The sequence below is a fragment of the Altererythrobacter sp. B11 genome, assembly GCF_003569745.1.
In the GTDB taxonomy this organism is placed as follows: Bacteria; Pseudomonadota; Alphaproteobacteria; order Sphingomonadales; family Sphingomonadaceae; genus Croceibacterium_C.
Map to the genome: position 1 here is coordinate 230,686 of NZ_AP018498.1, position 54,098 is coordinate 284,783.

A 54,098-nucleotide genomic window follows, 5' to 3' on the forward strand; every position below is an offset into this window, starting at 1 on the left:
TCTGGTGGATGTGCTTGAACATCTTGAGGTTCCACACCTTGGCCATCGGGCTTTCGAAGCCGATGCCCTTGCTCTGCAGGAAGGAGTGGTAGCCCATCACGCCCATGCCCACGCTGCGTTCGCGCATGGCGGAATATTTCGCCCGCGCCATCTCCGTGGGCGCGCGGTCGATGTAATCCTGCAGGACATTGTCGAGGAAGCGCATCACATCCTCGACGAAGCGCTTGTCGCCGTTCCACTCGTCCCACTTCTCGAGGTTGAGCGAGGAGAGGCAGCACACCGCCGTGCGATCATTGCCCAGATGGTCGATGCCCGTGGGCAGGGTGATCTCGCTGCACAGGTTCGAGGTGGAGACCTTCAGCCCCAGCTCGCGGTGATGGCGCGGCATCATCCGGTTCACCGTGTCGGAGAAGACGATATAGGGCTCGCCCGTCGCCAGGCGGGTTTCCACCAGCTTCTGGAACAGCGCGCGCGCATCCACCGTCTTGCGCACCGAACCATCGCGCGGGCTGAGGAGATTGAACTCGCTGCCGTTGCGCACCGCTTCCATGAATTCGTCGGTCAGCAGCACGCCGTGATGCAGGTTCAGCGCCTTGCGGTTGAAATCGCCGCTGGGCTTGCGGATCTCCAGGAACTCCTCGATCTCCGGATGCGAGACGTCGAGATAGCATGCGGCGGAGCCGCGCCGCAGCGAACCCTGGCTGATCGCCAGCGTCAGGCTGTCCATCACCCGCACGAAGGGGATGATGCCGCTGGTCTTGCCGTTGAGGCCCACCGGCTCGCCAATGCCGCGCACATTGCCCCAATAGGTGCCGATGCCGCCGCCGCGGCTCGCCAGCCACACATTCTCGTTCCAGGTGCCGACGATGCCTTCCAGGCTGTCTTCCACCGAGTTCAGATAGCAGCTGATCGGCAGGCCGCGATTGGTGCCGCCGTTGGACAGCACCGGGGTGGCCGGCATGAACCACAAATTGGAGATATAGTCATACAGCCGCTGCGCATGCTCCGCATCGTCGGCATAGCAATCGGCCACGCGGGCGAAGAGATCCTGATAGCTTTCGCCGGGCAGCAGATAGCGATCGGTCAGCGTTTCCTTGCCGAATTCGGTCAGGTTCGCATCACGCGCCGGGTCGGTCTGCACATCGAAGCGCCGCGGGCGGACGGACTTGGAATCGTCCTGCGAGAGGGCGGCCTGCTGTGCCGCTTCGGCCAGGGCCGCACCTGCGGCCGCAGCCACCAGCTGTTCGCTACCGGAATCGTTGTTGTCCATCACCTTGGATGTGGGTTTGCCTCCGGCCGTTTTCGAGGAGTTTATCGCCGTTCTTTGGCTCGCGTGTCCCGCGTCAACTTCGATTTGCTCCACGGAATCCAAGAGTCCATCCTCGCGAAATGCCATAATTGGTCCCCCACTGATCTCGCCGGGCAGGGTGCGAATCGTGATACTCCGAAAAGCTAAGCCTTTCAGAGACCAAGACTCAAATCACTTTCTGACTTTTCGAAGACCCTTCATCTTGTGGGTCTCCGCCCGCCTTCCGGCTAGTGGTGGTGGTTTTGAATCGATCTACACTGGATGTCAACAAGCTCGTCCAGAGATTTATTTGGTGGCCGTTGACCCTCAAAATGGGGGCTCTTGACCGTCCGACTCGCCGTCCCACGGGAGCATGTCTGCATCGTCGAAATTGTCGTTCACGAAAAGGCACCAGCGAAAGCCCTCAGTCCCCCGAAAGCTGTCCACAACATAGGTGCAGCGGTTCACGAAACCCGCGACCTCGAACGGAACCCTTCGCCTGCTCATATGAAACTCCTTCCCTCTGGACATCTGAAGAACAAATCAACATCTAGTGCCTTCGGGCAAAGGATGTGCGCTAGATAGTGATTGTTGTCGGGGGCAATATGCAAGGGGAATCTTGCGAGACGCCCCGGTCAAGGCAAACCCGACCGATCGAATACGCTTGTGGAAAGGAGCGGCAGGCGCGAAAAAGCTGGGGTCGCGCGCACCGCAAGAGGCTTTTTGAATCGGTGCAAAAATTTCTGCCCAGGGAATATCGCTGCGGCGACTTGAATCTTTGGAATCCGGCGGGGGAATCTTGCTGCGGAAAGCGGGCCGGATGGGATCGAAATGTGGGCGAGTTGCAAGGTTGGCGCGCATCCTTCGACAGGCTCAGGATGAGCGGGTGCTGGTTATGGGAGCGCATCCTTCGACAAGCTCAGGATGAGCGGCGTGGGGTTTGGCGGAGCGCGGGAAGCGGGTACTGGCGAATTCCCCCCAAATCCGCTCATCCTGAGCCTGTCGAAGGATGCGCACTGACGGTAAAGCAGCGCGATGGTCTTCTACGCCTACCTCCTGCGCTGCAATGACGGCTCCTATTACGCCGGCCACACGGACGACCTCGATCAACGCATGGCGCAGCACCAGACGGGTGCGCTGGGTGGCTACACCGCCGCGCGCAGGCCGGTCACGCTGGTGTGGTCAGGCGATTTTCCCACGCGGGAGGAGGCGTTTGCTGCAGAACGACGGGTTAAGGGCTGGACCCGTGCCAAGAAGGAAGCGCTGATTGCCGGTAACTGGGAGCGGGTCCGCGCTCTTGCTCGCAATCGGCAGGGCAAGCGGGAGGATGAAGAGTAGCGGCCTCGGCGCGCGTCCTTCGACAGGCTCAGGACGAGCGGAAGAGGGAGGAGAGTTGGGAGCGCATCCTTCGACAGGCTCAGGATGAGCGGGGGTGGTGATCCGGAAAACAGGAGTGGGCAGCCTCCTACCCCCATCCGCTCATCCTGAGCTTGTCGAAGGATGCGCTCCAGCCAGGCCCGCCAGCCAGACATCCGCCCCTCAGGGCACCAGCACGGTATCGCGCGCCACCGCATCCGTCTCGGGATAGTCCAGCGTGTAGTGCAGCCCGCGGCTTTCGTGGCGGCGGAGGGCGCTTTTGACGATCAGGTCCGCGCATTGCAGCAGGTTGCGCAATTCGATGAGGTCGGTGGTCACGCGGAAGTGGCCGTAATAATCCTCCACCTCGTCATACAGCATCTTGATGCGGTGGGCGGCGCGTTCCAGCCGCTTGGTGGTGCGCACGATGCCGACATAGTTCCACATGAAGCGGCGGATTTCGGTCCAGTTCTGCTTGATGATGACCTCCTCGTCGGAATCGGTCACCCGGCTTTCATCCCATTCGCGAATCGGCGGCGGCGCGTCGAAGCTGCCCCAGTTGGCGAGGATGTCGCGCGCGGCCGCATCGCCGAAGACGAAGCATTCGAGCAGCGAGTTGGAGGCGAGGCGGTTGGCGCCGTGGAGGCCGCTTTCGGTACACTCGCCGGCGGCATAGAGGCCCGGTAGATCGGTGCGGCCGGCGAGGTCGATCAGGATGCCGCCGCAGGTGTAATGCTGCGCGGGCACCACCGGGATCGGCTGCCGCGTCATGTCGATGCCGAGGCCGAGCAGCTTTTCATAGATGTTGGGAAAGTGCCCCGAGACGAATTCGGGCGGCATGTGGCTGATATCGAGATGGACGTAATCGAGACCGAAGCGCTTGATCTCCGCATCGATCGCGCGGGCGACCACGTCGCGCGGGGCGAGCTCCATCCGCTCCGGATCGTATTCCTCCATGAAGCGGCGGCCGTCGCGCGGGTTTATCAGCCGCCCGCCCTCGCCCCGCACCGCTTCGGTGATGAGGAAGTTCTTGACCTCGAGATTGTAGAGGCAGGTGGGGTGGAACTGCATCATCTCCATATTGGAGACGCGCGCCCCCGCGCGCCAGGCCATGGCGATGCCATCGCCGGTGGCGCCGCGCGGCGCGGTGGAGAATTGATAGACGCGCCCCGCCCCGCCCGCAGCGAGGATGGTGGCCCGGGCGGTATAGGCTTCCACCCGCCCCGTTGCCGTATCCAGCGCATAGGCGCCCCACACGCGGCCGGAGCCGGAATAGCGCTGTTCGTGCCGGCCGGTGATCAGCTCCACGCAGGTGCGATCGGGCAGCAGGGTGATGTTGGGGCTTTCCTCCGCCGCCTTCAGCAGCGCGGCCTCCACCGCCCAGCCGGTGGCATCGTTCACATGCACGATGCGGCGGTGCGAATGGCCGCCTTCGCGGGTGAGGTGGAGTTCCGCCCCCTCGGTGTTGAAAGGCACGCCCAGTTCCACCAGCCGCTCGATCGCGCGCGGGGCGTTCTCGATCACGAATTCCACAGTCTCGCGCCGGTTGAGGCCGGCGCCGGCGACCATGGTGTCGCGGATGTGATCTTCGAAAGTGTCGCCCGTATCGAGCACGGCGGCGATCCCGCCCTGTGCCCATGCGGTGGAGCCGCTGTTCAGCTGCCCCTTCGCCAGCACCAGCACGCGGCAGGATGTCGCGAGGGTGAGCGCGGCGCTGAGCCCGGCGGCGCCGGATCCGATGATGAGGACGTCATATTCGTGCTGCGTGCTTGCCATGGCGCGTTCATGGCGGCGCGAAACGCCGGCGGCAAGCGGGATAGATACGGAGCGCCGCGCGGGCGCGGCGCGCGGTTCAGGCGGGCCCGCCCTTGGCGGCGGTGGTCAGCTGCACGAACACGTCTTCCAGATCAGGCTCGCGCGTGGTCACATCCTGGATGGCGAAGCCGAGCTGCTGCACGCGTTCCAGCACCTGCCCGGCGCTGTAGCGATCGCGGTCATAGGTGACTTCCAGCGTGCGCGGATCGGTGAGTTGGCACTTGAGGAATTCCTCGGGCGCGGGCGGCGCCGGCAGATCGCGGTCCACGGTGATGCGCACGATCTTCTCGCGCGCCATGCCCACCAGCTCGCGCGTGGGCTTGTTGGTCACCAGCTCGCCATGGTTGATGATGGCGATGCGGTCGCACAGCTGCTCCGCCTCTTCCAGATAGTGCGTGGTGAGCACCACGGTCACGCCTTCGGCATTGAGCTCGCCCACCAGTTCCCACAGCTGGCGGCGCAATTCCACGTCCACGCCCGCGGTCGGTTCGTCCAGCACCAGGATGGGCGGGGAATGGACCATGGCCTTGGCGATCAGCAGGCGCCGCTTCATCCCGCCCGAGAGGGTGCGGGCATAGGCATTGCGCTTGTCTTCCAGCCGCACGGCGCGCAGCAATTCCTCGCTGCGGCGCAAATGCTTCGCCACGCCATACATGCCGCCCTGGTTTTCCAGCACCTCGAACGGGGTGAAGAAGGGATCGAACACGATTTCCTGCGGCACGATGCCGATCGACAGCTTGGCGTTGCGATGATCGCGGTCGATATCGTGGCCCCAGATCTCCACCGTGCCGGAGGTCTTCATCACCAGCCCGGCCATGATGTTGATGATGGTGGACTTGCCCGCGCCATTGGGGCCGAGCAGGCCGAAGATGCCGCCCTGCGGCACATCGAAGCTGACGCCTTTCAGCGCCTGCTTGCCGCCTTCATAGGTCTTCGCCAGATCCCGGATGCTGATTGCCGCGTCGCTCATGCCTGCGGCATCTAGGACGCCGGGCGCCGTTCGCCAACCTGTTGCTGAAATCGGCGCGCGGCGGCGGTGGATATTGCGGGAATCGCCGCGGCGCGATAGGGCGCCTGCCCATGGACAACGCGCCCGAAACAACCCTGGTCGACAGCCCGCGCGTCTGGTGCGACGGCGCCGGCGACATTCGCAACGGCCCGAACTTCCGCCCGGCGGCACTGGGCCACCCGCGGGTCTATATGCAGATCGACGAGAAGGGCTATGTCGATTGCGGCTATTGCGATCGCCGCTTCGTGCTGAAGGGCGGCCCCGCCGAACGCAGCCTGCACGAGCTGGACGTGGGCGATCTTCCGCCGGAAGAACACCGCGCCTGAGCGCCAGCGGTTTGCGGCAAGCCGGGGGCTTGACCGGACAGGCTGCATTCACCAGCTTTGCGCTACGGGGGGTGGATCGTCCCAATAGGGGAGATTTGCCATGAAGACGATTTTCAAGACACTGGCGGGCGCCGTGCTCGCCTGCTCCATCGCCGCCGTGCCGGCGCAGGCCGAAACGCGCGCGGAAAAGGGCCAGAAGGAACTGGCCAAGATGCTGGAAGGCCGCGTGGCCGGGCAGCCGGTATCCTGCATCAACCAGAACCGCACCGACCGGCTGAAGGTGATCGACCACACCGCCATCGTCTATGACGCGGGCAAGACGATCTATGTCGCGCGGCCCAGCGATCCCCGGTCGCTGGACGATAACGACATCCTCGTCATCAACCGCTTCGGCAGCCAGCTGTGCACCAGCGACATGATCCGCACGGTGGATCGCAGCGCCGGCTTCATGACCGGGGTCGTGTTCCTCGACAACTTCGTGCCCTACACCAAGGCGGACTGATCGCTTGGCCGCCCCGCAACGCCGCTGGGCGGCCGAACTGCTCCACTTCTGGTTCCACCGCCTCGGCCCCGCCGACTGGTTCGGCGGTGGGCCGGAAGTGGATGCCGCCCTGCGCGATCGCTTCGCGCGCGATCTGGCGATGCTGTCCTGCCGCCCGGCGCGGGAGTTCCTGGCCGATCCGCAGATCGCGCTCGCCGCAGTCCTGCTGTTCGACCAGGTGCCGCGCAACATCTATCGCGACAGCGCGCTGGCCTTCGCCTTCGATCCGCTGGCGCAGGCGATCACGCGCGGCGCATTGCGGCGCGGCTGGGGCGCGCGACTGGGCAAGCAGCAGCACCAGTTCCTGGCCATGCCGCTGATGCACAGCGAGGATATGGCAGACCAGCGGCGCTGCCTGCGCATCTTCCGCACTCTGGGGCCGCGCTATGGCCTGCCCTTCGCGCGCAGCCATTACGCGATGATCGCGCGCTTCGGCCGCTTCCCCCACCGCAATCCGGTTCTGGGGCGCGAAAGCTCCCGCGCGGAACGGCGCGCGGTGGCGGCGGGCAACAGCTGGTAGGCGCTGCCCCTCCCCCGCGTGCCGCGCGGCTGACATAAAGCCTTCACACAGCCGGCCTAGGCGGACGCCCGACTGGCCGTTCCCGGCCGCAGAAGGACATTCCCCGATGAAGAAGCTCGCGCTCGTCTGGCTTGCCGGCGCCGCTCTTGCCATGCCCTGCGCGGCGCAGGATGTGTCGCAGGACCAGCTGCTGCAGCGGGGCAAGGCGGGCGATGCGGCCGCTGCCGGGGGCGCGCGGCGCCTGCAGGGCGATGGCAGCGCGGCCTATGCGGCCATGGCCGCCGCCGATGCGCGGGCCGAAGTGCGCAATGTGATCCTGCTGATCGGCGATGGCATGGGCGATTCCGAAATCACCCTGGCGCGCAACTATGCCGAAGGGGCCGGCGGCTATTTCAAGGGAATCGATGCCCTGCCGGTGAGCGGGCAATACACCCATTATTCGCTCGACCGGGAGACCGGAAAGCCTGTCTATGTCACCGATTCCGCCGCTTCGGCCACGGCCTTTTCCACCGGCGTGAAGAGCTATAACGGCGCCATCGGCGTGGACATCCACGGGGCGCCGCACGCCAGCCTGCTGCAGCTGGCCAAGGCGGCCGGCCTTGCCACGGGCGATGTCTCCACCGCCGAGCTCCAGGACGCCACGCCCGCCGCGCAGATCGCCCATGTGGCGGACCGCGACTGCAAGGGGCCGGAGGAAACGAGCACGACCTGCCCGACCGATGCGCTGGAGAACGGCGGGCGCGGCTCCATCGCCGAACAATTGCTGGAAGTCCGCCCCGATGTGGTGCTGGGCGGCGGCGCGCAATATTTCCGCCAAACCGCCCCGGCCGGCCAGTGGCAGGGGCGCTCGCTGCTGGACCAGGCCGCGGCGCGCGGCTTCACGCTGGTGACGGACGCCGGCCAGCTGGCGGCCGTGCAAGCCGCCGGGCCGGACAAGCCGCTGCTGGGCCTGTTCGCCGATGGCAATCTGGCCGTGCGCTGGAAGGGCCCCCGCGCCACCTATCACGGCAATATCGACCTGCCGCCGGTGACCTGCGTGGCCAATCCGGATCGACCGGCAGACCAGCCCACGCTGGCCGCGATGACGCGCAAGGCGATAGACCTGCTCTCCGCCCGCAAGACCGGTTTCTTCCTGCAGGTGGAAGGCGCCTCCATCGACAAGCAGTCCCACGCCGCCAACCCCTGCGGCCAGATCGGCGAGACGGTGGATCTGGACGAGGCGGTGCAGGCGGCGCTGGAATTCGCGCGCAAGGACGGCCACACGCTGGTGATCGTGACGGCCGACCATGCCCATGCCGGGCAGATTATCTATGCCGATGAAAAGGCGCCCGGCCTCACCCAGGCGCTGCTGACGAAGGACGGCGCGGTGATGACGGTGAGCTACGGCAATGCGGAGGAAGGCTCCATGGGCCACACCGGCACGCAATTGCGCGTCGCCGCCTACGGCCCGCGCAGCCTCAACCTCACCGGCCTGCTTGACCAGACGGACGTGTTCTACATCATGCGCGATGCGCTGGGGCTCGCAGGCGGCCCCGGGGCCGCCCGCAAGTAAACGCGCCGCCGCGTCGGACGATCAGCCCTGCGGCACGCGGGTGAAGGTGATGCTGAAGCTCACCGGCACGGAAGGCGTAATGGCGGGCAGCTTGGCCAGTTCCTGCAGCTTGGCGAGGCCTTCGCCGAGGCCGAAGCTGTCGCCATCGACGATGATCGGCTTTACCGTTTCGACCACCACCTTGTCCGGCCCGGCGCGCAGCACGCGCAGGTCGGCGTCCACCTCCTGCTCCACGCCATGCAGGCTGAGTGCCGCATGCACCGGCATCGTCATGCTGTCGCCCACCGCCAGATCGCCGAAGGCCGCGGGATCGAGCTGTGCGGTGACCTGCGCCTTGGGATAATTCGCCACGTCGAACAGGATCGCGCGCATCCGCTCGTCCCGCACGTCCACGCCGGTTTCGAGCGAAGAGAGGTCGATCGCCAGCTCGGCACCGCCATCGGGCGCCACCGATCCGCTCACCGCGTTGAAGCTGTGCGCCTCCACCACGGAACCGGCCTTCACCGTGACGAAGGCGAAATCCGTATCCTGGGAATCCACCGTCCAGGAATTGTCGGTCAGCGGCTCGGGATCGGCATCGGCGCAGGCGGCCAGTGCCAGCAGGCAGGCGAGCGCAGGCGCTTGCATGCGGATGAAGCGGTAAGGGGGGATCACCGGTGGTCTCCAGTCGAATAATCGGGCGCGACCCGGTGACGATGTAACACACCCGGCTGCGCGCTCAAGCCGGCGCCGGCTCCGCCCCCTGCGCGGCGGTCGGCTCTTCCGCCTGCTCGCGGGCGAACAGCGCGTGGATCTGCGCCACCACCGCCGCGCCATCGCCCACCGCGGCGGCGACGCGCTTGGTGGAACCGGCGCGGACATCGCCGATGGCGAAGGCGCCGGCGAGCGAGGTTTCCAGCCCCAGCTCGCCCTCCCCCGTCACCACGAAGCCTCCGGCATCGGTGGCGATCTCCGGCGGCAGCCAGGCGGAATTGGGATCGGCGCCGATGAACAGGAAGAGGTGCTGCCAGGGATAGGTCTGCTGCGATCCGTCGGACTTGCGGCGCAGGGTGACGGCAGACAGGAGCCCTGCCTCGTCCCCATCGAGCCCCACCACTTCCGCACCGACATGCATCGTCACATTGGGCAGGGCGGCGATGCGGTCCACCAGATAGCGCGACATGGTTTCTTCGATCGGGCGGCGCACCACCAGGTTCAGCTGCTTCACCCGCGGGGCGAGGAAGACGATCGCCTGCCCGGCGGAATTGCCGCCGCCCACCAGCGCCACCTCCTGCCCTTCGCACAGCCGCGCCTCCACCGGCGAAACCCAGTAGAAGATCCCCGCGCCTTCGAAGCGTTCGAGATTTTCGACGTCCAGCCGCCGGTATCGCGCGCCGGATGCGATCACCAGCGCCCGCGCCTGCAGGCTGCGCCCGTCACTGGCGGACAGGTGGAAGCGGTCCCCCTGCTTCGCCAGCCTTTCCACGCCGAGCGGGATGGCCATTTCCGCGCCGAATTTCAGCGCCTGGTTGAAGGCGCGGCCGGCCAGCGCCTGACCCGAAATGCCGGTGGGGAAGCCGAGATAGTTCTCGATCCGGGCAGAGGCACCCGCCTGCCCGCCCATGCTCTGTTCGTCCAGCACGATGACCGAGAGGCCTTCGGACGCCGCATAGACCGCGGCCGCGAGGCCCGCCGGCCCCGCGCCCACGATCGCCAGATCGTGCAGCGCCGTGGGATCGATGGCCGTGCCGATACCGAGGCAGCAGGCCACCTGGCGCTCGCTCGGGCGGCGTAGGATCGCACCCGCAGGGCAGACGACCAGCGGCAGTTCGGCGGGGGCAACGCCCAGCCGCTCCACCATCATCTTGCCTTCGCCTTCCACCGCCACGTCCAGCACCAGGACGGGGTAGCCGCTGCGATGAAGGAACTCCTGCAGCTTCACCACATCCGGGCTGTCCGGCTCGCCAATGATGATCGTGCCCGCGCCGCCTTCCTCGATCAGCGCCACCCGGCGCAGGATCAGCGCGCGCATGACCGTTTCGCCCAGTTCGGCCGAACCGATCATTAGCGCCCGAAGGTGCGGCGCGTCGATCGGGAAGGCGGTGCACCCCTCCGGCCCGGCGCGGCCACGCGCGATCGAGGCATTGCCCGCCAGCTGGTTGATTTCCCCGGTGAACTGGCCGGGTCCATGGACGGTAACGAGTGCCTCGCGATCCAGCCCGTCGCGCCGGAAGATCTCCAGCCGCCCCTCAACCACCACCCAGGCCGGCGAATTGCGCTCCCCGATGGCATAGACATCCTCGCCGGGGGCGAAGGACCGTTCCGGGCCACTGGCGAAGCGCCGCGCGACGGCGATTTCCGTGCCGTTGAGGACAGGAAACAGCTGATGCTCGCGGCTCGAAAGCGTGTCTGCCATTGGCGTCTCCACACAAAGGGCTGCCGGCACGCCCGCGCGAATCCCCTCGCGCGTGGCCGCCGGACCGCAGCCATCATACGCCGCAGCGGCGGGCGATGTCTCGAACAGACCTTCGTGTGATTGCGCGCGCCGCAGGGGACGCGACGGCTCAGCCTTCGTGCTTCGCCAGCTCGTCGCCCGTCAGCGTCACCACATGGAGGAGGTTCGTCGCGCCCGAAACGCCGAAGGGCACGCCGGCCATCACCACGATCCGGCTGTCCTTGCCGCCGAAGCCGTGGCGCAGCGCCATCCGCTTGCCCTTGCCGATCATCTCTTCGAAGCTGCCGATGTCCTTGGTCGCCACCGCATGCGCGCCCCACAGCAGCGAGACGCGCCGCGCCACCTTGACCGAGGGGGTGAGCACCATCACCGGCACGGCCGGGCGTTCGCGTGTCACGCGCCGCGCGCTGCCGCCGGACCAGGTGAACACCACGATGGCGCTGAGGTCCACCGTATCGGCAATGGTCATGCAGGAATGGCTCAGCGCGTCGGCCACGGTGGGCTCGGGCGGCGTGTCCAGCAGGCGGACGCGCAGCTTGTAGTCCTCATCCCGCTCGATCTGGCTGGCGATGGCGTTCATCATCATCACCGCTTCTTCCGGCCATTCGCCGGCGGCGGTTTCCGCGCTCAGCATCACCACGTCCACCCCGTCATAGACGGCGTTGGCAACGTCGGACACTTCGGCCCGGGTCGGCGCGGGGCTTTCGATCATGGATTCGAGCATCTGCGTCGCCACGATCACCGGCTTGCCCTTCAGCCGCGTGGCGTTGACGATCTTCTTCTGCAGCGGCGGCACTTCTTCGGGGTTCAGCTCCACGCCCAGATCGCCGCGCGCCACCATGATGCCGTCGGAATGGTCGATGATCTCGGAAATCCGCTTCACCGCCTGCGGCTTTTCGATCTTGGCGCACAGGGCGATGCGATCGCCCATCAGCTGGCGCGCCTCGATCAGATCCTCCGGCCGCTGGACGAAGGACAGGCCGATCCAGTCCGCCCCCTGCTCCACGGCGAAGGCCAGATCGCGCTTGTCCTTCTCGGTCAGCGCGGGGATCGGGATTTCCGCATCGGGCACGTTCACGCCCTTGCGGTCGGAAATCACCCCGCCCACTTCGGCCTTGCAGACGATGCGGCTATCGCCCGCCTCCAGCACGCGCAGCCGGATCTTGCCGTCGTTGATCAGCAGGCGCTGGCCCGGCTGCATCAGGCCGAACAGTTCCGGATGCGGCAGGCACACGCGATGCGCATCGCCCGGGGTATCGTCCCGGTCGAGCACGAACTGGGCGCCATGCGGGATGATCGCGCGCCCGTCGGCAAAGGTGCCCACGCGCAGCTTCGGCCCCTGCAGGTCGCACAGAATGGCGATGGGGCGGTTGAACTGCTTCTCCAGAGCGCGCACGGCCTTGAAGTTGGCTTCGTGGAACGCATGGTCCCCGTGGCTCATATTGAAGCGGAAGGCGTCGGCCCCGGCGCGGAACAGGCGCCGCAGCATGTCGGGGTCGCGGCTGGCGGGGCCAATGGTCGCGAGGATCTTGACCTTGCGGCTGCGCGGATCGAATTTTGCCATAGGCGCTGCCTATTGCAGGCTGGCACGACAAGACAAGGACAGAAAATGAGCGATACCACCGATCCCCTCGATCAATTGCCCGATGCGGTGGCTGCGGCGGCCTTCCGCCGGCTCGTGCGGCACCTGCGCCACCGCCACGATGCGCAGAATATCGACCTGATGGGCCTGTCCGGATTCTGCCGCAACTGCCTGGCCGACTGGATTCGCGATGCCGGCTATGACGGGGACAAGGCGCAGGCGCGGGCGCTGATCCACGGCATGCCGATGGAGGAATGGAAGGCCCGCTACCAGACAGAGGCCACGCCCGAGCAGCTGGCGAAGATGGAAACCAGCCTGGCGCTCAACCGCGGCTGACCAGCACCCCGGGGGAAAATTTGCGTGCCGGGTTCTCGGACCCGCGGCGCCCGGCTATCGAGCCGCCCAACCGATTCTACCCATCTGACCGGAGAAGCCCCCGATGGCCGAAGCCACTGACGATCGCCTGCGCCTGCTGATCGAGCGCATCGAGCGCCTGGAAGAAGAAAAGAAGGGCATCGCCGACGATGTCCGCGACGTTTATGCCGAGGCCAAGGCCGTGGGCTACGACGTCAAGATCATGCGCCAGATCGTGCGCCTGCGGAAGATGAAGCCCGACGACCGGCGCGAGATGGAAATGGTGCTCGATACCTACAAGGCGGCGCTCGGCCTCGGCTGATCGCGCCCGCTTTCGCTTCCCCGCGGGCGGCCGAAGGCCTATGCTCGCGGGGCAAGAACGAGAGAGGAGAAGGCAGCATGGCAAGCCCCTGGGGCAATGCGCAAAGCGACATGATCGTGACCACCACGCCGACGATCGAAGGCCGCCCGGCGAAGGATTACCTCGGCGTCGTGACGGGCGAAGTGATCGTGGGCGCCAATCTGTTTCGCGACATCTTCGCCTCCATCACCGATCTCGTCGGCGGCCGTTCGGGCAAGTATGAGGAAGTGCTCGCCCGCGCCCGCCGCGAAGCGATCGAGGAGATGACCGAGGAAGCCCGCCGGCTGGGCGGCAATGCGGTGATCGGCGTCGATATCGACTATGAAGTCCTGGGCCAGAACGGTTCCATGCTGATGGTCAGCGTTTCCGGCACCGCCGTCACCCTGTGACCGGCCGATCCGCGCCTCCGCCCGAGGGGTGACGGGGCCGTTCGCCTCCGCTAGAGGGCTGGCCGATTTTCCAACCCCGTTGTTCCACCCGATCCAGACAGACGGACAGACATGGCAGGCCATTCCAAATTCAAGAACATCATGCATCGCAAGGGTGCGCAGGATAAGAAGCGCTCCGCGATGTTCTCCAAGCTCAGCCGCGAGATCACCGTGGCGGCAAAATCGGGCATGCCCGATCCCGACATGAACCCGCGCCTGCGGCTGGCGGTCAACGCCGCCAAGGCGCAGTCCATGCCCAAAGACAATATCCAGCGCGCGATCGACAAGGCATCGGCCAGCGAGGGCGAGGATTACGAGGAAATCCGCTATGAGGGCTACGGCCCCGGCGGCGTCGCGCTGATCGTCGAAGCGCTGACCGACAACCGCAACCGCACCGCCACCAATGTGCGCACCGCCTTCTCCAAGAACGGCGGCAATCTGGCGGCGAGCGGCGCGGTGAGCCACGGCTTCGAACGCAAGGGCCTGATCGAATATCCGGCCGGCGCGGGCAGCGAGGAGAAGGTGCTGGAAGCCGCGATCGAAGCGGGCGCCGACGACGTGGAAAGCAGCGCCGACGGCCACACCATCTGGACCGAGATGGAAGCCCTGCACGAAGTGGCAAGCGCGCTGGAAAAGGCGCTGGGCGAGGCCGAAAGCGTGAAGCTGGCGTGGAAGCCCAACCTCACCGTGGACGTACCGGAGGACGACGCGCAGACGCTGTTCAAGCTGATCGACGCGCTCGACGATGATGACGACGTGCAGACCGTCTGGGGCAATTACGAAGTCTCCGACGAAGTGATGGAAAAGCTGGGGTGACGTGGCAGGGCCGGACCAGCCGCTGCCCTGCCTTGTTCCAGCTTCGTCATGCTGAGCTTGTTTCAGCATCCACCCGGCCCGCCGCTCCGTCCGTGCGGGCGGCGGATTGGACCCTGAAACAAGTTCAGGGTGACGAAACAGGGGCGGGTGGCACGCGGGCCCTCTCATGCTGATCCTCGGCCTCGATCCCTCGCTCACCTGCACCGGCTGGGGCGTCCTGCGCAGCGAAGGCGTGCGGCTTTCGCATGTCGCAAATGGTCAGGTGAAGACGGACACGCAGGCGCCCATGGTGGACCGGCTGCACCATCTGCATGATGCGATCTATGCGGTGATCGGCCAGTACGCCCCCGATCGCGTGGCGGTGGAGGAGGTGTTCCTGAACAAGAACCCGCAATCCACGCTCAAGCTTGCGCAGGCGCGCGGCGCCGTGCTGGCGGCCTGCGGGCGCGCATCCGTGCCGGTGGCGGAACACGCCACGCGGCTGGTGAAGAAGGCGCTGGTGGGCACGGGCGCCGCGGAGAAGGCGCAGGTGCAGGCGATGCTGAAGGTGCTGCTGCCCGGCGCGAAAGTGGCCGGCCCCGATGCGGCGGACGCGCTGGCGGTGGCGATCGCCGATGCGCATCTGGGCGGGGGCCGCTGATGTTCCTGGTGGTGTTCCGCAACCGCAAGCGCGCGGATATGGATCAGGCGGCCTATGCGGCCGATGCCGCGCGGATGGCGGAACTGGCGCGGGAGCAGCCGGGCTATCTCTCCTTCAAGAGCTATGTCGCCGATGACGGCGAAGTGATCGCCCTGTCCGAATGGCGCGACGAAGCCTCCGCCCGCGCCTGGGGCCGGCTGGCCGACCATCGCGTGGTGCAGGCCCGCGGGCGAGCGGATTATTACGCCAGCTACACGCTGTTCGCCTGCGACGCCCCGCGCATCCACCACTTCGAAGCGCCGCCGCAAGGCTGAGCAGAGCCTGTCCTACACGGCGCCGGCCGCGCTACCCGCCGCGCCATGCTCCCGGCCCCCGCCCTTCCCTCGCATACCCCTGTTATCGCGGCATTTTGCCCGCTGTTCGGGGCACTTTTGCGGGCGGGGATTTTTCTCCTACGAACCCTGTTCCAAGGTGTTCCAGCGTGTTTCAGCGCAACGACAGAAAGGCCCCCGGCATGACCATCCACGTCTTCGGCATTCCCAATTGCGACACGGTGAAGAAGGCCCGCACATGGCTCGACGGGCAGGGGCTCGAATACCGCTTCCATGATTACAAGAAGGAAGGCGCCGATCCCGCGCGGCTGCGGTCATGGATGGAGGCGAAGGGGTGGGAAGTGCTGCTGAACCGGCGCGGCACGACCTTCCGCCAATTGCCGGAAGGCCAGAAGGCCGGTCTCGATGCGGAGAAGGCCGTGGCGATCATGCTGGAGCACAATTCCACCATCAAGCGGCCGGTGGTCGAATATCCGGGCGGGCTGCTGGTCGGCTTCGACGCCCGGGAATGGGGCGCGGCGCTCAGCTGAGATAGAAGGCGCGCGGGCGCAGCGGTTCGGGCGGTTGTTCGCCCAGATGCGGCGCCAGGCTGATCTCCACCGTGCGGCAGATCGCATCCAGCGGCAGGGCGTTGGGCGTGTTGCCGAAGGGGTGACTCAGATCCTCGCTCACTTCGGCGAGGCCGAGGAAGACATAGGCGACGATGCCCACGAACAGCGGCGTCAGCCAGCCCACCGCATCGGCCAGCGCCAGCGGCAGCAGCAGGCAATAGAGGAAGGTCGTGCGATAGACGAGCAGCGAATAAACATAGGGCAAGGGGGTGCCCAATATGCGCTCGCACCCCGCCTGCCGCTCGGTGATCGCGGCGATCCGCTCCGTCAGCGTGCGGGCGCCGAAGCCGTCGAGCAGGCCATTCGCGTGGGCGCGCGAAAGATCGGCGGACAGCGCATCCAGCGCGGCGCAGGGCGGATGCACGGCGTCGGTGAACTCGCGGGCCAGCGCCGCCACCTGCGGATCGTCGCGCAACCCGCGCAGATTGGCGCGATGCAGATGGAGGAAGGCCAGCGAAAGGCGGATCGCCCGTTGCTGCACCGCCGGATCGGCAATGAAGAACTGAACCTCGCGCGCGAAATTGCGCAGATCGGCCACCAGCCCGCCCCACAGCTTGCGCGCTTCCCACCAGCGTTCATAGGCGGCGTTGTTGCGGAAGCCGAGGAACAGCGACAGCGCCACGCCGAACACGGTGAAGGGCGTGCTGTCGATGTCGGGAATGCCGCCGGTATGGCCATGGGCCCACACGATGCCCGCGGCGAACAGCATCAGCAGGATCACCTGCGGCGCGATCACCGGCACGATGGAGCCGCGCAGCGCGAAGGCCAGCTCCAGCCAGCTCGGCTTGTCGCGCAGGATCATGCCGCCTCAGGCGTGCCGCGCGGTGACGATGTAGTTGAGCGAAAGATCGCGCGACAGATGCAGGCCTTTCAGCGGAGAGAAACCGATCCCGGTCGGCTCCCCCATGGCGAGCCCCGCGCCGGCGAGCAGCTCGCCCAGCTCCTCCGGCGTGATGAAATCGCTCCAGCGGTGGGTGCCGCGCGGGATCATGCCCACGGCCTCCGCCCCGTCCACCAGCAACAGGCGCGAGGCGAGCGTGCGATTGGGCGTGGACAGCACCATCAGCCCGCCGGGCGCGAGCCGCGCGGCAAGATCGGCGGCGAAGGCGGGCTTGTCCGCCACATGCTCGATCACTTCCATCGAAGTGACGAGATCGAACTGGCCGATGTCCAGCAAACCCACCTCGCCCGCCATATAGCGGATATCGAGCCCGGCGCCTTCGGCATGGAGCGCGGCGGCTTCCACATTGGCGGGGGCGGCGTCCACCCCCGTGACCTCCGCGCCGAGCCGGGCGAGCGGTTCGCACAGCAGGCCCGCGCCGCAGCCGATATCCAGCGCGGAGCGGCCCGCCAGCGGGCGCAGCGATTCGCCATCCTGCGGCCAGTGCCGGTCGATCGCATCGCGAATATAGGCCAGCCGCACCGGATTCAGCCGGTGCAACATGGCCGAAGAGCCCTGCGGATCCCACCAGTCCTTCGCCAGCGCGCCGAAATGCGCCGCCTCCTCCGGCCGGATGGTTGCATTTGCGACAGTTGCATCACCCATTTGAGCCTCCTAACAGCGCGCGGGGTTCTAGACCAGAACCCGGACGGCAGGAGCACAGCATTGGCGCGGATCGTGATGAAATTCGGCGGCACTTCAATGGCCGGGACCGAGCGGATTCGCCGTGTCGCCAATATCGTGCGCCGGCAGCAGGCCGCCGGGCACGAAGTGGCGGTGGTGGTTTCCGCCATGGCGGGGGAGACGGACCGGCTGGTGAATTTCTGCCGCGAAGCCAACCCGCTGTATGATCCGGCGGAATATGACGTGGTGGTCGCCAGCGGGGAACAGGTGACCAGCGGGCTGCTGGCGCTGACCCTGCAGGCCATGGGCTGCAAGGCGCGCAGCTGGCTGGGGTGGCAATTGCCGATCCTGACCGAGGAAGCCCATGCCAAGGCACGCATTCACGAAATCGATTCTGCAGCGCTGCTGGCGGAAATGGGCCGCGGCGTGATCGCGGTGATTCCCGGCTTCCAGGGCGTGGGCGCGGATGGCCGCATCACCACGCTGGGCCGCGGCGGTTCGGACACCTCCGCCGTGGCGGTGGCGGCGGCGATCGGCGCCGACCGCTGCGACATCTACACCGATGTGGACGGCGTCTATACCACCGATCCGCGGATCGTGGCGCGGGCGCGCAAGCAGAAATATGTAACCTACGAAGAAATGCTGGAGCTGGCCTCGGTCGGCGCCAAGGTGCTGCAGACGCGCTCGGTCGGCCTGGCCATGAAGAGCCGCGTGCGGGTGCAGGTGCTGTCGAGCTTTATCGATGATGATGCGCCGCCGGCGGACGATCTTCCCGGCACGATGATCGTCTCCGACGAGGAAATGGAAGGACTTGAGATGGAACGCCAGCTTGTCACCGGCATCGCGCATGACAAGAACGAGGCCAAGGTGATCCTCACCCGCGTGCCCGACCGGCCCGGCGCGGTGAGCCATATCTTCGGCCCGCTCGCCGATGCCTCGATCAATGTCGACATGATCATCCAGAACGTCGGCCGCGACAAGGGCGAGACGGACGTGACCTTCACCGTCCCCAAGGCCGATCTGGCCCGCGCGCAGGCGCTGCTGGAGGACAAGCGCGGGGTGATCGGCTACAACCGCATCATCACCGATGGCCATGTGGCGAAGGTCTCCGTGGTCGGCGTGGGGATGAAGAGCCATGCCGGCGTCGCCGCCACCATGTTCAAGGCTCTGGCCGATCGCGGCATCAACGTGCAGGCGATCTCCACCTCCGAGATCAAGGTGTCCGTGCTGATCGACGAGGATGAGACGGAACTGGCAGTGCGCGTGCTGCACACCGCCTATGGCCTGGATGCGGAGGAAGAGGCGGCCTGAATCGGCGAAGGCGTCGTTGCCCAATGGTGGGGGCGTCGCCGCGCCCGACATATCCTCGCGCACGCGGATCCGCTTCCGCTTCGCTCGCCCACTTGCCGCGCGGCACGCCGCACACTAAGCGCGCGGCATGACAGATTACCCACTGACCGCGGCACTGATGGCACGCGGCACGGAATTCCTCGGCAGCCGCTACGCCATCCTTTGCGGGGCGATGAGCTGGGTTTCCGAACGCAACTTGGTTTCGGCGATCAGCAATGCCGGCGGCTTCGGCGTGATCGCCTGCGGGGCGATGTCTCCCGAACTGCTGGATGCGGAGATCGCAGGCACCAAGGGGCTGACCGACCAGCCCTTCGGCGTGAACCTCATCACCATGCATCCGCAGCTGTTCGAGCTGATCGAAGTCTGCGCGCGGCACGGCGTGGGCCACGTGGTGCTGGCCGGGGGTATCCCGCCCAAGGGTAGCGTGGAAGCGATCAAGGCCTTCGGCGGCAAGGTGATCGTGTTCGCCCCCACGCTGGCGCTGGCGAAGAAGCTGCTGCGCTCGGGCGCCGATGCGCTGGTGATCGAAGGCATGGAGGCGGGCGGCCATATCGGCCCCGTGTCCACCAGCGTGCTGGCGCAGGAATTCCTGCCCGAATTGGCCGATCAGTTCCTCGTCTTCGTGGCGGGTGGCATCGGCCGGGGCGAGGCCATTGCGGGCTATCTGGAAATGGGCGCGGCCGGCGTGCAGCTCGGCACCCGTTTCGCCTGCGCGAGCGAAAGCATCGCCCATCCCGATTTCAAGAAGGCCTTCTTCCGCGCCAGCGCGCGCGATGCGGTGGCCAGCGTGCAGGTGGATGCGCGGCTGCCGGTGATCCCGGTGCGCGCGCTGCGCAACAAGGGCTCCGACCTGTTCACCGCCAAACAGCGCGAAGTGGCCGGGCTGCTCGATGCCGGCGGAGTGGAAATGGCCGAGGCGCAGCTGCAGATCGAACATTACTGGGCCGGCGCGCTGCGCCGCGCGGTGATCGAGGGCGACGTGGAGAACGGATCGCTGATGGCGGGCCAGTCCGTCGGCATGGTGAAGCAGGAAGAACCCGCCGCGACGATCATCGCGGCACTGATGCAGGAAAGCGAGGCGGCGCTCGCACGCCACTAAGCGGCTTTTGAGAGAGGACGACGAGAATGGAATTCCAGCGCATGAACCCCGTCACCGGCGAGGTCGCCTCAAGCGCGCAGGCCATGCAGCCGGGCGATATCCCGGCCATCGCCGCCCGCGCCCAGGCCGGGTTCGCCGAATGGTCGCGGCAGGGCCCCAACGCCCGCCGTGCAGTGCTGATGAAGGCAGCCGCGGCGCTGGAATCCAAGAAGGATGCCTTTGTCGAGGCCATGATGGGCGAGATCGGCGCCACCGCCGGCTGGGCCATGTTCAACCTCGCTCTCGCGGCTAGCATGGTGCGCGAAGCCGCGGCGCTGACCACCCAGATCAATGGCGAGGTGATTCCCTCCGACAAGCCGGGTTGCCTGGCCATGGCGCTGCGCGAGCCGGTCGGCGTGCTGCTGGGCATCGCCCCGTGGAACGCGCCGATCATCCTGGGCGTGCGCGCCATCGCCGTGCCGCTGGCCTGCGGCAACGCCGTGATCCTGAAGGCAAGCGAGCAGTGCCCGCGCACGCACGCGCTGATCGTGGAAGCCTTCCAGGAAGCCGGCTTCCCCGAGGGCACCGTGCAATCCGTCACCAATGCCCCGGCCGATGCCGGCGAGGTGGTCGGCGCGCTGATCGACGCGCCGGAGGTGAAGCGCATCAATTTCACCGGCTCCACCGCCGTGGGCAAGATCATCGCCCGCCGTGCGGCCGATCATCTCAAGCCCGTGCTGCTGGAACTGGGCGGCAAGGCGCCGCTGGTCGTGCTGGAGGATGCCGATCTGGACGAGGCGGTGAAGGCCGCGGCCTTCGGCGCCTTCATGAACCAGGGGCAGATCTGCATGTCCACCGAACGGATCATCGTGGTCGAGGCGGTGGCCGATGAGTTCGCCGCCCGCTTCAAGGCCAAGGTCGGCGCCATGCCGGTGGGCGATCCGCGCGCGGGCAACACGCCGTTGGGCGCGGTGGTGGATGCCAAGACGGTGGCGCATTGCATGAGCCTGGTCGAAGACGCGCTGGCCCAGGGGGCGGAGCAGCTGACCGGCGGCGAGACGACGCAGAACGTGCTGATGCCCGCCCATGTGATCGACCGCGTGACGCCGGCGATGAAGCTGTTCCGCGACGAGAGCTTCGGCCCGGTGGTGGGCATCGCCCGCGCGCGGGACGAGATGCATGCGATCGAACTCGCCAACGACACCGATTACGGGCTCTCCGCTTCGGTCTTCACGCGCGACATTGCGCGCGGGCTCAAGATCGCGCGGCTGATCCAGTCCGGCATCTGCCACGTCAACGGCCCGACCGTGCATGACGAGGCGCAGATGCCCTTCGGCGGCATGAAGGCCTCTGGCTATGGCCGCTTCGGTGGCAAGGCCGGGATCGACGCCTTCACCGAAATGCGCTGGATCACGGTGGAGACGGAGCCGGGCCACTACCCGATCTGATCGCCCATGCTCGAGTTGTGGCATCACGGCTCCTCGGTCTGCGCCGCCAAGGTCCGGCTGGCGCTGGCCGAGAAGGGCGTGGAGTGGACCGGGCATTATGTGGACATCCTGGCTGGGGAGCAGTTCGACCCTGCCTTCCTCGCCATCAATCCACGCGGTGCGGTGCCTGCAATCCGCCACGAGGGCGCGATCATCACCGAAAGCACGGTGATCTGCGAATATGTCGATGAAAGCTTCCCCGGCCCTGCGCTGAGGGCGTCCACGCCGCTGGGCCGGGCGCGCATGCGGATGTGGACGAAGCTGGTGGATGAAGAGGTGCACCCCGCCGTCCGGCCAGTGACCTATGTCACCACCCACCGCCATGCCATCCTCGCTCGCGGGGAAGAGGCTGTGGAGGAGCATATCGCCAGCGATCCCCACCCCCTGTGGCGCGAACGGAAGCGGCGCTGGATCCGCGAAGGCTTCGCCGCGCCCGACGTGGCCGATGCGGTGGGCGTGTTCCAGCGGCTGGTCCGCAGCATGGATGCGGCGCTGGAGGGACAGGAATGGCTCGCCGGCGAAAGCTACACCCTCGCCGACGGCGCGCTGACACCCTACGCCAACCGGCTCGAGATGCTGGGGCTGGAGGCGCTGTGGCACGACCGGCCGCATTTCGCGCGCTGGTTCGCGGCGGTGAAGGCCCGCCCCAGCTTCGGCCCGGCGCTGTTCGCCTATCTGCCTGACGAGTTGCGAGAGCGGATGCGCGCCGACGGGCGGCGCGCACAGCCCGAGTTCAGGCGCCTGCTCGCGAGCCTAGCCTAGCACCGCCCACAGCATCCACAGGCCGACCGCGATGAACAGGGCGGCGGCGATGCGGTGGACCCAGGTGAGCGAGACCCGGCGCACCAGCGCCTCCCCCAGCAGCACGGCGGGGACATTGGCGATCATCATGCCCAGCGTGGTGCCCGCCGTGACCAGCAGCAGCGACTGGAACTGCGCCGCCAGCGCCACCGTGGCGATCTGCGTCTTGTCCCCCATCTCCACCAGGAAGAAGGCCACCAGCGTGGTGAGAAAGGCGCCGCGGTTCGATTTCGGCGTCTCGTCCTCCTCCAGCCGGTCGGGGATCAGCGTCCACAGGCCCATGGCAATGAAGGACGCCGCCACCGCGACGCGGAACCAGGTGCCCGCCAGCAGATCGGCCACGGTCTGGCCGACGAGGGCCGCGAGGCCATGATTGGCGAGCGTGGCGGCAAGGATGCCGAGGATGATCGGCAGCGGCTTGCGGAAGCGCGTGGCGAGGACGATCGCCAGCAGCATCGTCTTGTCGCCGATCTCGGCAACGGCGACCAGCAAGGTGGAGGTGAGCAGGGCTTCCAAGAAACTTCTCCGGGCCGGGCGACGAACGGACGCAACGACATCGCGCCACCCCGCCCGGCAAGCGGAGGCGCAATGCCATTGGTCTCGCCGGGACGGATGAACCGTCCTCCCCGCACCATGGCCTCTCGGCCAAGTATGTTGACGCAGGAAACCACCCCGAAGGGCGGCGGGCTACTCCCCAGATGACGCCGCGTGCCTAGTGGCGCGCGGCGGAGCGTGCAAGCCCCGATGCGCGCCGCCCCTCAGTCCGCGAGGCCGAGGAGGATGTCGCGCACCAGCTCGGGCCGGTCCTGCATCACGAAGTGGCTGCAGTCCGTCTCGTGATACTCCCAGGCCGCGTCGCCGCGCGCTTTCTCGGCGAAAGGGGGAAAGGGGGAGGGATCGTAGCCTGTCGCGAAGAGATAGGCGCGGCGCGGGATCTTCGCCTCCTCGCCCGTCAGCCGCACGGCTTCCAGCAGGGTGAGCAGCGGGTGCAGGCCGACGCGCCCCGGCATGATGGCGAAGTCGATCGCGCCGATCGGCGGGATGAGGCCGGGATTGAACTTCTGCTGGTCGATATACCAGGCATGCTCGAAGGGGCCGGTGATGTCCCACAGCGACTGCCCGTCTTCGGGCAGGAAGGCGTCGAGATAGCAGATCGCGTCGATCCGGGCGCCGAGCCGAGCCGCCACGCCGGTGATGACCATGCCGCCATAGGAATGACCGACGAGGATGAAGCGATCCATGCCCTTGCCGGCGATCTGTTCGCAAACATCGTCGATATGATCCGTCAGCGTGATGCCGGGATGCAGCTCCGGCTGGCGCCGGCCGAGGCCGCGCAGTTCGGCCACCAGCACCTCGTGCCCCGCAGCCGCCAGATCGGCTGCCGTCCGTTCATAGCCCTGGCCGCCGCCCCAGGCCCCATGCACCAGCACGTAATTCACCATTCTCGCCCTCTCTCCGCTTCGCGCTCTTCCGATTTGCGCCCATCCGATTACGCATGCCCCAAAAGCAATGGCCCATGGAACCTTGCGGGTCCATGGGCCATCTTCGGGTGCCCGTTGCCGGGCGCCCGTTGGAGATAACTACCGCTTACTTGCGGCTGGTGCGCCAGCCCTGCGCGTAGGTTTCACGCGACATCTGGCTGTAGGGCACCGGCGAAACGATCGCCTTGACGTTGATCTGCTTGTGCGGCTCGACCGTGGTCTTCTTGGTGCCGCCATTCTCTTCGCCCCACACGACTTCCAGCTCGGTGCCGAGCGGGATCTCGTGATCGACGGTGGCGAGGCTCAGCGCCTTCTTCTCGTTGAAGGAGTAGCCGGTGAAGAGCGACAGGCCGACCGTGTTGCCGCCGGCGTCCACGACCTTGTCGTAGTTGCTGTTGGCGTAGTTGGCGAGCGGCAGGTCGAAGAACTTGTACTGTTCGCCTTCCGGATCGAACAGCGAGCCCATGATCTTCTTCATGTCGTCCGCGCTCCACTCGAGCGTGACCTTCTTGCGCTGCTCTTCCGGGTTGATCTTCTTCAGCGCATCGGCGCCGATGAAGTCATGGTCGAACTTCACAAACGGGCCGTAGCCCAGCTCCCACGGGTTGAGGTAGTAGTCTTCGATCTTGTCGCCGACGAAGGAACCGCCGATGGCGCCGGTCGCTTCGTAGCTGTCGGCACCCAGCCACTGGCGGTAGTCCTTGAGCTCGTCGCCCGTGTAGATCGGGGGCAGCGGGCTGGGGATCCAGCCGGATTCCAGCGTGTTGGAGGGATAAGCGCGCGAGCCGACCGGGATCAGGCCGAATTCTTCGCCAGCCTTCAGGATCTCGTCGCGGATGTAGTCCTGCTCTTCATAGGGGCCCCAGATTTCGAGACCCGGCGAGCCGGCCATGCCGTGGCGCAGGGTGCGCACGGTCTTGTTGCCGATCTTCATCTCGCTCATGTTGAAGAACTTGAGCTTCTCGAGCGTGCCGCCGTTCAGCTTCTCGATCACGTCCCAGGCGCGCGGGCCCTGGATCTGGAAGCGCCAGGAGATGCGCTGCACGGGCTTGCCCATCGGGCGGCTGGGCGAACGCGGATCGTTGATGATCTCCACGTCATACTTGCCCTTCTCGGCCTGGAACATCAGCCAGTTGGCAGCCGGGGCGCGGCCGACATAGACGAACTCTTCCTCGGCCAGCCAGAAGATGATGCCGTCACCGATCACATGGCCATAGGGCGTGGTCGGCACATACTGCTTCGCCTTGTTGACCGCCCAGCCCTTCGGCGAGTTGATCATGGTGTCCGACAGCAGCTTGAGCGCGTCGGGGCCCTTGATGTAGAGGTCGAACATGTGATGCGACTGGTCGAACAGCACGGCCGAGTGCTGCCAGGCCCACTGCTCGCTGCGCCAGTTGGAGAACTCCGGCGCCACGACCGGGTAGACATAGGCGCCGATCTGCGAGTTGCGCAGCTTCGACACGATGTCGGGGGTGTTCTGCAGGATCTGATCGAGATTCTCGGCCATTCAACTTCCTCTCAATTGTGAATGAATCACATATACGAAAATCGTATGCGGCACTTACAATATCTGGCACAGGCTGCAAGCCATAAGAGCGGTTAAGGGAAGGAATCATGCCCATGAAGGTCGAGGCGCTTGACCACGTCAACATCATCACCGATCGGCTGGACGAAACGGCCGATTTCTATGCCGATCTCCTCAGCCTGGAGCGGCGCGACGCGCCCCCGCCGCTGACGCCGCAGAACGCCACCTGGATGTATGATGCGGAAGATCGTGCGATCATCCACATCAACTCGGTCGATTGCCCGCGGGCCTATGATCGCGAGGTCGAACCCGGCCAGCTGACGGGCGCGCTGCACCATGTCGCCCTGCGCTGCAGCGGCTATGAAGCCATGGTGGAAAAGCTCGATGCGCGCGGCGCGGACTACCGGCTCAACCTGGTGGAAGCCATCGGCCTGCGCCAGATCTTCACCGCCGATCCCAACAACGTGCTGCTGGAACTGAACTTCTTCGCCGATTAGGCGGGCACCCCGCCCGCCGTGGTGGTGCGATACATCTCGCGGCGATAGCCGTCATAGTCGTTCGGCCCGAGGTGCAGGACGGAACGGTTGTCCCACATCGCCACCATGCCCGCTTCCCAGCGCAGGCGGCAGGTGAAGCCGTGCTGGGTGATGTGGTGGATCAGGAAATCGATGATTGGCTTGGCTTCGAAGGTGGTCATGCCCTCGATGCCGACGGCATAGGTTTCGTCCACATAGAGCGATTCCTCACCGGTTTCGGGATGCGTGCGCACCAGCGGGTGGAAATGCCCCTTGATCCCTTCCTCGTACCGTTCCGGATCGGCAAAGCTCAGCGCCTTGCCCAGCAGCTTCTGCTGCGTCGCGAAATTGTTGGAGGCCGACATGTGCACGCGCAGCGGGCGCAGCATGTCGCGATAGGTCTTGCTGAGATGGCGGAAGGCCAGCGCACAATTGGCCCAGCTGGTGTCCCCGCCATAGGGCGGCACCTCCACCGAGCGCAGCGTGGTGACGCTAGGCGGTTCGGCGAGGAAGGGCGAATCGGTGTGCCACCCGCCGCCGAAGATGGCGCTGGCCCGCGTGTCCGCTTCCTTGATGATCGGATGCACATCGCGGTGGCCGGGCAGGCCGCCGGTATAGGCATCCACCGCGAAGGGGCCAAGCCGCGCGGCGAAGGCCTCATGCTCCGAATGGCTCAGGTGCTGATCGCGCAGATACAGCATCTTGTGATGCCACAAGGCGCGCTGGAAATCCGCGAAGGCCGCATCCGACAGATCCGTCAGCCGCACCCCGGTGATCTCTGCACCGATCGCGCTGGTCAGCGGGACGGCGGTGAAATATTCGCTCTCGAACGGGTGGTTCGAAAACTCGCCGCTCGGCGATACGCGCACTTCCCACATGGCGAGGTGTCCTTTCGCTCAGTCCAGCTCGATCACGGTCTTGCCGAAACTGTCCGGCCCCCAGGCATGGGCATAGGCTTCCTTGGCCTCGGCAAAGCCGAAGCGCGCCCCAACGGCGGGCTCGATTCCATTGGCGTCGATCGCGGCGTTGAGGCTCTTCGCCATCGCCGCCGAGCCGACGAAAATGCCGCGCAGCGATCCGCCGGTCATCATCAGCGCGCGGGGATTGGGGCCGCCCTCGGGCGAGAGCACGCCGATGAAGGCCACCTCCCCCTGCGTGCGGAGCGCGGACATGGACTGTTCCGCGGTGCCGGCACCGCCCACTTCCACCACCTTGTCCACCCCGCCGAACTCACGCGCGACATGCGCGCCCCATTCGGGCGTCGCCTTGTAATTCACGCCATGCGCGGCGCCCATCGCCTTCACCCGCTCCAGCTTCTCGTCGCTGGAAGAGGTGGCGATCACTTCGCAGCCGCCCGCGCGGGCCAGCTGCAGCGCCAGCATGGAGACGCCGCCGGTGCCGAGCACCAGCACCCGCATGCCGGGCACCAGCGCGCGCGGCCCTTCGTAGAGCGCATTCCAGGCGGTCACGCCAGCACAGGGCAGGCAGGCGGCCTGCGCGAAGTTCAGCGTTTGCGCCAGCGGCACCACACCGCTGGCAGGCAGCACCACATATTCGGCCAGCATGCCGGGGGACATGCCATCGCCCAGCGCCGGCCCCATGCGCGGCGGCCCTTCCACCCAATAGGGGAAGAACGAGCTCTGCACCCGGTCCCCTTCCTTGAGGCCGGTCACGCCAGCGCCCAGCGCGGCGATCTCCCCCGCCCCGTCCGACAGAGGCGTGGCCGGCGCCTTGAGCGCGCCACCGAAATACTGGCCCGCGGCCACGGCGAAGTCGCGGTAATTGATCGACCAGGCGCGCATCCGCACCAGTACCTCGCCCGGGCCGGGTTCGGGCGTGGGCTGATCGTCTAGATAGAGCTTGTCGAAACCGTCGGAGCCGGCCGGCAACATCCATGCACGCATCTTCACATCTCCCAGGTTCGAAACAGGTTCACTCGCGCCCGTCGCCACTCCACGTCCGCAGGCCGGGCTGGGTGCGATCCTCGCTGTTCAGCGCCGCCTGCACCGCCGGGCGTGCGGACATTGCATCGCGCCAGCGCACCAGGTTCGGATAGGTTTCGTTCACTTGCAAATCGGGGAACATCCGATCCGCCATCACGCCGCAATGGGCGTAGAAATTGATGTCCGCCAGCGTGTAGCTGTCACCCGCGAGCCAGCGCGTCTGTGCCAGCTGCGCATCCACCTTGCCCAGCGCATAGACGATCTTGTCCTTGGCATTGGCCAGATCGGCCTCGCTGAAGCCGGAGCGGGCGGTGCGCCATTTCTTGCGCTGGTCGGGCAGCGGAACGTGGCTCATCAGCTCTTCGAAGCGATCATCCTCGATGCTCTGCGTCACCACGCGGATCAGCCGGTGCCAGCCATGCATGGAGACATGGTTCATCACCTGCTCGTCGACGAACTTGTTCCAGTAGCGCATCCGCGCAGCTCCGGCGGGATCGCGCGGGCGCAGCGGCCCATCCGCCGGATTGGCATCGGGGAAGGCGTCTTCCAGATATTCGTTGATGACGGTGGTGTGGGTCACGATCGTGCCGTCGTGATCCAGCACCGGCACCTGCCCTTCCGGGTTGATCGCCACGAACCAGTCCGAATGCTGTTCGAAGCGGTGCAGATCGACATAGACGCTTTCGTAGTCGAGCCCCTTCTCCTTGAGCGGGATCATCGACTTAAGCGAATTCGCCAGCGGTTCGGCGTGGTAATATTTCAGCGCCATCGCGTCAGACCTCGATGCTTTCCAGCACGCCGCCATCCACGGCCCAATCCTGCCCCGTCACATGGCTGGCCGCGTCGGACAGCAGGAAGGCAGCGACCTCCGCCAGTTCTTCCGGCGTGCCCATGCGCCGCTGCGGGATGCGGGCGTCGATCTTGCCCTGCTGCTCCGGCGGGATGCGGTCCAACGCCTCGGTGCGGATAAAGCCGGGGATGATGCAATTGCAGCGCACATTGTGCGGCGCCATCTCCACCGCGATCGCGCGGGAAAGGCCCAGCACGCCATGCTTGGAGGCAACATAGGCGGGGTTCATCGCCATGCCGCGCTTGCTGCCCATGCTGCCCGTCACCAGGATCGCGCCCTTCTTCGCCGCGATCATCGGCGGCAGCACCTTCTGGATCGCCCAGAACACGCTGGTGAGATTAACGCGGATCGTCTCCTCGAAGACATCTGCCGGGAAGGACACGGCCGGGGTGAAGCCGCCGGTCAGCCCGGCATTGGCGAACAGCGCCTCCACCGGGCCGAAATGCGCGGCGGCAGCATCCAGGGCCGCTTCCAGCTGCGCCTTGTCACCCACATCGGCGGTGAAGCCCGCCGCCGCATCGCCGATCGCGCCGACTTCCCGGTCCAGCACATCCTGGCGCCGGGCGAGCATGGACACGCGCGCGCCGCGGCCGGCCAGCATTTGCGCAGTCACCAGGCCGATGCCGCTGGACGCGCCGGTTACGACGATGTGCTTGCCGTTGAAATCCATTCCTGTCCTCTCCCGCCCGCCTGTTTCAGGTCAGGCCAAGCAGCTTTGCTGCATTGTCCTTCATGATGCCCGGCATCACCTCCTCACGGAAGCCCACCTCCTTGGCGGCGGCGATCCATTTGTCGGGATGGATGAGCGGGAAATCGCTGCCGAACAGCATCTTATGCTTCAGCTGCGTGTTGGCGTACTGGATCACCTGCTTGGGGAAATACTTGGGGCTCCAGCCGGACAGGTCGATGTAAACATTGGTCTTGTGCAGGGCCATGGACAGGCTCTGGTCCACCCATGGCCAGCTCGGATGGGCGAGGATGAACTTCATGTCGGGGAAGTCCACCGCCACATCGTCGATCAGCATGGGCTCGCCATATTTCAGGCGCATGCCGCCGCCGCCGGGCATGCCGGTGCCCATGCCGGAATGGCCGGTGTGGAAGATCGCCGGCAGCTTGTACTCGTTGATCACTTCATAGATTGGATAGGCGGTGCGATCGCCCGGATGCGCGTTCTGGGCGATGCCGTGGAACTTGAAACCCTTGACGCCATAGTTCTCGATCAGGTCGCGCGCCTCGCGCGCGCCGTATTTGCCCTTGTGCGGATCGATGCTGGCGAAGGCCATGCAGATGTCGTCATTCTTGGCGGCCATTTCGGCCACTTCGTAATTGCTCACCCGCTTGGCGCCCATGCCGCTTTCGGCATCCACGGTGAACAGGCACAGGGCGATGTTCGTTTCGCGATAGAGCTCGATGATCTCGGGCATCTTCGGCCGTTCGCGCGGCGCCTTGAAATAGGCGCTGGCGGCATCGAAGAACTGCCCCATCACCGGATCTTCGGGATCGTGGCAGGAGATCTCCGCATGCACGTGGACGTCGATGGCGCGGATCTTGGAAAGGTCGATGGGCATGAAGCGAACCTGCTGTGAGCGTGACTTTGACAAACGCTAAACACGACATGGCCCGCCCCGGCAATGCCGAAGGCGGGCCACGCGCGGATCAGCCGGTCACAGCTTCATGATGACCGACTTGGTTTCCATATAGGCTTCCAAGCCCAGGCGGCCCTGTTCGTGGCCGATGCCGCTTTCCTTATAGCCGCCGAAGGGCAGCGCCGGATCGATCATCGCGTGGCAGTTGATCCACACCGTGCCCGCCTGCAGCTTGCTGGCGATGCGATGCGCGGCGGAGGCATCCTTGGTCCACACGCCGGCGGCGAGGCCAAACTGGGTGTCGTTGGCGTCCTTCACCACTTCGTCCAGATCCTCGAACCGCTGGGCGACGACCACCGGGCCGAAGATCTCCTCGCGAACCACACTCATCTGCGGGTTCACATCGGTGAGGATGGTCGGGTTCACGTAATAGCCGCCATTGCTGCTGGGGCTGTCGCCGCCCATCAGCACGCTGGCGCCATCGCGCTTGCCGGCGTCGATATAGCCGAGCACGCGCTCATGCTGTTCCTTCGACACCAGCGGACCCATGTGGCCTTCGGGGTCGAGCGAGGCGCGCGGGGCCCAGAAGTTCGCCGTCTCTGCCATGCCTTCCACGACCTTGTCGAACACGCTCTTGTGCGCATAGAGGCGGCTGCCGGCCACGCAGACCTGGCCGGAGTTGAAGAAGATCGCCTGGCTCACGCCCGGGGCGGTCTCGGCGATGTCCACATCGGGCATCACCACCACCGGGCTCTTGCCGCCGAGTTCCAGCGTGACATGCTTGAGCGTGTCGGTGGCATTGCGGTTGATGAGCTTGCCGATCTCGGTCGAGCCGGTGAAGGCCACCTTGTCGACATCGGGGTGCTTCACCAGGCGGTCACCACCGGTATGGCCATAGCCGGTGACGATGTTGACCACGCCCGCCGGCACGCCGGCTTCGTCAATCAATTCGGCCAGGCGGAGCGCGGTGAGGCTGGTCTGCTCGGCCGGCTTGAGGATGGTGGTGCAGCCCGCCGCCAGCGCGGGGGCGATCTTGAGGCAGGCCATCAGCAACGGGAAGTTCCACGGTACGATCTGCGCGCAGACGCCCACCGGCTCCTTCAGCGTATAGGCGAACATCATGCCGCCGGGCATGGAATAGGGCGGCAGCGTCTCGCCGCCGGCCTTGCCGGCCCAGCCCGCCATGTAGCGGAAATGCGCGGCGGCGCCGGGCACGTCGACCACGGCGGCCATGCCCTTGGGCTTGCCCACGTCGATCGCTTCCAGCTCGGCCAGCTCGTCGGCATTGGCTTCGATCAGGTCGGCGATCTTGTGCATGATCCGCTCGCGCGCGATCGGGGGCATGTCGCGCCAGCGGCGATCGTCGAACGCGGCACGGGCCGCGGACACGGCCCGGTCGATGTCCTTGTCGGTCGCTTCCACGAATTTGGAGATCACCTTGCCGGAGGAGGGATCCTCCACGTCGATCGTGGCGTCGCCGCTCGAATCCACCCATTCGCCGTTGATGAACAGCTGCGGCTTGCGCGCGAGGAACGCCTTGATCGCCGGCGAATATTCCCGCTGGGTGCGATCGATGGTGGTAACTTCGTTCACTGTCGAGGTCCTTTCCCGAAACGACTCTTTACGGCCAGACTAGCAGCGCCACGGGCCGGTGCCTATGGCCATGATGCTAACGGCCGTTACGATAGCCCGGCCCGCCGCAAGCTGTCGAGAGCGAGGGCCGCGCGATTGCTGTTGCGGTGGCGGCGCCGCGCGCTATCTATATTCGCGTCAGTCGAGCGCGAGCCCGCGTTATGACCCTGGCTTAGCTGAATTTTCGCCGGGACAGGACATTTCCATGACTACCAAGCTGCCTTCGCGGGCCGATCATGTCGGCTCCTTTCTACGCCCCCGCCAGGTCATCGAGGCGCGCGAGCATCGCGCCGCGGGGAACGTCGATTATTCCGAACTGCGCGCGATCGAGGACGAAGCGATCGCCGAACTGGTCAAATGGCAGGAAAGCCTCGGCCTCCAGGCCATCACCGATGGCGAGTTCCGCCGCTATTTCTTCCACACCGATTTCCTCCTGCAGCTGGCTGGCGTGGAGGAGCGCGGCGGGCTGAAGAAGGCGTTCAAGAACGATGCCGGCAAGGATGTGCAATTCGCCCCGCCGGTGATGGTGGTGACCGGCAGGATCGAGCATGTGAAGCCGATCCAGCTGGCCGATTTCAACTATCTCAAAGGCCTCGTGTCGCGCACGCCCAAGGTGGCGATCCCATCGCCCACCATGCTCCATTTCCGCGCCGGGCGGGCGGGCATCCCCGAGGATGTCTATCCGACGATGGACGAGTTCTATGCCGACGTGGCCGCCGCCTATCGCGCCGAGGTGGACAGCTTGGCGCAGGCCGGCTGCCGCTACCTGCAGATGGACGACACCAACCTGGCCTATCTGTGCGATGACGAGCAGCGCGCCGATGCGGCGAAGCGCGGCATGGATCCGGATGCCACAACGCGGCAATATGCGGCGCTGATCAACGAGAGCTTCAAATCGGCGCCGGCCGACATGATCAGGGCGATCCACCTGTGCCGCGGCAATTTCCGCAGCAGCTGGGCGGCCGAAGGCGGCTATGAGCCGGTGGCCGAGATCATGTTCAACGAGCTCGATATCGACGCCTTCTTCCTCGAATATGACGATCCGCGCTCCGGCGATTTCGCCCCGCTGCGCTTCCTGCCCAAGGGCAAGACGGTGGTGCTCGGCCTCGTCACCACCAAACTGGGCGAGCTGGAAAGCAAGGACGACATCAAGCGCCGGATCGAAGAGGCGGCGAAGTTCGCGGACATCGATCAGCTGGCGCTCAGCCCGCAGTGCGGCTTCGCCAGCACCGTCCACGGTAACGACATCACCACCGAACAGCAGGCCGACAAGATCCGCCTGTGCGTGGAAGTGGCCGAGGAGGTGTGGGGCTGACCGCCCTCACCGCATAGAGGACCAAAGAAAAGGGCGGCCACTGGCCGCCCTTTTCCGTTTCAGTTCAGATCGTCGGATCAGAAGCGCTTCTTGGCGGTGACCGCCCATTCGCGCGGCCGGCCCGGCAGCGCCGTGGCGAAGCCCGCACCCGCGCGGGTCAGGTCGAACAGGCTCTGCAGGTAGTACTTGTCGAACAGGTTGGTCACTTCCACCCCGATCTCCAGGTCCTCGTCCTCGTTCTTCCAGGTGAGACGCGCATTGGCGACGATGTAATCGTCGATCTTGTTCGTGTCGGCATTCACCGCGTTGGTGTAGATGTCGCTCTGGTAAGAGGCATCGAAACGCGGCGTCACGAAGCCGGCCGAACCCAGCGGCACTTCATACTGCATGCCGTACGACCACTTCCACTTCGGCGTGTAGGTCGAAACCATGCCCGGCTGGATGCCCGAAGCCGGAATGATGGACCCGGAGATATAGTCGAAGTCCAGATAGCTGACCGAGCCATCGATCATGAAGCCCTCGGCCGGACGGAGCGAGGTTTCCACTTCGACGCCCTTCACATGCGCGTCACCGGCATTGGCGGGCAGGGCGCAGGGCACGTTGAAGCCTGCACCTGCCTGCGGGCAGTTGGTGAGCGACAGCTGGATGTCGTCATAATTGCTGTAGAAGGCAGCAACGTTGAGGCGCATCATCCGGTCGAACAGATCGCCCTTGAAGCCGACTTCATACGATTCCAGCGTTTCCGGCCCGAAGGAGAGAACCTGCTGCGGGTAGAACGGCCGCGGGTTGATGCCGCCGCCCTTGAAGCCGGTGGACCACTGGGCATAGACCGAGATGTCCGGCGTCACTTCATACAGCGCGTTGAGGCGGTAATCGACGCGGCTGTTGTCGTAATTGCCGGTCACGCCGTCCAGCGCGCCCTGCTGCGGGTGGATGTCGCCATCGGGCGTGCGGCGCGAGTAGGTGTAGTCCTTGTGCTCGTCCGTGTAGCGGATGCCGAAGGTCAGCGTCACCGGATCGATCGGGTGCCAGGCCAGATGCGCGAAGGCAGCCTTCGTGTCGGCATTCACCGGATCGTCGCCGATGAACGGCGTCAGGCCGGCGTAGCGCAGCACCTGCGTGGTGGCATAGACCGAGCGCTGATCCATGTAGAACCCGCCCAGCGTGTATTCCAGCGCATCGTCCAGCAGGCTGCCGTTGAGCCGGACTTCCTGGCTGAACGACCAGAAGGACAGGTCGCCCCGGCCGAGGCTGTGCGCCAGCGGCGAGAGATCGTCGTCATTGCTGAACAGCGTGCGATATTCGCGATAGGCGCTGATGGACACGAGCTGCATCGTGTCGTTCAGATCCCAGTCCACCTGGCCGGAAACGCCCCAGCCTTCGAAGCTGGTGCGGCCGTCCACGGTCTGCGCCGCCTGGCCGTTGTCGGCCAGCGACTGGTAGGTGGCGTAGTTGCAATACTCACCGCAGACAAAGCGGCTGTCATAGGGGATGGCTGCGTCATAGGGGTTGATGTCAAACACCCGCGCCGCCGGGTTGGGCGGATAGGGGTAGTTCGGGCTCACCACCGCGCCGGCCGCGTTGCGACGTTCGAGCAACACCGAACCGCCGGTGGTACGATCGTCATTGGTGTAGTCAGCGATGATGTTCACATCCACGCTGCTGCTCGGCTGCCAGCGCAGCTGCCCACGCACGGCCTGGTAGTTGACCTCGCCTTCGCGGGCCAGAACGCAGTCCGAGTTGGACGGCAGGATGCGCGGCACGCCGCCAGCCGGATTGATCGCGCTTTCACCCGCGGGATATACGCAGCCGAAATCCATCCGCTTGATGTAGCCATCCTGCGACTTGGAGACGCCGGAGAGGCGGGTGGAGATCGTGTCCGTCAGGCGGAAATCGGCACTGGCGCGCAGGTCGATTCGGTCACGGATGCCGTAGGTGGCGGAGACATAGCCGGTGTTGGAGCCTTCCGGCCGCTTCGAATAGAGCTTCACCGCGCCGCCGATGGAGTTACGGCCGGCCAGCGTGCCCTGCGGGCCGCGCAGGATTTCCACGCGGTCGAGATCGAGCAGGTCGAACAGCGAGCCCGTGAGCGTCGCGTAATAGACATCGTCGATATAGAGGCCCACGCCCGGCTCCAGCGCCGGGTTGAAGTCATACTGGCCAACGCCACGGATGCTGGCGACCAGCGAGGGGCCATAGGAGCTGCCCTGCGGCTTGAGCGACACGGACGGCGCCTGCGCCGCCACTTCGGCGACGTTGGTCTGGCTGCGCGCGTCGAGCATGGCGCCCGAAACCGCGGTGATCGCCAGCGGCGTATCCTGCAGGTTCTGTTCGCGGAACTGCGCCGTGACGACGATCTCTTCCACGCCCTGCTGAGCGGACTGGTCCTGCGGCGCGGCCTCAGCCGAATCCTGGGCAGCGGGCGCGGCCTGGGCGAAGGCCGGGCTGGCAATCAGGCCAGCGGCCAGCGCACCAGCGCTGACGCAACTTTTGAACGAAAAAACGGGGGCGCGGAAAACCTTCGCCATTTCTAACTCCCATGAACTTTTTGAGCGGCGGCGTATGTGGGGGGGATGCCGTCGCGGCGCCGATAGGCGCGAAAATTCGCCTACGGCAAGCGCTCTGCCGACGAACGCACTACAATCCCCGCCGAGTGATGTAATTCGGTTACATCGGGTGTTGCATCAACGGCCGCCCGGCAGGCGGAACAGCGCGCGCGCGTTGTCTTCCATCAGCATCTTCTTTTCCTCGGGCGTGATGCGCAGCCGGTCATAGACGGCCACCTCGTCGCTCGATTGCTGATAGGGATAGTCCATGGCGTAGAGTACGCGTTCGGGCCCCATCACCTCCATGCAGAACTTGATCGCCGGCTCCCACCCCACGCCGCTGGTGGTGATCCAGATATTGTGATGGAAATAATGGCTTACCGGATGCTGCAGCTTCACCGGCTCCTGCCCGCCGCGCAGGCCGGCGCGGTTATCCGCATTCCCCTGCATCCAGTCGAAGCGGTAGAGATGCAGCGGCATGCATTCGCCCAGATGGCCGATCACCAGCTTGAGCCGCGGGAAGCGGTCGAAGGCGCCGGAGAAGATCAGCCCCATGGTGTGCAGCCACACGTCATGCGGAAACCCGCCCAGCGCGCCGAAGAAGCCGCGCGTCTCGTAATGCGGCGCGTTGAAGGGCGCGGTGGGGTGGATGTAGAGCGGCGCGTCATGCGCCTCCAGCGCTTCCAGAATCGGCCAGTATTCGCGCTCGTCGATATAGCGGCCCTGGAAATGCGAATTGAGCACGGCGCCGTTGAGCTTGAGGTCCGTCATCGCCCGCTCGATCTCGCGCACGGAGCCGGTAACATCGCGCGGGTCGAAGGCTGCGAGCGCCGAGAAGCGATCGGGATGGCGGCGGCAGGCATCGGCGGCGATGTCGTTCGCCTCGCGCGACAGCGGCGTGCCTTCGCCCGGGCGCACCACCTGCACCCCCGGTGCGGTTAGCAGCAGCAATTGCCGGTCGATGCCGAATTCATCCATGTGGGACAGGCGCAGATCGCCCAGATCCTGCAACATGTCCTGCAGGCCCTTCATCCGCGCGAACAGGCCGGCCATGCGCAGCGAATCGTCCCCCGGGGCCTCCCCGCTCTGGAGATAATCCAGTTGCGCCTTCACCAGCGCGGGGAAGGTCCAGGCTTCCTCGGTCGCGATCCGCTTATAGGGCGCGTTGCGATCGATGTGGCCGGCGCGTGGTGCCAGCCCCTCCCGCGTGCGGAGGCTGTAATCCTCGGCGAAATGGCCTTTCAGCCCTGCTTCGCTGCCATCGGGAAGTTTGGGCATGCTGACCTCGCTGTGCCGGAATTAGGGGAAGCGTATCAGGCCTTTTGCTGCCCGGCGAGCAATGCGCCGAAGCGGGGGTGGGCAAAATGCATCGGCACATCGTGGCGATAGGGCCAGGTCTTGCGGATTTCCTCCGCCGGCAGCAGGCGGTCCGGCCCCACCGGATCTTCCGGATAGAGCTTCTCGGCCGGCTGCAGATGGCTGGTCGTGTGGGCCCAGCCATCCTCGTAATTGCCCTGCCACTGCATCTTGTAGTCCAGCCGCTGGATCTTCCAGACGCCGTTTTCGCGCACGTAATCGTTTTCGTAGATGCCGGCTTCCATGAACTGCTGCGGCATGAATTCCTCGCGCGTGTCCTGGAAATCGTCGTGCCAGCCGCCGAACAGCAGGCCGCGGAAGCGGCCCTTGGCGCTCTGCCGGTCTGGCGCCACGGTGATGATATCCTGCATCTGGAAGTGGTCGAGCAGCAGCCCGTCGACCGGGCCAGGGCGGCCGCCGGTGAAACGCCCGGCGATCCAGTCGCCATAGAGCCGCTTCACGCCCGCATGGCCGACATACTCGCCGGAGAGGAACACGACCACGCCGTCTTCCGCGAACAGCTCGGCCACATCCTCCGGCCGGTTGAAATCTATGTAATAGCCATAGGCCCAGTGCAGGCGGCGGATGGCGTTGATGTCTTCCAGCTCGCCAACCCGGTGTTCCAGATTGGCAAGGCGGCTTTCGACATCGCTCATATTCGACTCTCCCGGTTTTCTTGTATGCGGTCCTAACGATCGATAATGTTTTGGCGAGAGGAAAGTGGCTGAAATGAACGAGAATCAAGGCAGCAGGCCATGGGAAGGGCGCGTGGCGTTCATCACCGGCGCGGTGACGGGAATCGGCCTGGGCGTGGCGCAGGCCTTCGCCGATGCGGGCATGCGGCTGGCGCTCAGCTACCGCAATGAGGATGACCGGGCGCGCACCGCCGAATGGTTCGCGGGCAAGGGCTACGAACAGCCGCTGTTCCTGAAGCTGGACGTGACGGACCGGGAAAGCTTCGCCCAGGCGGCACAGCGCGTGGTCGACCATTTCGACGAAGTGCATGTGCTGGTGAACAATGCCGGCGTTTCCGTCTTCGGTCCCACGGACGAGGCGACCTATGACGATTACGACTGGATCATGGGGGTCAATTTCGGCGGCGTGGTGAACGGGCTCGTCTCCTTCCTGCCGAGGATCAAGGCCAGCAGCGGGCGGCGCCATGTGGTCAACGTCGCCAGCATGGCGGCCTTCCTGCCGGGCCCCCAGGCGGGCATCTACACGGCCAGCAAATTCGCGGTGCGCGGGCTGACGGAGAGCCTGCGCTACAATCTCGCGCCGCACGGCATCGGCTGCTCGCTGTGCTGCCCCGCCCTCACCCGCACCAATGCCTGGGCCAGCGCGACCAAGCGGCCGGAACAGTTCAGCGGCAGCGGCTTCGCTCCCGCGCGGGAGGGGGAGCTGGAACAGTTCGGCACCGCCTTCGAGGAAGGGATGGACCCCTATGAAGTGGGCAGCAAGATCCTCGCCGGCATGACCGAGCAGCGCGGGCTCATCCTCACCCACCCGGAACACGGCCCGGATTTCGAGGAAATCCACGAGAAGATGATGGCGGCCCTGCCGCAGGAAGAGGCGCCGGCCGGGCGGCTGCGGATCGAGCAGCTGCGGCGCGACGCGATGAAGGCGGCCGAAGAGGGGCTGGTGATCAAGCTCGACGACCTCACCTGAACCGACCCGCACGGCGTCACCGCCGCTGTTGCGCGAATCCCGCCCTGCGCTATCGTGCCGGGCGGGAGAGACGCAAGGAGGCTGCCAATGTGTGACGAACAGCAACTGGCCCGGATGGGCCGCCTCAATCGCCGCGAATTCGCCGCCATGGGGGCCATCGCCGGGCTCGCCGCCTGCGCACCGATGGACAGCGCGCAGGCGCAGCAGGCGGGGCTGGCCGAACAGGCCGTGAAATTCCCCACGCCGCTGGGCACGATGGACGCCTTCTTCGTCCATCCGGCCGAAGGCAGCCATCCTGCGGTGATCATATGGCCCGACATCGCCGGCCTGCGGGACGCCTTCAAGATGATGGGGCGGCGGCTGGCGGAAGAAGGATTTGCAGTGCTGGTGCTAAACCCTTTCTACCAGGATGCACCGGCCCCGCAATTTGCCGATTTTGAGGATTTTCGCGAGAACGGCGGCTTCCAGAAGGTCGGCCCCTGGATGCAGAAGAACACGCCCGATGCCGTGGCGAAGACGGCGCAGGCGGCGGTTTCCTGGCTCGATCAGCAGGCTGCGGTGGACACCGCCCGCGGCATCGGCACGCAAGGCTATTGCATGGGCGGCCCCTTCACCGTGCGCACCGCCGCCGCCGTTCCTTCCCGCGTGAAGGCCGCCGCCAGCTTCCATGGCGGCGGGCTGGTGGGCGAAGGGCCCGATGCTCCGGTGAACCTCATCGACGACACGCAGGCGAGCTTCCTGTTCGCCATCGCGCAGAATGACGATGCGAAGAGCCCGGGGGACAAGGATGCCCTGCGCAAGGCGGCCGAAGCGGCGGGCCGGCCGGCCACCGTGGAAGTGTTCCCCGGCGATCACGGCTGGACCGTGGTGGATTCCCCCGTTTACGCCAAGGAACCGGCTGAGCGCGCGTGGACAGAATTGCTGGAACTTTACCGCCGCGCACTGTGAGTAGCGAGCTGCCGGGGCGAGAACATTCACGCCCCGGCAAAGCTCCGCCGCGCCGAATAGAAGTCAACCTGCCGACAATCCGGAGCGATTCAACGGCTTTTCTCTACAATACTAGGAACTGCTCTCCACCTCAGTCGTGAACAGGCAACCACTGACGGAGAGAGATTATGAAACTCGCAGCTATTACAGCCTCTTGCCTGCTGCTGGGCAGCACCGCCGCCTTCGCGCAGGCCGCACCCGATGCCACCACGCCGCCGCCCGGCGCCACGCAGCCTGGCTCCGACCCCGCGGCCCCGGCCCCGACCACCTCCGATCCAGCCACGACTTCCGCGGCACCGAGCGCCGGGGCGAGTGCTACGGCGCCGAGCAGCTTCTCGCAGGACCAGATCGATGGTTTCGGCCAGGCCTATGTGAAGATCCAGGATGTCACCGCCGACACGACCATGGATCAGACGCAGAAGCAGACGGCCATGGTGCAGGCAGTGACGGAGTCGGGCATCGACCCGCAGACCTTCAACGCCATCGCCGAAAAGATGCAGTCCGATCCGGCGCTGCATGAAAAGGTTCAGCTGGCGGTTGCCAATGCACAGGGTAGCACCAGCAACCAGTAACGTCCCGCCCGGCCCCGCGCGCAATCGCGGGGCCGGATCTTTCATTCACGCGAACCAGTAACAGCTCGCCCGCATTTCCATGCTGACCCGCGGCGGGCAATCTTCCGGCGCCAGCGGATTGTCGAAGGCCACATGCGGGATGCACTGCGCCCGCGCCGGATCGCTCTCGCTGGTCTTGAAGATGATCGCTTCATCGGGCGTCATGTCGCTGAACCACATCCAGCGATGCCCGGGATGATGCGCTACCACATAGCCTTCGAAGCTGAATTCGGGTGCGCCGCCCGGCGGATCGAAGATCGCATCTGCCTCGATCATCTCCGGCCCGGCCACGCTGCGCGCATCACATAGTGCCAGCGGCACATCCTGCGGCGCGCCGCTGATCGCCCGCCACACATTGTATTGCGCGCTGCGAGCAATCGCCCGCCCCTCCGGCGCCGTCTGCTGGCGGAACTGCACCCCCGTGGGGGCCGAAACGTCCACATGGGCGAAGCGGGCCGGATGTGAATTGTCGCTGCTGCCCGTCTTCCCGCTCTTTTCGGAGAAGCGCAGGATACCGCGCGGGCTGACCGCCACGGCGTCGCAGCCGGTCACCTGCTTCAACAGTGCCTCGATCTCGGCGAGGTGGATCTGCTCGATCTGCTGCGGGTCGGCGAAGTCCGCCACTTCGGTGCGATGCCGCACCAGCACGCAGCCTTCCACATCGAGCGAGGTTTCCTGCCCGCGCATGTCAGCGATCGGCATCTCTGCGGGAGCGAGCACGATCGTGTCCTTCTCATGCGCATTGGCATAATAGCGGGGCCGCTCACCCGTATCGCGCACATAGGCGATATCCGCCCGCAGCTCGCTCATGCCGTTTCGAAGTCCTCTGTGTCGATCGTCGGCCGGATCGCATCGTGATACCGATGGCCGGATACGGTCTGGTGGTTGATGATCTTGCCGGCTTCCTCCAGGATCGCCTCGTCCACCTGCAGATTGCCGGCGTTGAAGTTGTCTTCCAGGTGGCGCAGGTTGGTGGTGCCGGGGATCACATGCACATTGTCCCCGCGCGACAGCACCCAGGCGAGCGAAAGCTGCGCCGGCGTCACCCCGGCCCGGGCGGCCAACGCATCGAACCGGTCGATCAGCTTGAGGTTGTGCGGCCAGTTCTCGGCATTGAAGCGCGGCATGTTGCGGCGCAGATCCTTCTCTTCCAGCGTCGAGGGATCGCGCAATTCGCCGCCCAGTGCGCCGCGCGCCACGGGGCTGAAGGCGACGAAGGCGATGCCCAGTTCCTTGCAGGTATCGAGCACGCCCAGTTCGACGTTGCGGGTCCACAGCGAATATTCGGTCTGCACCGCGCCCACCGGGTGAACGTCATGCGCTTCGCGAATGTGATCGCTGGACCATTCGGACACGCCATAGGCGCCGATCTTTCCGGCTTCGATCGCCTTCGCCAGCGCCCCCACCGCATCCGCAATCGGCACCTTGGGATCGAAGCGGTGCATGTAATAGAGATCGATGTGATCGGTGCCGAGCAGGTCCAGGCTCTTGTCGATATCCTCGGTGATATGGGCGGGGCTGCAATCGATCCCGCGCTTGGGGCCATCGACGATGATGCCTGTCTTGGAGGCGAGGAAGAACTCGTTCCGGCGGCCCTTCAGCGCTTCCCCGATCAGCGCCTCGTTCTTGCCGGCGCCATAGATGCGCGCCGTGTCGAGGTGATTGTAACCCAGGTCCAGCGCGCGGTTGAGGAAGGCGACGCAATCCTCATGCCCGGGCGGCGTGCCATAGGCCCATGACAGGTTCATGCAGCCAAGGCCGACGGGATGAAGCGCTGTTCCGGCGATCGAACGGGTCATGGGTCTCCTGACATGGTTTGGGCCCGGGGCAGCGTGCAACCCGGGCAAGTGGGCACTGGCATGGCGATCGGCCGCCCTTGGGCGTCAGACTCGCAGCTCCGCCAGCGAGTTGCGCGCCCACAGGTAGAAATCGCCCTGCACCTTCGCAAGCTCGTTCACGGAGCGGCGATAGCCCTGCGCGTCTGCCTCGATGGCCGGGGGGCGCCACTGCGCCTGATGCTCCGCCAGCTTCTTGCGGACCAGGAAGAACCGGTCCTCGAAGGCTTCGGCCAGCTGCGGATCGGCGAGCAGCCGCCGGTCGATGCGTATGGCGGCGAGGATCTCGGCCACGAGCGTGGCAAAGCGGGTGCGCAGGCGGACGATTTCGCGCACCGCCTGCGCCTCGCCCCGCGCCAGCGCGCCGAGCATTTGCCGATGCGTGGCTTCCGCATCGGCCAAAAGGCCGTCGAGTCCGACCATGACATCCCCTCTGCTTATCTTTTCCGGGGCGGACACTCGCTTGGCGCGCCGCCCCGGTCAAGTGACTCAGGGATGGCAGGCTGCGATCAGGACCAGCCGTCCTGCGCTTCCAGGCTGGCAGCCAGTTCGCCGATCACGCGGTAGCAATCGAGCACCGAAGCGACCGAGGAATTCGGCTCCCGCCCTTCGCGGATCGCGGCCACGAATTCGCGGTCCTGCAATTCGATGCCATTGTTCGACACCGCCACGCCCGAAAGGTCGATCGGCTCTTCCTTGCCGGTCACCAGATCGTCGTAGCGCGCGATATAGGTCGCCGTGTCGCCGATATAGCGGAAGAAGGTGCCCAGCGGCCCGTCATTGTTGAACGACAGCGCCAGGGTGAGGATCTGCCCGGCTTCGGTCTTGAGCTGGATGGACATGTCCATCGCAATGCCCAGATCCGGATGGCGCGGCCCCTGGATCGCATTGGCGGTGATCACCTTGCTGCCGGTCATGTACTGGAAGATGTCGATCGTGTGGGCGCTGTGGTGCCACAGCAGGTGGTCGGTCCAGCTCCGCGGCTGGCCCTTGGCGTTCATGTTCTTGCGGCGGAAGAAGAAGGTTTCCACGTCCATCGCCTGGATATTGAATTCGCCGGCATCGATCCGGTTCTTCACGAACTGGTGGCTCGGGTTGAAGCGGCGGGTGTGGCCCACCATGCAGACCAGCCCGGTTTCCTTCTGCTTGGCCGCCACGGCTTCGGCATCGGCCCAGCTGTCGGACAGCGGGATTTCCACCTGCACATGCTTGCCGGCTTCCATGCACTGGATCGCCTGTTCGGCATGCATCTGCGTGGGGGTGCAGAGGATCACCGCGTCCACATCGTCGCGCTCCAGCGCTTCGGAAAGCTCCGTGCCGGAATGGCCGGCGCCGTATTTGGCGGCCACTTCGGCGGCCTGCTCCGCGCGGCGCGAGATGATCGAGGTGATTTCGACGCCGTCGATATTCTTGAGGCCGTCGAGGTGCTTTTCGCCAAATGCTCCGGCGCCTGCGAGTGCGATGCGCATGCTTTTCTCCTGTGTTGCCATTGTTCCCGGCAGCTTGCGTCCGGGATCCGTTTCATCCGGCGCGCCGTGGGGGCGCGGGCCGGCAAAGGGGTGGGGCGGCCCGCGCGATGCGGCCGCCCCGGCGCCGTCAGGCGTCCACCTGTTCGCGAATGGCCGGCGGCTTGGCGCCGATGCCTTCGGGCTGGAGGATCAGCGCGCCCAGCGCGGTGTTGGATGCGGGGATGTGGTAGAAGCGATAGAGCTCTTCCACCTTGTCGCCCAGCGCGCCGCGCATGATCAGCCACATCACCAGCTCGATGCCTTCCGATCCGGCTTCGCGCAGATATTCGATATGCGGCTTGTGGCGCAGCTTCTCCGGATCGTTGATCAGATCCTCGATGAAGGCGAGATCGAACTCCTTGTTGATCAGGCCTGCGCGCGGCCCCTGCAGCTGGTGGCTCATGCCGCCGGTGCCCCACACCTGCACGTTCAGGTCTTCCGGGAAGCTTTCCACCGCCGCGCGGATGCTTTCGCCCAGCGCGTAGCAGCGATTGCCCGAGGGCGGCGGATAGGTGACCACGTTCACCGGCAGCGGGATGACCTTGCACGGCCATTCGGCCGGCTCGCCGAAGATCATGCTCAGCGGCACGGTACAGCCGTGATCGACATCCATCTGGTTCATGATGGTCATGTCGAATTCGTCCAGGATCAGGCACTGGGCGATATGCCAGGCGAGATCGGGATGGCCGATCACGTCCGGCACGGGGCGCGGGCCCCATCCTTCGTCCGCCGGCTTGAAGCTTTCGGCGCAGCCGATGGCGAAGGTCGGGATGATGTTCATGTCGAAGGCGGATGCGTGGTCGTTGTAGACCAGGATCACGACGTCCGGCGTGTTTTCCTTTTCCCACGCGCGCACGGGCTCGTAGCCCTTGAACACGGGGCCCCAGTAATCGTCACCGGTCTTGCCGGTCTGGATCGCCGCGCCCAGCGCGGGGATGTGGCTGGAAGTGATTCCGGCGGTAATGCGGGCCATGTCAGAAGCCTCCCTTGATCGAGCGGACGCCGGTGGGCGCACGGCCACCCTTCAGCATCATTTCGGCATATTCTTCCTGGGACATGCCGGTCATGGAGCCGGCGGCGAACTGGAAGCTCTTCTTGTCCGTGGAGAAAAGCTTCGACAGGAAATAGATGTTCCCGCCGCAATCGATCATCGCGTTGTAATCGCGCGCCATGACGGCCTTCTTGGCCTCGTCGGTCAGCGGCCACTCGTCGAGATAGGCCTTCTCGTCGGCCAGGAAGCGTTCGCGGTTCTCGGCCTTCATCAGGCTCATCGCGAACTGGTTGAGGTGATAGCCCTGCCGCGCCCGCTTGGCGGTGAACACGCGGGTGCCGGGGATGTCATCGAACTCCGCGAGATATTCGTGGATGTCGATCCTCTGTTTCTTCTTCTCGTCGCTCATTGCTCTTTCCATTCGTAGGTCAGCGGCGCCTCGCGAAAGGCGAAGCGGTCGATATGCCGTTCGATGACGCCGCGCATATGCACATTGCGTTCGTGATCGCCCGTGGTGAGCGTGATGGCGATGCCGCCGGGCCGCGCCGTCATCACCGCATTCTCCAGGTCGGAGAAGGGGAACACGCCCATGCCGTCGCCTTCGTCATAGCTGGTCGCCATCTTGTGGCTCCAGTGCTTGACCAGCTGCTGGATATAACGCTCCGGCTTCTCGCAGGGCGCGAAGCCCGTGGCGGTGGAGGCGGCTCCGCCCTCGCTCACAGCCCGCGTTCCTTCAGCTGTGCATCGAGGCGGGGGAACACCTTGCGGGCATTGCCTTCGAAGATCGCGTGCCGTTCCTCGTCGCTGATGTCCAGCGCGTCGATATAGCGCTTCGTGTCATCGAAATAATGGCCGGTGGTGGGATCGATCCCGCGCACCGCGCCGACCATTTCGCTGCCGAACAGGATGTTCTTGTTGTCGATCACATCGGCCAGCAGGTCGATGCCCGGCTGGTGATAGACGCAGGTGTCGAAGAACACGTTGTTCATGATGTATTCGTCGAGCGAGGGCTTCTTCAGCATGTCCGCCAGCCCGCGATAGCGACCCCAGTGATAGGGCACCGCGCCGCCGCCATGCGGAATGATCAGGCGCAGCTTGGGGAAGCGGCTGAACAGGTCGCCCTGCATCAGCTGCATGAAGGCCACGGTGTCGGCCGCCAGGTAGAAACCGCCGGTGGCGTGCATCGCGGGGTTGCAGCTGCCCGAAACGTGGATCATCCCCGGCACGTCGAGATCGCACATCGCCTCATACAGCGGGAACCAGTATTCGTCAGTCAGCGGCGGATGTTCGAAATGGCCGCCGCCGGGATCGGGGTTGAGGTTGCAGCCGATGAAGCCCAGTTCCTCCACGCAGCGGCGCAGCTCCTTCACTGAAGCGGTGAGATCGGCCTTGGGGCTCTGCGGCAGCATGCACACGCCGACGAAGGTTTCGGGGAACAGCTTGGTGACGCGGTAGATCAGATCGTTACAATGCGTCGCCCAGGCAGCGGACACGGCCTGATCGCCCACGTGATGCGCCATGGCGCTGGCACGGGGGGAGAAGATGGTCAGATCGGCGCCGCGCTCCTTGATGAGCTTCAGCTGGTTGTCCTCGATCGTCTGGCGGATCTCGTCATCGGAGATTTCCGGATAGGGCGGTGGCGCCTTGCCTTCCTTGAAGGCCGCCTTCTGGTCCTCGCGCCACTGGTCGTGCCCCTTGGGCAGCACGGTGTAATGGCCATGGCAATCGATGATCAGCGTCATATCCGCCTCAGTTCCTCTCTCTGTTTCCGCCCGCGGCCTGGCGCTGCAGCAGCACCGTACCGCGAGTCATGACCGGTTCGACGCCCAGCCCTAGCAGGGTCTTGGCGGATTCTTCCATCTCCGCGGCGCGGCGCAAGCCGTGCGTGGCCATCCGCTCGCGATTATAGGCGATCCGCTCGGCCCAGGGGATCGTCTTCTCGGATGCGTCGAGCGAGGCCATCACCTCGTCGAACACGCCCGCCGCATCGGCGGCGGCGGCGCATTCGCTGGACAGCGCCTCCAGCCCCTTGACCATGACAGAGCGGATCATCTTGATCGCGCTCGCCCGGCCCACCTCGTCACCCACCACGCGCGACTTCGCGAAGCCGAGCGCGGCCAGCGCCTGCTGCGCGTCCCGCGCATGGGGGCCGGCAATCAGCAGCGGCACGCCCAGCGCCACGGGATCGACCGGCGCCATCACCGCCACATCCACATAGCGCCCGCCCGCCGCCTCGATCGCGGCGGCGGCTTCGCGCTTGGTTCCGGGGGCCACGGAGTTCATGTCGCACCACAGCGCGCCCGGCGGCAGCAGCGCGGCATAGTCCTGCGCGGCGGGGAGCGCGGAATCGGCGGTGACGAGGCAGAGCACGATGTCCGCATCGGCCAGCGCAGCGGCGGCATCATCACCCGCTTCCACGCCGCAGCCACCCATCAGCGCACGCCGTTCGGGCGCGATGTCCCAGCCGCTGGCACGGCCTGTCCAGCCGCCGGCGCGGGCAAAAGTCATGCCGGCCTCACCGAAGCCGATCAGTGCCACGCGCGGGGTGGCCGAGAGGTGTTTCGAGTCTGGCATCCTTCCACCCGCGCCCCTACAGAATGTAAGTGTTGCATACAAGTTCGCGCGCGCCTTCGCCAGCACGCGCGAGGTGGCGGCCAGGGTCCGCCGCGCCGCCGCTTCGCCCGCTTTCCCTTGACGGAGGGCGCCGCCCGGGTCCACCGGGCAGCCGAGTGTCACCCAAGGGAGAGTCGGAAACATGGCCGGTGTCGTCGTCCAGAATATCGCGCGTGCGGACAGGGAAGTGGTCGATGGGCTGGGCGCCTGCGGCGTCGCCACGGTGCATGAGGCGCAGGGCCGCATCGGCCTGCTCGCCTCCTACATGCGGCCGATCTATCCGGGCGCGCGCATCGGCGCTTCGGCCGTCACCATTTCCGTGCCGCCGGGCGACAATTACATGGTCCATGCCGCGATCGAGCAGTGCCAGGATGGCGACGTGCTGGTGATCGCCCCCACCTCCCCCTGCGAGGATGGCTATTTCGGCGATCTGCTCGCCACCAGCGCGCAGGCGCGCGGGGTTAAGGGGCTGATCATCGATGCCGGCGTGCGCGACGTGCGCGATCTGCAGCAGATGGATTTCCCCGTCTGGTCCAAGCGCATCTTCGCGCAGGGCACGATCAAGGCCAGCCTTGGCAGCGTGAATGTCGATGTGGTCTGCGCCGGCGCCTATATCCGTCCGGGCGACATCATCGTGGCCGATGATGACGGCGTGTGCGTGGTGAAGCGCGAAGATGCCGCAAAGGTGCTGGAAAAGGCTCGCGCCCGCGAAGCGAACGAGGAAGAGAAGCGCCAGAAGCTGGCCGACGGCGTGCTCGGCCTCGACATGTACGGCTTCCGCCAGAAGCTGACCGACATGGGCCTGAAGTGGATCTGAGCTGACTATCATCCTCCCCGATCCGGGGAGGGGAACCATGCGCAGCATGGTGGAGGGGCACGGGCCGCGCGGGTGATGCCAGCGGCCGGTTCCCCCGCCATTCTGGGGAGGATTGCAAGACGATGAATTCAGCACCCGTGATGTGGATGCGCGGTGGCACGTCGAAGGGCGGCTATTTCCTCGCGTCCGACCTGCCCGCCGACACGGCCGAGCGCGACGCCTTCCTGCTGCGTGTGATGGGCAGCCCCGATCCGCGCCAGATCGACGGCATGGGCGGCGCCGACCCGCTGACCAGCAAGGTGGGCGTGGTGAAGAAGAGCGAGCGGGAGGGGATCGATGTCGATTACCTGTTCCTGCAGGTCTTCGTCGATCAGGCCATCGTCACCGACCAGCAGAATTGCGGCAATATCCTTGCGGGCATCGGCCCCTTCGCGATCGAGCGCGGGCTCGTGCAGGCCACGGGCGAAGAGACGCGCGTCGCCATCTATATGGAAAACACCGGCCAGGTGGCCATCGCCACGGTGCAGACGCCCGGCGGCGTGGTGAACTATGCCGGCGATGCGCGGATCGATGGCGTACCGGGCACCCATGCCCCCGTCCCGCTGGAGTTTCGCGACACGGCGGGATCCTCCTGCGGTTCGCTGCTGCCCACCGGCAATGTGGCCGACGAGATCGAGGGCGTGCGCTGTACGCTGATCGACAACGGCATGCCCTGCATCGTCTTCAAGGCCGAGGACGTGGGCGCCACCGGCTATGAAACGCGCGAGGAGCTGGAGAGCGAAGCCTTCGCCGACATGCGCGCGAAGATCGAGAGCATCCGGCTGGCCGCGGGCGAGCGGATGAATTTGGGCGACGTGAAGGAAAAGAGCGTGCCCAAGATGATGCTGGTCGCGCCCCCCAAGGATGGCGGCGCTGTCTGCGTGCGCAGCTTCATCCCCCATCGCGCCCATGCCACCATCGGCGTGCTGGCTGCCGTGACGGTGGCGACCGCCTGCCTGCTGGACGGCTCCCCCGCGGCCGAGGTGGCCGCCATTCCCGAGGGCCGACGCAAGACGCTGAGCGTGGAGCATCCCACCGGCGAGATGACCTGCGTGCTGGAAGTGGACGATGCGGGCGATGTCGCCAGCGCCGCCCTGCTGCGCACGGCGCGCAAGCTGATGGACGGGGTGGTGTTCGGCTGAACATCCCGCGCCGCTGTGGCGCGATGATCGGGTGCCGGGCCGCCCCGGCACCCCTTCCCTACCGATGCGCGATTGCGGCAGCACGGCGTCATGCGCCGCCCGCTCCGCCTCTTCCGCCGCCTTCCCGAGGGCACCCGCAGGGCCATGGAAATTTCTTCCATGAACCCTGTTCCAGTGTGTTCCAGACTTTCCACTCGGCGCGGGCGAATCGGGCTTGCGCGACCCTTCGCCCGATCAGCGGATCGCGTAATAGCGGAACAGCGAATGGTCGGGCTCGTCGTCCTCCGCCAGCTTCGGCCGGCGCTGGCCCACGCCCACAATCACCGTGCGGTTGAGCCATTCGTATTTCCCGTCCGGCGCGCGGAAATAGGGGGTGCAGCGGAAATAGGGCGCGATGTCGGGCTCGGCATCGGCCGGTTGGCCGCTGGAGCGGATCGGGCCGTGGACGTAGCCCATGTTGCGGATATAGATCGGCACGCCGTCATCGGTTTCGATCATGTAGTGGGCATTCAGCTCCACCACGCCGTCCGGCCGCACCACCGGCCAGTCCGCCCCGCTGTAATCCACCAGCCGGCCGTTCAGCAGCGGCCCGGAAACGGTGCAGCCTTCCCCCACCGAGGTATAGCCGTGGCGGAGCACACCGGCGATCGGGCCGATCATCCAGCGCTTGTCGAAATTGATGCGGATATCGAAGATATGTTCGTGCCGCAGGGCGAGAGGATCGTCGCTCGTCATGGTGTCAGGCCGTTCCCTTATGCGCGTGACCGGAGATCACAGGACCTTGAAGTAATGGATGCGGTTAGCGCCGGGCACCTTTTCCGCGACGCCGACGAACACGTGCTTGCCCATCCAGTCATAGGGCCCTTCGGGCACATCGAACTTGGGCGATACACGCATGTAGTATTCGGAAGGGTCGGCCGGCTCGTTGCGGGCCATGCGCTCCGCCACTTCGGGCGTGTAGGCCCAGCGATAGCCGCGGTTCTGGAGATAGACGATCGTGCCGTCGTCCAGCTCCAGCAGATAGCGGGCATCGAAATCGATCACGCCGTCCGGCCGCTGCAGCGGCCAGTCCCCGCCGCTCATTGGGACCACGCGCCCCTTGATGCCGGGGCCTTCGATCGTGCCTTCCGTGGCATAGATCGCCGCACGCGTGGCGCCCATCGCGGTCGGCTTCAGCCAGTATGGCTTGCTGAGGGTGATGGCGATGGAAAAGGCATATTCCATCTGCGGCGCAAAGGGGTGCGGATCACTCATCATTCTGGTCCTCGATGGAGTTCGGGCTCGCCGGCGCGGGCCACCTTGATATGCGCGATGTGGCCATCGCGGAGCGTGTAGTGGACGAACACCCGCACCGATACGGCCTCCCCGCTGGCGAGCGGCGCGACCTGGAAATCGGGCGCATCGCGATGCGCGGTAAAGGTGCTGATAACATCGGCGGAGATGCCGCCATCGTCCATGACCAGCTGGTTGACGGTGAGCGTTTCGCGCACCCGCTCGAACATGCGGGCATAGAAGGATACGATCGCCTCCCGCCCCTCGATCGGCGGCATGCCGGGAAGTTCCAGCACCACATCGGGGGTATAGAACCGCCCGAAGCGTTCGCCGCCCGCGCTGAACGCCGCGGCATAGGCGTGGAACGCCGCCCGCTGGCCGGGATGCGCGCCCAGCAGCGGCGCCTTGGTGACGTGGTAATCGGCGGGCCAGGTCATGGATTTGAGCTCGGTCACCATTCCGTCCTGCAGGTGATACAGCACGAAGAACTTCACGGTGATGAGATCGCCGGGCTCCAGCTTCGCGAAGGGGAAATCGTGGCGCGGTTTGGACGCCACGAAATCCATGTCGATCTCGGCAAAGATCCGGTCCTCGGTCTGCATCACGGTGATGGGGCGGATGATCTCGCGCACGCCGTCGTGCGCCCAGTCGAGGAAGGCGAGGAACTCCTCCCGCGTTTCATAGAGGCGCGATCCTCCAGTGAACTTGAAGTCCGGCACGAAATAGCGCTGCATCAGCGCCGCATCGTCCCCGCGGTTGAAGGCTTCGACATATTCGCCGTAGTCGAACCCGCTCATCGCGCGCCCTCGCCGCTGGTGGGGACGAAGGGCACCAGCAGGTGGGAATCGAACCGCCCCCCGGTGTGCAGCACATGCGTGCCCGAATTGCGCAGATCCTCGTGCCGCGCGAAGGCGAGGCCGTAGGGATCCTGGTCATAGACATCGCGCCCCTGGATGATCAGCCGCAGCCCCTCCCCCGCGGCGAAACGGGCGGAGGTGGGCCAGATCTCGATCTCCACCGGCACCACTTCGCCGGGCGCCAGCCGATCTTCGCGCAAGTGGGTGTGGACCGGCTGTTCGGGCGTGGACCGCTCCTCGTCCAGCGCGCGGTGCGATGCGCGCAGCCAGCCGAGCGCCAGCGGCCCATCCTCGAACAGGGCGTAGAAGGTGAAGGGCACACGCTCCCCCGCTGCGTCCAGCTTGTCGAGCGCGACGAACAGATCCATGTCGTCCGCGCCGTCGGCCTCCACCCACAGGCGCAGCTTGATGTGGCCGGTCAGCTCCACCTCCTGGTCGAAGCGGATGTCGAAGGTGGCGCGGCCGGTCAGCGCGTCATAGCGCAGCTCGGCGGGCGTCTCCGGCAGGTTCGGCTGCAGGCGGCCGCTCGCGGCGTCGAGATAGAGCGGGCGATGCTCCGCGCGGGTGAGCGGCCATTCAGCCTCGTCACGCCAGTCCCCTTCGCTGCCCCGCTCGCGGATCTGGATGCGCACCTTCGGCCAGTCGTCCACCGGGCCGTGCCCGTCCCCCTTCAGGAACTGGTCGAAGAAGATGCGCTGCAGCTCCACATTCTCGGGCGTGTAGTAGTGGCGCCACTTCTTCTGGCCATGGACCAGCAGCCATTTACGCTCCGCCCGCATGCGCTTGTAAGCCTCCAGCGTGCCGCGGGTGTGCAGGCCGTGGTCGGACCAGCTGGCAACGATGAAGGTCGGCAGGTCGATCCCTTCGAGATCGAGCGTCTTGCTGCCCCAATAGCCATCCATCAGCGGATGCGCGCGGACATTGGCCGCGGTGTCCTCCGTCCGGGTGGTGGACCAGTTGAGGCTCTGCGATGCCCGCTCGATGAAACTCGTTTCGCGGATACCGCCGTGATAGGCGAATTCGCGATACCAGTCGGAAAACCCCTCCCACGGGTTCAGCGCGGCGAGATGCGGCGGCTTCATCGGCGCGACGAGATACTGGATGCAGGCTAGATAGGAGACGCCCGTCATCCCCACCCTGCCGTTGGACCAGGGCTGCGTGCCCAGCCACTCGATCAGATCATAGCAATCCTCGCCCTCGCCCACCCCGTTGTGGCGCAGCTCGCCCTCCGACAGCCAGGCCCCGCGCGGATCGGCGTAGCAGACGGCATAGCCATGGCTGCACCAATAGGCCGGATCGGGCGCCTCAAAGCCGGTATGGCGGGACAGCCATCCGTCTTCGATCCCGGCCGGCGGCCACAGATTGGCCGCCTTGCCATGCTTGCCATAGGGGCTCCACGCCAGCAGCACCGGCAGCTCGCTCTCCCCCGCCGCGCCCTCCGGGCGGAAGATATCGACATAGATCGTCACCCCGTCGCGCATGGTGACGGGCACGTTCCGGTCGAGCACCAGCCCATCTTCCACGATGCGCGCCTGCTCGAGCGGCGGCAGGGGCGGCTTGTAAGGATTGCTCGCCGGATCCCTGCCCGGCGCCATGATCAGTTCGAAATCCTCAGCCATCCTGTCTCTCCTCGCGCTGCGCGCAGTCGCCCCCGCTTATCTGCCGCTGCGAGGGTGCGACCTTCATATTTGTTGATACCTCAATTAACGAGCGGGGTGCAATGCGCCTGCAGCCTCAAGCGGCGCAATTGCTGGCTTCCCTACGCCGGCGCGGCTGGGGCAGACGGGGGAAATGTGCCGCTCCCGCCCCCTCTTCCGCTCCCCTTTTCACCGCCGTCGGGCCGGCAGGATTTTCTCTCATGAACCCTGTTCCAGCGTGTTCCAGCGACGCCCCGCACGGCGGCTTGCAGGCCGCGCGAACGCTGGCCGCTTGCACCGGCGCAGGTGAAGTGAGACTGTCACGCGCCAACATCACAGGAGACCCTGATGCGCCTTTTCCCGACCCCTTCGATCGCGCTGCGCGCCGCCGTTCCGCTGGCCGCCGCCCTCTCGCTGGCTGCCTGCGGCGGGAACGACACCGAGAAGACCTACGAAGCCGATGCTACGGATGTGAGCGGCGGCGATCTGATCGTGACCGAGGAAACGCCGGCCGTGCCCGTCGATCTGCCGGATACGCCGATGACCCCGGTGCCCGATGCCAGCGCCACGCCCGGCGCCACCGACACGCCAAGCGCGACCCCGGCGCAGTAAGCACCGCGCATGGCCCGTCTTACCCGCCGTTAACCGGCGGCGTGGCATGGGCGGGCCATGTTCAGGAAATACCAGAATGTGTTCCGCAGCCGCTGGCGCGCGCTCTGGTGGGCGGCGGGCGTTCTGCTGACCGCCTATTGCACCGTTCCGGCAGGGCATGGACCGGAAAAGGCCCCAACGCCGGCCGCGCCGCATCATACCAATCCCTGGGCGCTCGAAAAGCACGGCTGACGGGAACGGCGCTGCCGCTCCAAGCGTCGATCCGGTGTAACCACCAGAGAGAGGAGCCATGCCATGGAACCGACCACAGACGAAGATCGCCGCAACGAATTGCGCAGCCTGCTCGCCCGCATCGAACAGCATCCCGAACGGGATATGACGGCGGAGCGGCAGCGCGTGCAGGTGCTGCGCCAGCTCGTCGGCGGGACGCAGGAAACCGCCTGACGCGGGCGACAACGCTCGAAACACGCAGCAAAATTGTGAAGGGCGGCGGAACCATGTTCCGCCGCCCTTCTGCG

Annotated in this window: 60 protein-coding genes and 1 riboswitch (1 of these 61 running past the window's edge); of the genes, 26 read left to right on the top strand and 34 right to left on the bottom strand. The window is 65.9% G+C overall.

The window, feature by feature from the left end:
* Together AEB_RS01005 and AEB_RS01010 are read right to left on the bottom strand one after the other, a co-directional pair.
* On the bottom strand, positions 1-1,315 hold the 5' portion of the coding sequence (locus tag AEB_RS01005; RefSeq protein WP_442858065.1) for a ribonucleoside-diphosphate reductase subunit alpha. It extends 644 nt beyond the left edge of the window; the window shows 1,315 of its 1,959 coding nt (coding positions 1-1,315); its start codon is at positions 1,313-1,315; the stop codon falls past the left edge of the window.
* Between the two features lie 300 nt (positions 1,316-1,615).
* On the bottom strand, positions 1,616-1,795 hold the full coding sequence (locus tag AEB_RS01010) for a hypothetical protein (protein WP_119081417.1): 180 nt from the start codon (positions 1,793-1,795) through the stop codon (positions 1,616-1,618).
* A gap of 528 nt (positions 1,796-2,323) precedes the next feature.
* On the opposite strand from AEB_RS01010, the gene AEB_RS01015 reads away from it, so the two are divergent.
* Positions 2,324-2,626 carry a GIY-YIG nuclease family protein gene (locus AEB_RS01015; protein WP_119081418.1) on the top strand — a complete coding sequence of 101 codons (303 nt, stop codon included), beginning with the start codon at positions 2,324-2,326 and terminating at the stop codon, positions 2,624-2,626.
* 201 nt (positions 2,627-2,827) lie between these two features.
* On the opposite strand, the gene nadB is transcribed toward AEB_RS01015, so the two are convergent.
* Both nadB and AEB_RS01025 read right to left on the bottom strand, forming a co-directional pair.
* The gene (gene nadB / locus AEB_RS01020) at positions 2,828-4,420 is read right to left on the bottom strand and encodes an L-aspartate oxidase (RefSeq protein WP_119081419.1); all 1,593 of its coding nucleotides are present in this window, start codon (positions 4,418-4,420) and stop codon (positions 2,828-2,830) included.
* 76 nt (positions 4,421-4,496) lie between these two features.
* On the bottom strand, positions 4,497-5,429 hold the full coding sequence (locus tag AEB_RS01025) for an ABC transporter ATP-binding protein (RefSeq protein ID WP_119081420.1): 933 nt from the start codon (positions 5,427-5,429) through the stop codon (positions 4,497-4,499).
* A gap of 110 nt (positions 5,430-5,539) precedes the next feature.
* Between AEB_RS01025 and AEB_RS01030 the strand changes: the two genes are divergently transcribed.
* The 4 genes from AEB_RS01030 (at position 5,540) to phoA (ending at position 8,407) form a co-directional block, all read left to right on the top strand.
* Complete coding sequence (locus tag AEB_RS01030) at positions 5,540-5,794, top strand: zinc-finger domain-containing protein (protein WP_119084378.1); 255 nt, start codon at positions 5,540-5,542, stop codon at positions 5,792-5,794.
* Between the two features lie 100 nt (positions 5,795-5,894).
* Positions 5,895-6,296, top strand: a complete 402-nt coding sequence (locus AEB_RS01035) for a hypothetical protein (RefSeq protein ID WP_119081421.1) — start codon at positions 5,895-5,897, stop codon at positions 6,294-6,296.
* A gap of 4 nt (positions 6,297-6,300) precedes the next feature.
* Positions 6,301-6,855, top strand: a complete 555-nt coding sequence (locus AEB_RS01040) for a DUF924 family protein (RefSeq protein WP_119081422.1) — start codon at positions 6,301-6,303, stop codon at positions 6,853-6,855.
* A gap of 106 nt (positions 6,856-6,961) precedes the next feature.
* Positions 6,962-8,407, top strand: coding sequence for an alkaline phosphatase (phoA, locus tag AEB_RS01045; protein ID WP_119081423.1), 1,446 nt, complete (start codon positions 6,962-6,964; stop codon positions 8,405-8,407).
* Between the two features lie 21 nt (positions 8,408-8,428).
* Here the strand turns inward: phoA and AEB_RS01050 are convergent, their stop codons facing one another.
* The 3 genes from AEB_RS01050 to pyk form a co-directional block, all read right to left on the bottom strand.
* Positions 8,429-9,061, bottom strand: coding sequence for a YceI family protein (locus tag AEB_RS01050; protein ID WP_231958841.1), 633 nt, complete (start codon positions 9,059-9,061; stop codon positions 8,429-8,431).
* Between the two features lie 64 nt (positions 9,062-9,125).
* On the bottom strand, positions 9,126-10,802 hold the full coding sequence (locus AEB_RS01055) for an FAD-dependent oxidoreductase (protein ID WP_119081424.1): 1,677 nt from the start codon (positions 10,800-10,802) through the stop codon (positions 9,126-9,128).
* Between the two features lie 148 nt (positions 10,803-10,950).
* Positions 10,951-12,405: a pyruvate kinase gene (gene pyk, locus AEB_RS01060; RefSeq protein ID WP_119081425.1), complete on the bottom strand. Its 1,455-nt coding sequence runs from the start codon at positions 12,403-12,405 to the stop codon at positions 10,951-10,953.
* A 45-nt stretch (positions 12,406-12,450) separates the two neighbouring features.
* Between pyk and AEB_RS01065 the strand changes: the two genes are divergently transcribed.
* The 7 genes from AEB_RS01065 (at position 12,451) to AEB_RS01095 (ending at position 15,884) form a co-directional block, all read left to right on the top strand.
* Entirely contained in the window at positions 12,451-12,759 is a 309-nt protein-coding gene (locus AEB_RS01065; RefSeq protein ID WP_119081426.1) for a DUF1244 domain-containing protein, read from the top strand.
* 103 nt (positions 12,760-12,862) lie between these two features.
* Positions 12,863-13,099: a DUF2312 domain-containing protein gene (locus AEB_RS01070; RefSeq protein ID WP_119081427.1), complete on the top strand. Its 237-nt coding sequence runs from the start codon at positions 12,863-12,865 to the stop codon at positions 13,097-13,099.
* A gap of 110 nt (positions 13,100-13,209) precedes the next feature.
* Entirely contained in the window at positions 13,210-13,527 is a 318-nt protein-coding gene (locus AEB_RS01075) for a heavy metal-binding domain-containing protein (RefSeq protein WP_119084380.1), read from the top strand.
* A gap of 111 nt (positions 13,528-13,638) precedes the next feature.
* Complete coding sequence (locus AEB_RS01080; protein ID WP_119081428.1) at positions 13,639-14,382, top strand: YebC/PmpR family DNA-binding transcriptional regulator; 744 nt, start codon at positions 13,639-13,641, stop codon at positions 14,380-14,382.
* A 166-nt stretch (positions 14,383-14,548) separates the two neighbouring features.
* Entirely contained in the window at positions 14,549-15,022 is a 474-nt protein-coding gene (gene ruvC / locus AEB_RS01085; protein ID WP_119081429.1) for a crossover junction endodeoxyribonuclease RuvC, read from the top strand.
* The gene (locus tag AEB_RS01090) at positions 15,022-15,336 is read left to right on the top strand and encodes an antibiotic biosynthesis monooxygenase family protein (RefSeq protein WP_119081430.1); all 315 of its coding nucleotides are present in this window, start codon (positions 15,022-15,024) and stop codon (positions 15,334-15,336) included. The genes ruvC and AEB_RS01090 overlap by 1 nt, the downstream gene beginning before the upstream one ends.
* A 200-nt stretch (positions 15,337-15,536) precedes the next feature.
* Entirely contained in the window at positions 15,537-15,884 is a 348-nt protein-coding gene (locus AEB_RS01095; protein ID WP_119081431.1) for an arsenate reductase, read from the top strand.
* On the opposite strand, the gene AEB_RS01100 is transcribed toward AEB_RS01095, so the two are convergent.
* A complete protein-coding gene (locus AEB_RS01100; protein ID WP_119081432.1) occupies positions 15,877-16,767 on the bottom strand; it encodes a bestrophin family protein in 891 nt (296 codons plus the stop codon). The two genes, AEB_RS01095 and AEB_RS01100, sit on opposite strands and share 8 nt — an antisense overlap.
* 6 nt (positions 16,768-16,773) lie before the next feature.
* Entirely contained in the window at positions 16,774-17,511 is a 738-nt protein-coding gene (ubiG, locus tag AEB_RS01105; RefSeq protein ID WP_119081433.1) for a bifunctional 2-polyprenyl-6-hydroxyphenol methylase/3-demethylubiquinol 3-O-methyltransferase UbiG, read from the bottom strand.
* A gap of 60 nt (positions 17,512-17,571) precedes the next feature.
* Here ubiG and AEB_RS01110 point away from each other — a divergent pair, with 60 nt between their 5' ends.
* The 4 genes from AEB_RS01110 to AEB_RS01125 all read left to right on the top strand — a co-directional run bounded on the left by AEB_RS01110 (position 17,572) and on the right by AEB_RS01125 (position 22,206).
* Positions 17,572-18,840: an aspartate kinase gene (locus tag AEB_RS01110; RefSeq protein WP_119081434.1), complete on the top strand. Its 1,269-nt coding sequence runs from the start codon at positions 17,572-17,574 to the stop codon at positions 18,838-18,840.
* Positions 18,841-18,967: 127 nt separating this feature from the next.
* On the top strand, positions 18,968-19,978 hold the full coding sequence (locus AEB_RS01115) for an NAD(P)H-dependent flavin oxidoreductase (RefSeq protein WP_119081435.1): 1,011 nt from the start codon (positions 18,968-18,970) through the stop codon (positions 19,976-19,978).
* Between the two features lie 26 nt (positions 19,979-20,004).
* Complete coding sequence (locus AEB_RS01120; RefSeq protein WP_119081436.1) at positions 20,005-21,405, top strand: aldehyde dehydrogenase; 1,401 nt, start codon at positions 20,005-20,007, stop codon at positions 21,403-21,405.
* A gap of 6 nt (positions 21,406-21,411) precedes the next feature.
* The gene (locus AEB_RS01125) at positions 21,412-22,206 is read left to right on the top strand and encodes a glutathione S-transferase family protein (protein WP_119081437.1); all 795 of its coding nucleotides are present in this window, start codon (positions 21,412-21,414) and stop codon (positions 22,204-22,206) included.
* Here AEB_RS01125 and AEB_RS01130 read toward each other — a convergent pair.
* The 3 genes from AEB_RS01130 to ligM all read right to left on the bottom strand — a co-directional run bounded on the left by AEB_RS01130 (position 22,198) and on the right by ligM (position 25,233).
* The gene (locus AEB_RS01130) at positions 22,198-22,761 is read right to left on the bottom strand and encodes a TMEM165/GDT1 family protein (RefSeq protein ID WP_119081438.1); all 564 of its coding nucleotides are present in this window, start codon (positions 22,759-22,761) and stop codon (positions 22,198-22,200) included. The genes AEB_RS01125 and AEB_RS01130 overlap by 9 nt on opposite strands.
* A gap of 89 nt (positions 22,762-22,850) precedes the next feature.
* Positions 22,851-22,964, bottom strand: a riboswitch (yybP-ykoY riboswitch).
* Between the two features lie 39 nt (positions 22,965-23,003).
* Entirely contained in the window at positions 23,004-23,687 is a 684-nt protein-coding gene (locus AEB_RS01135; protein ID WP_119081439.1) for an alpha/beta fold hydrolase, read from the bottom strand.
* 145 nt (positions 23,688-23,832) lie between these two features.
* A complete protein-coding gene (gene ligM / locus AEB_RS01140; RefSeq protein ID WP_119081440.1) occupies positions 23,833-25,233 on the bottom strand; it encodes a vanillate/3-O-methylgallate O-demethylase in 1,401 nt (466 codons plus the stop codon).
* Positions 25,234-25,340: 107 nt separating this feature from the next.
* On the opposite strand from ligM, the gene AEB_RS01145 reads away from it, so the two are divergent.
* Positions 25,341-25,748, top strand: coding sequence for a VOC family protein (locus AEB_RS01145; RefSeq protein ID WP_231958842.1), 408 nt, complete (start codon positions 25,341-25,343; stop codon positions 25,746-25,748).
* On the opposite strand, the gene AEB_RS01150 is transcribed toward AEB_RS01145, so the two are convergent.
* The 6 genes from AEB_RS01150 to AEB_RS01175 all read right to left on the bottom strand — a co-directional run bounded on the left by AEB_RS01150 (position 25,745) and on the right by AEB_RS01175 (position 31,738).
* Entirely contained in the window at positions 25,745-26,644 is a 900-nt protein-coding gene (locus AEB_RS01150; RefSeq protein WP_119081443.1) for a TauD/TfdA dioxygenase family protein, read from the bottom strand. The two genes, AEB_RS01145 and AEB_RS01150, sit on opposite strands and share 4 nt — an antisense overlap.
* 18 nt (positions 26,645-26,662) lie before the next feature.
* Entirely contained in the window at positions 26,663-27,670 is a 1,008-nt protein-coding gene (locus AEB_RS01155) for a zinc-dependent alcohol dehydrogenase family protein (RefSeq protein WP_119081444.1), read from the bottom strand.
* Between the two features lie 28 nt (positions 27,671-27,698).
* Positions 27,699-28,478, bottom strand: coding sequence for a glutathione S-transferase family protein (locus tag AEB_RS01160; protein ID WP_119081446.1), 780 nt, complete (start codon positions 28,476-28,478; stop codon positions 27,699-27,701).
* A gap of 4 nt (positions 28,479-28,482) precedes the next feature.
* A complete protein-coding gene (locus AEB_RS01165; RefSeq protein ID WP_119081448.1) occupies positions 28,483-29,229 on the bottom strand; it encodes an SDR family NAD(P)-dependent oxidoreductase in 747 nt (248 codons plus the stop codon).
* 25 nt (positions 29,230-29,254) lie between these two features.
* Positions 29,255-30,127: an amidohydrolase family protein gene (locus AEB_RS01170; protein ID WP_119081449.1), complete on the bottom strand. Its 873-nt coding sequence runs from the start codon at positions 30,125-30,127 to the stop codon at positions 29,255-29,257.
* A gap of 96 nt (positions 30,128-30,223) precedes the next feature.
* Positions 30,224-31,738: an aldehyde dehydrogenase family protein gene (locus AEB_RS01175; RefSeq protein ID WP_119081451.1), complete on the bottom strand. Its 1,515-nt coding sequence runs from the start codon at positions 31,736-31,738 to the stop codon at positions 30,224-30,226.
* Between the two features lie 244 nt (positions 31,739-31,982).
* Here AEB_RS01175 and AEB_RS01180 point away from each other — a divergent pair, with 244 nt between their 5' ends.
* Positions 31,983-33,092: a 5-methyltetrahydropteroyltriglutamate--homocysteine S-methyltransferase gene (locus AEB_RS01180; protein WP_119081453.1), complete on the top strand. Its 1,110-nt coding sequence runs from the start codon at positions 31,983-31,985 to the stop codon at positions 33,090-33,092.
* Positions 33,093-33,169: 77 nt separating this feature from the next.
* Here AEB_RS01180 and AEB_RS01185 read toward each other — a convergent pair whose 3' ends face one another.
* The 3 genes from AEB_RS01185 to AEB_RS01195 form a co-directional block, all read right to left on the bottom strand.
* On the bottom strand, positions 33,170-35,620 hold the full coding sequence (locus AEB_RS01185) for a TonB-dependent receptor (protein ID WP_119081454.1): 2,451 nt from the start codon (positions 35,618-35,620) through the stop codon (positions 33,170-33,172).
* A 156-nt stretch (positions 35,621-35,776) separates the two neighbouring features.
* A complete protein-coding gene (locus AEB_RS01190; protein WP_119081456.1) occupies positions 35,777-36,916 on the bottom strand; it encodes an amidohydrolase family protein in 1,140 nt (379 codons plus the stop codon).
* Between the two features lie 35 nt (positions 36,917-36,951).
* On the bottom strand, positions 36,952-37,650 hold the full coding sequence (locus AEB_RS01195; protein ID WP_119081457.1) for a nuclear transport factor 2 family protein: 699 nt from the start codon (positions 37,648-37,650) through the stop codon (positions 36,952-36,954).
* A gap of 73 nt (positions 37,651-37,723) precedes the next feature.
* On the opposite strand from AEB_RS01195, the gene AEB_RS01200 reads away from it, so the two are divergent.
* The 3 genes from AEB_RS01200 (at position 37,724) to AEB_RS01210 (ending at position 40,218) form a co-directional block, all read left to right on the top strand.
* Positions 37,724-38,659, top strand: coding sequence for an SDR family NAD(P)-dependent oxidoreductase (locus AEB_RS01200; protein ID WP_119081459.1), 936 nt, complete (start codon positions 37,724-37,726; stop codon positions 38,657-38,659).
* Positions 38,660-38,746: 87 nt separating this feature from the next.
* Positions 38,747-39,607: a dienelactone hydrolase family protein gene (locus tag AEB_RS01205; RefSeq protein WP_119081460.1), complete on the top strand. Its 861-nt coding sequence runs from the start codon at positions 38,747-38,749 to the stop codon at positions 39,605-39,607.
* Between the two features lie 167 nt (positions 39,608-39,774).
* Positions 39,775-40,218 carry a DUF4168 domain-containing protein gene (locus AEB_RS01210; protein ID WP_119081462.1) on the top strand — a complete coding sequence of 148 codons (444 nt, stop codon included), beginning with the start codon at positions 39,775-39,777 and terminating at the stop codon, positions 40,216-40,218.
* Positions 40,219-40,263: 45 nt separating this feature from the next.
* On the opposite strand, the gene AEB_RS01215 is transcribed toward AEB_RS01210, so the two are convergent.
* The 9 genes from AEB_RS01215 to AEB_RS01255 all read right to left on the bottom strand — a co-directional run bounded on the left by AEB_RS01215 (position 40,264) and on the right by AEB_RS01255 (position 47,165).
* The gene (locus AEB_RS01215) at positions 40,264-41,067 is read right to left on the bottom strand and encodes a CmcJ/NvfI family oxidoreductase (RefSeq protein WP_119081463.1); all 804 of its coding nucleotides are present in this window, start codon (positions 41,065-41,067) and stop codon (positions 40,264-40,266) included.
* Positions 41,064-42,056 (bottom strand): aldo/keto reductase, encoded by a 993-nt coding sequence (locus AEB_RS01220; protein WP_119081465.1) that lies wholly within the window; start codon positions 42,054-42,056, stop codon positions 41,064-41,066. The genes AEB_RS01215 and AEB_RS01220 overlap by 4 nt, the downstream gene beginning before the upstream one ends.
* Before the next feature lie 84 nt (positions 42,057-42,140).
* Entirely contained in the window at positions 42,141-42,515 is a 375-nt protein-coding gene (locus tag AEB_RS01225) for a hypothetical protein (protein ID WP_119081466.1), read from the bottom strand.
* Positions 42,516-42,601: 86 nt separating this feature from the next.
* Positions 42,602-43,561 carry a Gfo/Idh/MocA family oxidoreductase gene (locus AEB_RS01230; RefSeq protein ID WP_119081467.1) on the bottom strand — a complete coding sequence of 320 codons (960 nt, stop codon included), beginning with the start codon at positions 43,559-43,561 and terminating at the stop codon, positions 42,602-42,604.
* A 127-nt stretch (positions 43,562-43,688) separates the two neighbouring features.
* Positions 43,689-44,573: a class III extradiol dioxygenase subunit beta gene (locus tag AEB_RS01235; protein ID WP_119081469.1), complete on the bottom strand. Its 885-nt coding sequence runs from the start codon at positions 44,571-44,573 to the stop codon at positions 43,689-43,691.
* 1 nt (position 44,574) lies between these two features.
* Positions 44,575-45,000, bottom strand: coding sequence for a protocatechuate 4,5-dioxygenase subunit alpha (gene ligA, locus AEB_RS01240; protein WP_119081470.1), 426 nt, complete (start codon positions 44,998-45,000; stop codon positions 44,575-44,577).
* Positions 44,997-45,311, bottom strand: a complete 315-nt coding sequence (locus AEB_RS01245; RefSeq protein ID WP_119081472.1) for a DUF2218 domain-containing protein — start codon at positions 45,309-45,311, stop codon at positions 44,997-44,999. Before AEB_RS01245 ends, ligA begins: the two co-directional genes overlap by 4 nt.
* Entirely contained in the window at positions 45,308-46,333 is a 1,026-nt protein-coding gene (locus tag AEB_RS01250; RefSeq protein ID WP_119081473.1) for an amidohydrolase family protein, read from the bottom strand. The genes AEB_RS01245 and AEB_RS01250 overlap by 4 nt, the downstream gene beginning before the upstream one ends.
* 7 nt (positions 46,334-46,340) lie before the next feature.
* Positions 46,341-47,165, bottom strand: coding sequence for an NAD(P)-dependent oxidoreductase (locus AEB_RS01255; RefSeq protein WP_119081475.1), 825 nt, complete (start codon positions 47,163-47,165; stop codon positions 46,341-46,343).
* Between the two features lie 181 nt (positions 47,166-47,346).
* Between AEB_RS01255 and ligK the strand changes: the two genes are divergently transcribed.
* Complete coding sequence (ligK, locus tag AEB_RS01260; RefSeq protein ID WP_119081476.1) at positions 47,347-48,021, top strand: 4-carboxy-4-hydroxy-2-oxoadipate aldolase/oxaloacetate decarboxylase; 675 nt, start codon at positions 47,347-47,349, stop codon at positions 48,019-48,021.
* A gap of 122 nt (positions 48,022-48,143) precedes the next feature.
* Positions 48,144-49,202, top strand: coding sequence for a 4-oxalomesaconate tautomerase (locus tag AEB_RS01265; RefSeq protein WP_119081478.1), 1,059 nt, complete (start codon positions 48,144-48,146; stop codon positions 49,200-49,202).
* Between the two features lie 234 nt (positions 49,203-49,436).
* Here AEB_RS01265 and AEB_RS01270 read toward each other — a convergent pair whose 3' ends face one another.
* The 4 genes from AEB_RS01270 to AEB_RS01285 are packed head-to-tail and all read right to left on the bottom strand — an operon-like array spanning position 49,437 to position 52,950.
* A complete protein-coding gene (locus AEB_RS01270) occupies positions 49,437-49,937 on the bottom strand; it encodes a DUF3237 domain-containing protein (protein WP_119081480.1) in 501 nt (166 codons plus the stop codon).
* A 36-nt stretch (positions 49,938-49,973) separates the two neighbouring features.
* Positions 49,974-50,456, bottom strand: a complete 483-nt coding sequence (locus AEB_RS01275) for a DUF3237 domain-containing protein (protein WP_172592967.1) — start codon at positions 50,454-50,456, stop codon at positions 49,974-49,976.
* A complete protein-coding gene (locus AEB_RS01280; protein ID WP_119081484.1) occupies positions 50,456-51,271 on the bottom strand; it encodes a nuclear transport factor 2 family protein in 816 nt (271 codons plus the stop codon). Before AEB_RS01280 ends, AEB_RS01275 begins: the two co-directional genes overlap by 1 nt.
* Entirely contained in the window at positions 51,268-52,950 is a 1,683-nt protein-coding gene (locus tag AEB_RS01285) for a CocE/NonD family hydrolase (protein ID WP_119081486.1), read from the bottom strand. The genes AEB_RS01280 and AEB_RS01285 overlap by 4 nt, the downstream gene beginning before the upstream one ends.
* A gap of 366 nt (positions 52,951-53,316) precedes the next feature.
* On the opposite strand from AEB_RS01285, the gene AEB_RS01290 reads away from it, so the two are divergent.
* From AEB_RS01290 to AEB_RS18105, 3 genes are all read left to right on the top strand, one after another.
* Complete coding sequence (locus tag AEB_RS01290; RefSeq protein ID WP_231958843.1) at positions 53,317-53,580, top strand: hypothetical protein; 264 nt, start codon at positions 53,317-53,319, stop codon at positions 53,578-53,580.
* Positions 53,581-53,637: 57 nt separating this feature from the next.
* Positions 53,638-53,811, top strand: a complete 174-nt coding sequence (locus tag AEB_RS18100; protein WP_172592932.1) for a hypothetical protein — start codon at positions 53,638-53,640, stop codon at positions 53,809-53,811.
* 63 nt (positions 53,812-53,874) lie between these two features.
* Positions 53,875-54,024, top strand: coding sequence for a hypothetical protein (locus AEB_RS18105; protein ID WP_172592968.1), 150 nt, complete (start codon positions 53,875-53,877; stop codon positions 54,022-54,024).
* Positions 54,025-54,098 lie beyond the last annotated feature (74 nt).

Coding starts and splice junctions, on each gene's coding strand:
- AEB_RS01010 (WP_119081417.1), bottom strand. CDS start 1,795: ATGAGCAGGCGAAGGGTTCCGTTCGAGGTCGCGGGTTTCGTGAACCGC.
- AEB_RS01015 (WP_119081418.1), top strand. CDS start 2,324: ATGGTCTTCTACGCCTACCTCCTGCGCTGCAATGACGGCTCCTATTAC.
- nadB (WP_119081419.1), bottom strand. CDS start 4,420: ATGGCAAGCACGCAGCACGAATATGACGTCCTCATCATCGGATCCGGC.
- AEB_RS01025 (WP_119081420.1), bottom strand. CDS start 5,429: ATGAGCGACGCGGCAATCAGCATCCGGGATCTGGCGAAGACCTATGAA.
- AEB_RS01030 (WP_119084378.1), top strand. CDS start 5,540: ATGGACAACGCGCCCGAAACAACCCTGGTCGACAGCCCGCGCGTCTGG.
- AEB_RS01035 (WP_119081421.1), top strand. CDS start 5,895: ATGAAGACGATTTTCAAGACACTGGCGGGCGCCGTGCTCGCCTGCTCC.
- phoA (WP_119081423.1), top strand. CDS start 6,962: ATGAAGAAGCTCGCGCTCGTCTGGCTTGCCGGCGCCGCTCTTGCCATG.
- AEB_RS01055 (WP_119081424.1), bottom strand. CDS start 10,802: ATGGCAGACACGCTTTCGAGCCGCGAGCATCAGCTGTTTCCTGTCCTC.
- pyk (WP_119081425.1), bottom strand. CDS start 12,405: ATGGCAAAATTCGATCCGCGCAGCCGCAAGGTCAAGATCCTCGCGACC.
- AEB_RS01065 (WP_119081426.1), top strand. CDS start 12,451: ATGAGCGATACCACCGATCCCCTCGATCAATTGCCCGATGCGGTGGCT.
- AEB_RS01070 (WP_119081427.1), top strand. CDS start 12,863: ATGGCCGAAGCCACTGACGATCGCCTGCGCCTGCTGATCGAGCGCATC.
- AEB_RS01075 (WP_119084380.1), top strand. CDS start 13,210: ATGATCGTGACCACCACGCCGACGATCGAAGGCCGCCCGGCGAAGGAT.
- AEB_RS01080 (WP_119081428.1), top strand. CDS start 13,639: ATGGCAGGCCATTCCAAATTCAAGAACATCATGCATCGCAAGGGTGCG.
- ruvC (WP_119081429.1), top strand. CDS start 14,549: ATGCTGATCCTCGGCCTCGATCCCTCGCTCACCTGCACCGGCTGGGGC.
- AEB_RS01090 (WP_119081430.1), top strand. CDS start 15,022: ATGTTCCTGGTGGTGTTCCGCAACCGCAAGCGCGCGGATATGGATCAG.
- AEB_RS01095 (WP_119081431.1), top strand. CDS start 15,537: ATGACCATCCACGTCTTCGGCATTCCCAATTGCGACACGGTGAAGAAG.
- AEB_RS01100 (WP_119081432.1), bottom strand. CDS start 16,767: ATGATCCTGCGCGACAAGCCGAGCTGGCTGGAGCTGGCCTTCGCGCTG.
- ubiG (WP_119081433.1), bottom strand. CDS start 17,511: ATGGGTGATGCAACTGTCGCAAATGCAACCATCCGGCCGGAGGAGGCG.
- AEB_RS01115 (WP_119081435.1), top strand. CDS start 18,968: ATGACAGATTACCCACTGACCGCGGCACTGATGGCACGCGGCACGGAA.
- AEB_RS01120 (WP_119081436.1), top strand. CDS start 20,005: ATGGAATTCCAGCGCATGAACCCCGTCACCGGCGAGGTCGCCTCAAGC.
- AEB_RS01125 (WP_119081437.1), top strand. CDS start 21,412: ATGCTCGAGTTGTGGCATCACGGCTCCTCGGTCTGCGCCGCCAAGGTC.
- AEB_RS01135 (WP_119081439.1), bottom strand. CDS start 23,687: ATGGTGAATTACGTGCTGGTGCATGGGGCCTGGGGCGGCGGCCAGGGC.
- ligM (WP_119081440.1), bottom strand. CDS start 25,233: ATGGCCGAGAATCTCGATCAGATCCTGCAGAACACCCCCGACATCGTG.
- AEB_RS01145 (WP_231958842.1), top strand. CDS start 25,341: ATGCCCATGAAGGTCGAGGCGCTTGACCACGTCAACATCATCACCGAT.
- AEB_RS01150 (WP_119081443.1), bottom strand. CDS start 26,644: ATGTGGGAAGTGCGCGTATCGCCGAGCGGCGAGTTTTCGAACCACCCG.
- AEB_RS01155 (WP_119081444.1), bottom strand. CDS start 27,670: ATGCGTGCATGGATGTTGCCGGCCGGCTCCGACGGTTTCGACAAGCTC.
- AEB_RS01160 (WP_119081446.1), bottom strand. CDS start 28,478: ATGGCGCTGAAATATTACCACGCCGAACCGCTGGCGAATTCGCTTAAG.
- AEB_RS01165 (WP_119081448.1), bottom strand. CDS start 29,229: ATGGATTTCAACGGCAAGCACATCGTCGTAACCGGCGCGTCCAGCGGC.
- AEB_RS01170 (WP_119081449.1), bottom strand. CDS start 30,127: ATGCCCATCGACCTTTCCAAGATCCGCGCCATCGACGTCCACGTGCAT.
- AEB_RS01180 (WP_119081453.1), top strand. CDS start 31,983: ATGACTACCAAGCTGCCTTCGCGGGCCGATCATGTCGGCTCCTTTCTA.
- AEB_RS01185 (WP_119081454.1), bottom strand. CDS start 35,620: ATGGCGAAGGTTTTCCGCGCCCCCGTTTTTTCGTTCAAAAGTTGCGTC.
- AEB_RS01190 (WP_119081456.1), bottom strand. CDS start 36,916: ATGCCCAAACTTCCCGATGGCAGCGAAGCAGGGCTGAAAGGCCATTTC.
- AEB_RS01195 (WP_119081457.1), bottom strand. CDS start 37,650: ATGAGCGATGTCGAAAGCCGCCTTGCCAATCTGGAACACCGGGTTGGC.
- AEB_RS01200 (WP_119081459.1), top strand. CDS start 37,724: ATGAACGAGAATCAAGGCAGCAGGCCATGGGAAGGGCGCGTGGCGTTC.
- AEB_RS01205 (WP_119081460.1), top strand. CDS start 38,747: ATGTGTGACGAACAGCAACTGGCCCGGATGGGCCGCCTCAATCGCCGC.
- AEB_RS01210 (WP_119081462.1), top strand. CDS start 39,775: ATGAAACTCGCAGCTATTACAGCCTCTTGCCTGCTGCTGGGCAGCACC.
- AEB_RS01215 (WP_119081463.1), bottom strand. CDS start 41,067: ATGAGCGAGCTGCGGGCGGATATCGCCTATGTGCGCGATACGGGTGAG.
- AEB_RS01220 (WP_119081465.1), bottom strand. CDS start 42,056: ATGACCCGTTCGATCGCCGGAACAGCGCTTCATCCCGTCGGCCTTGGC.
- AEB_RS01225 (WP_119081466.1), bottom strand. CDS start 42,515: ATGGTCGGACTCGACGGCCTTTTGGCCGATGCGGAAGCCACGCATCGG.
- AEB_RS01230 (WP_119081467.1), bottom strand. CDS start 43,561: ATGCGCATCGCACTCGCAGGCGCCGGAGCATTTGGCGAAAAGCACCTC.
- AEB_RS01235 (WP_119081469.1), bottom strand. CDS start 44,573: ATGGCCCGCATTACCGCCGGAATCACTTCCAGCCACATCCCCGCGCTG.
- ligA (WP_119081470.1), bottom strand. CDS start 45,000: ATGAGCGACGAGAAGAAGAAACAGAGGATCGACATCCACGAATATCTC.
- AEB_RS01250 (WP_119081473.1), bottom strand. CDS start 46,333: ATGACGCTGATCATCGATTGCCATGGCCATTACACCGTGCTGCCCAAG.
- AEB_RS01255 (WP_119081475.1), bottom strand. CDS start 47,165: ATGCCAGACTCGAAACACCTCTCGGCCACCCCGCGCGTGGCACTGATC.
- ligK (WP_119081476.1), top strand. CDS start 47,347: ATGGCCGGTGTCGTCGTCCAGAATATCGCGCGTGCGGACAGGGAAGTG.
- AEB_RS01265 (WP_119081478.1), top strand. CDS start 48,144: ATGAATTCAGCACCCGTGATGTGGATGCGCGGTGGCACGTCGAAGGGC.
- AEB_RS01270 (WP_119081480.1), bottom strand. CDS start 49,937: ATGACGAGCGACGATCCTCTCGCCCTGCGGCACGAACATATCTTCGAT.
- AEB_RS01275 (WP_172592967.1), bottom strand. CDS start 50,456: ATGAGTGATCCGCACCCCTTTGCGCCGCAGATGGAATATGCCTTTTCC.
- AEB_RS01280 (WP_119081484.1), bottom strand. CDS start 51,271: ATGAGCGGGTTCGACTACGGCGAATATGTCGAAGCCTTCAACCGCGGG.
- AEB_RS01285 (WP_119081486.1), bottom strand. CDS start 52,950: ATGGCTGAGGATTTCGAACTGATCATGGCGCCGGGCAGGGATCCGGCG.
- AEB_RS01290 (WP_231958843.1), top strand. CDS start 53,317: ATGCGCCTTTTCCCGACCCCTTCGATCGCGCTGCGCGCCGCCGTTCCG.
- AEB_RS18100 (WP_172592932.1), top strand. CDS start 53,638: ATGTTCAGGAAATACCAGAATGTGTTCCGCAGCCGCTGGCGCGCGCTC.
- AEB_RS18105 (WP_172592968.1), top strand. CDS start 53,875: ATGGAACCGACCACAGACGAAGATCGCCGCAACGAATTGCGCAGCCTG.